Genomic DNA, 57,671 nt, shown 5'->3' with positions numbered 1-57,671 from the left:
AACCTCAAGTTTACGGTAGTAGAGCATTAGTGCAGAACGACCGACAACAGCTAAACCGATTACTGCGATTCCGTATCCTTGCAGGTCAAAATAAACAAGCCCAATTGCTCCCATCCATAAAATGATTCCTAATGCTAACGTCCGAAATCCGAACGCTTTTACAATAGGTCCTGGTAATGATTGTGAAACGGCGTGGTGAAATCCGATTGCAAACGGCACAAGTGCGACACTAAAACTCGATTCCCCGATTTGTAGCAACGGAAACCAACTGGTGCTGGCAACTGCCGTACCAGGTACGAGTATAAACATCGGCACGAGCCAAATTCGACTGACCACATGCGCTCCAATTCCTTTTCCTCTTTTTCCTCGTAATAAAATCGGTGAGGTATTGTCTGAGCCTACTGAAATGAGCAAGATACCTTCCATCACAAGAAACATCGCAACAAGTAACGCGATCATCCCAAGTGGAGCACCTTGCAGATCCACTAGCCAAGCATCAACAAATCCGACACCTGTTTCGATAGGTGGCAGATAAGCTGCACTTATGTACGTGAATGCTCCAGCAAACACCGGATTCAAAACATTTTTTCGCAGCGTCAGACCGAGTATTATGTAAAACAATGACATTACGGCTATGATACCTAATGGTAGAAAAAGACCAGCAAACACGCTTAAGATGGAAAAGACCAATCCAATAACGAGTCCCGGCAAAATCCCACGTACAAAATCGTCCATTACATCGTGTACACGAACATAGAAATCACTCCGTTCTCGCTTTACACGGGTAACTGCGTGTATACCTATGAAAAGAAGAATGAAGTAGAACAGAGGATTTAAGAAAAACCAGCTTGTCCCTTTTAAAATTTCAATTATTTGATCCAACATATTGAAAGCCTCCACTACCTATACTAATTGTTCTGTTTTTCTCGAGTTAATCTATCCAGCTTAGCATCGATTTCTTCAAGATGCCTCGTCTTTTTCCTCTGATTCATAACGAACCAAACGATAGCTGAAACTATACCAATTAGAACAAGGAATGATATTAATTGAAACACAACATCACCAATATTCACAGGAATCCCCCTTATACGATTCGTTTTTCAATTTAAAAGAAAGGGGATGACTTCATACAAGGTTCCCATCTCCCGAGCTAACATTTACTGACGATCAAATGCAAGCTGTAAACGGAGTAAAGGCCCTTATAAGTCATCCCTTACTATTTCGATATATAAATGAACCATCCTGCTTTAAATAGTACTATTTTAATTTAAAGTCATCTGTCTATTATACTTTAATTTATTTTTCAAATAAAACTTCAATCGCAGTTTGGAGCTGTAGGTCATTTTTCGCTTCATCAACTTTTTCAAGCAGCTCCTTCTCCATTAGACGAGCTGTTTCTTTATCCACTTTCCCTGTAACCTTTAGATCATTTGATGAATTTTGGAAGGCACGGACAGCAGTTTCTGTTTTTTCGTCAAAATAGCCATCTGTTCTTCCAGGATTAAAGCCAAGCCCCTTCAGAATCGTTTGTAGGTTCTTCACCTGTTCACCGTTTGAATCAAAGGTAAGCGGCTTTTCAACCGTAATCGGGCTCGCATAAAAATAATCCGGCTGTTTTACTTCTACTGTAGGTTTAACCCCTTTTTCATGGATCCAATTTCCATCTGGAGTCAACCACTTGAACATTGTTAGTTTAATGCTACTTCCATCGTCCATTTCGACTGCTTGTTGGACGGTCCCTTTACCAAATGACTTTTCCCCAACAAGTTCGTATTCGCCCGCTTCTTTTAACGCAGCTGCTAGGATTTCGGATGCTGAAGCACTTCCTCGGTCAATTAGCCCAACAATCGGGTATCCTCTTTTCTCTGTTCTTGATGAGAAGAACCGCTGCTTTTCACCATTTCGTGCTTCAATTTGTACAATTGGTTCATCCTTCTTCACGATCAATTTCATAATATCCTCAACACTAGAAAGATACCCACCTGGATTACCACGGACGTCAATGACCAAGCCATCAATTCCTTTGTCTTCAAGAGCTTTCAGCTGTTTTTCAAAGTCAGCCGCTGTATCTTCTGAAAACGAAGTAATTCGAATGTTGCCGACCTTTTTCCCATCCTTTTCAATCACGTCTGAATAGACCGTTTCGATCGGAATTTCGTCTCGTTTAACATTTACCGTCAATGTTTCACTCGCACCAGGACGTTTCACCTCAAGCTTCACCGTCGACCCTTTTTTACCACGGATTTTCAAAACAGCGTCATACAAGTCAAGGCCTTTGGTACTCTTACCATCAATAGAAACTATCTGGTCTTTCGGTCGTAGTCCCGCTTTCTCAGCAGGAGAATCCTCGAATGGAGCAACAATTGTCACATACCCATCCATCATCGTAACCTCAGCACCAATTCCCTCAAATGACGATTCGAGCGTATCGTTAAATTGCTCAGCTGTTTCCTCGTCCATATAAACGGAATAAGGATCATCAAGGGTCTTTACCATTCCTTGAATTGCCCCTTCTAGCAGCTTATCCTTATCAACCTTTTGGAAATACTGCTGTGAAATGAGATCATACGTTTTCTCAATCTTTGCGAATTCTTCTTCAGCACCCGAACCACCAAGGTCAAGGTTAAGACTATCCTCTGCAGCCTTTTCCAATGCTGAATTGCTTTCGTCATCTGAAAACAACGACATTCCGGCATATGTACCACCAGCACCAACGGCAAGTGAGCCAGCAACTAAAATAGCAACCATTTTTCCTTTTACATTCATCCAATCACCTCTCGTGTTTGCAGGAAAAGGCATCACACCTTCACGATGCGATGCCGCTTTCACATGAGTAAGGTCTTCCTGATTCCATTATATTATCCTACTCATTATACTATATGAACAGCTTGTATCCTTTATGAATCTTTGAAAAACAATGTTGCCGTTCATGATTTTACAAGGCGTTTAAATACTTAATGGGGTGTACTAAACAAGATAAATTCATACTACTACACAAATAGAATTGTAACAAGCATTAAACCTAAGTAAAGAACCACACCCCAGACTGTTCCGAGGTGTGGTTTTCGGTTTATTTTTAGAAAAATTGGCGTGGGTTAATTGCGTTTGATTTAGCGCTGTTCCATGATGGTTGGTGGACTTCGAAGTGTAAGTGCTGACCAGTTGATTGTCCAGTGCTTCCCATAATACCAATTTGTTGTCCTTTTTGAACGGATGCGCCTGTCCCTATATGACGTTCACGCATATGTGCGTACACAGTCGTATAGGCTTGACCATTTAGATAATGAGCGATAAATACTACGTTACCGTAACTACTTGAGTAGTAGGACTTGATGACCGTCCCTGATGCAGCTGCAACGATCGGAACCGTGCCCCCACGTGCAATATCGACACCCGCATGGAAACTTCCCCAACGTTGACCCATTCCTGATGTAAACGCTCCAGAAGCTGGCTTCATGAACATTCCGCCTGTTACTGCAGGCGTTGAGACTGTTGATCCACCGCCGCCTCCACTGCTACTGTTGCTACTGGTGTTGCTGCTTGAAGACGAATTATTATTGCTCCTGGCTGCTGCTTCTGCAGCTGCTGCCTCTGCTGCACGTTTACGAGCTTCTTCTTCTTGTCGTTTCTTTTCAGCTTCAAATGCTGCTTGTTGTTTTGCAAGTAGGTCTTCTTCATTTTCAAGCTTATCAATGTGCTTGTGCATTTGCGCTTCTTCATGTTTTAACTCACCTAGCAACGCATTCTTCCGTTTTACAGCTGCGTCTAGTTCTGCTTTAAGGCTTTCGAGCTCCTTCATTTGTTCCTTAAGGCTATCGAGTGTAGATTCAACTTCCTTTTTTACTTCTTCTAATTCTTTCTTGTCTCGCTTATGAGCTTCAAGCAACTTCTTATCCTGTTCAGCAATTTCATTTAGTGCAAACACACGATCAAGGAAATCACCGAAATCCTGGGAACCAAGTACCACTTCTATGTATTGAACGGAACCGCCGTTTTCGTACATTGCTTTTACACGATCTTTTAACAGCTTATCACGCTCAGCAATCCGTTTTACCAAAACTTCGATTTCTTCTTTTAGTTTATCAATCTCTTCTTTTGTCTTTTTGATTTCCTTGTTTTTCGAATCAATTTTACTAGATGTGTCAGCGACTTTCTGGTCTAAGTTCTTGATTTCAGCATCGAGCTTGTCTTGATCCTTTTGAATTTCAGCAATTTCTGATGATGCTTTGTCCTGTGCAGATTTATTTTCCGAACGCTGCTCCTGCACATTATTAATCTTATCTTCTAAAGAGTTGGCTAGTGCCCCGTTACCGTTTGTGAAACCAGGGACACCACCAAGTAATAGACTAAGTGACGCTGTTGCAACAATTATTTTCTTCTTCACAATTCCATCCTCCATTCATTTCTTTAACAATCCGCGTTCAAATAAGCAAGTGGTTAGCAGGGCCTTGAACTTCTTCCTACACTTTCAAGAATTTCCGGACAGACGTCATGCTGCCCCATACTCCGATAAATGCTCCGATAATTACTAGAAGTCCGGCTAGTTGGAACATAAGCGGGTAAACCGGGAGAAGCTGGAAAAGAATTGTGTTTAAGTTCATGCTGACAGCTTCATAGATAAATTGGTAAGCAAAAATTAATATGCCAATCGGTATCAACGATCCTAATACTCCGAGCAGGATTCCTTCCACGAAGAAAGGCCATCTAATAAATCCGTTCGTTGCACCAACGAGTTTCATAATTTCAATTTCTGTACCTCTGGACACAATCGTGATTTTAATTGTATTAGCAATTAAGAACATGGCCGTAAATAAAAGCCCAACAATCAAAACAAGACCGACATTACGGGCTGTATCCGTAATTTTAAACAGCCTTTCGACTGTACCTTGTCCATAACGAACTTCACTGACATAGTCCAACGTTTCAATTTCATCTGCAACAAGAGGTGTATCCTGAGGACGTTCTGTTTTAACTGCGAACGCATCTGGAAGTGGATTTTCATCTTCAAGAGATTGAAAGACTTTACCTTCATCCCCTAAACTATCAATTAACTCTTGTAATCCTTCTTCCTTAGGAACGTATTTAACACTCGATACTTCCTCAATACCTTCAAGTTGCTGCTGTAACTCTTGATGCTGCGGTTCCTCTGATGTTTTTTCTAGATAGACACGAATTTCGACATCGTCCTCAATCTGTGAGGCGATCGCATTTATGTTTAATAGTAAGACGAGAAATACCCCAACTAATAGGAGTGTAACCGTTACCGCACTGATCGAAGCAAAAGACATCCAACCATTACGACCAAGGCTTTTAAAGCCTTCCTTAATATGACGTCCAAGGGTTCTAAATTTCATAGCCGTAATTCCCCCTTAGTTCGTCACGGGAAATGCGTCCGCCATCAATTGCGATAACTCGCTTTTTAACTGTGTTTACAATTTCTTTGTTATGGGTAGCCATAACTATAGTGGTACCTCGAGTTCCGATCTCTTCAAATACATCCATGATCCCCCATGCTGTTTCAGGGTCAAGGTTCCCAGTAGGCTCGTCCGCGATGAGAACAGGCGGCTTGTTGACGATTGATCGGGCAATCGATACGCGCTGCTGTTCTCCTCCGGATAGCTCATCTGGTAAAAACCGCGCTTTGTTCTTGAGACCTACGAGATCCAATACTTCCATAACCCGTTTTCGTATAACCTTCGGGCTTTCCTCGATGACCTCGAGAGCAAACGCGACATTTTCATAGACAGATAGTTTTGGTAAGAGTTTAAAGTCCTGGAACACGACCCCAACTTGTCTTCGTACGAATGGGATATGTCGCTCCTTAACCTTTATTAAGCTTCTTCCATTGATGATTATGTTTCCTTTTGTCGGCTTTTCTTGGCGATACATGCATTTAATAAATGTAGATTTCCCAGCACCACTTGGACCGACGACATAGACAAATTCCCCTTTTTCAATGTGGATATCTATCCCGTTAAGCGCCATAACGCCGTTCGGGTAGGTTTTCCAAACGTCATGCATTTCTATCAAATCTAATCCCACCCTATGTATTGTCTAAAGCTGTCAAATCTTCGGTTGTCGATATCTGTATACTATTTTCGACTTCACTATTTATATTATCGGTTCCAATGCTTGAATTATAAGAGATAACTTTTTCGCACCAGTTTATTATAACATCTCATTTCGTCAATTTAAGTCAAAATCGTATTACATTTATGTTTCAAATGTGCCCACAATTTGACAAAAAGATTACGAAATCTCCCTTCTTTCTTCGATAAACTTCGACATCTTTTTACCTTTTCTACATTTATGCAGAAAATCCTTCTATAAAACAGGAAATAAGGAGGGTTTTTAAATAGAGGTGATCGAATTTTACTAGTTTAATTGCTTGATCCTGTGTGAAGCAGGGACATTTCAGGGTAAAATCACCTAGTCATCTATTAAAATAGTTTGGGGATTAGCGTTTTAGGGATGGAAATTTTCACGGTAATAAGCGGGTTTACGATCTGACTTATTTTCAGATCACATGTAGCACTAAGCAAACGGTATGCATCATCAAAACCGACCGCAAGTCGCCGTTGGATGTGTTGCACAGACATGTTAAGGGCACGTTTAATCGTTTCATCATACTTTGTCCCCGAGCATAGGATCAAATATGATTCGTTCGTTTCGACAACCGGTGATTCAATGTCCCAATTAGCCGCTTTTGTGACAGTTAAGTGAACCGCACCTGCAACCTCTACTCCTGTTCCATCGAGTTCTCCATCCCCCATCGCAGCATGCATATCTCCTAGGCCGAGGAGTCCACCATTGTGATGAACGGGTAGATATACCTTGTTTCCTGTCGTTATCTCTTTCGTATCCAAATTACCACCGTGATCACCAGGGGTTTCGTTCTGAACGCTTCCCTCAGCAGGTGCCACACCGATCACACCAATCATTGGTTGAACGGGAATATGGATAGTATCAGTAAAATGAATGACGTTCTCTTTAATCGGGAGAACTTTGGTTGTTGTGTTTTCAATCTGATCTCCTAGAGGTCCAAGGCCAGGCATCATAACCATGACACCGAACTCATTTAGTTCAATTTTCCCGACTTCAATACAGAGCACATCACCAGGCTGTACACCATTTATATAGATAGGACCTGTCGCTAGATTAATTTTCCCTGTTAAATCAAGATCCGTTCGCAAGATTGTTTCCTCGGTTATTCGCCCACCGTAGCAATCGTGAGTTTCAAACAAGGACCTTTCCCCAAGCTCAATTGTATATGCCGGCTTATTTTTGTGTGAAAAGTGAGTGAAAGTACGTTGTCTAGACAATGTTTTCATAGTCATGTAATAACCTCCCTTTCAGAGTATCAATTAACTTAAAAATCTCTTTTTAATACTGGGTGTCGGAATCATACACGACTCTCTTTTACCAAACCATTTGTAACGGTTTTTAGCGATAAAACTATAAACGGTATCACGTACTGGCCTAGGGATCCAGAATAATTTCGATAAAATCTTCCAACCACCATTTAAATGTTTACAAACACGCAAAGCCGCATCGGATCTTTGGTAAGCTTGCTCATTTTCAATCAGTATAAACGTATCAAGTGAATTCGGCAGGTTATACGTACTGAGGAGTTCTTGCCCTGCCTCACTTTGAAGAGACGCAAATCGATAGTACGCATTAGGATCACGTTTGATCACAAACTGAACGATTCCATTGCATAAATTACACTCACCATCGAATAGTAAAATCGCACTCATATCTTTCACCTCTTTTAGTGCGTGTTCAAAAAGGAGGACAAAAAGAGCCGAGAAGTTCGAGGCGTGAAAATCTCGAGGACCAGAACGTATGCTATTAATACGTGAGGACCGGAGAGATCGAACAACGAAGAAATTCGACAGCTATTTTTACCGGACTTTTTGAACAACCTCTTTAGGTGGAACTTATAGTTTTAGTATATCATGCGTAGAAAAAGACCCTCTAGGGTTGATATCTAAAAAAAATAATGGCTTGAACCAAGAAAATACCCGTGAAAAGATAGTTTGCCGCGAAAAAATAGATTTTGCCGCGAACGAACAATACAACCCAGATATCCTATCGCGCAACCAATGTTCAATTCACATTTCCACTATATAGCGAATCTTCCTGTTTTAGTAGGTGCAGGGGAACGTCCTAGCTAAACAACTAAAAGGGCTTTCTAAACGTTGGATTGCGAACGTTTAGGAAGCCCCTTCTTTACTCTACAACATTCTATTTCATTTGTGATCGCAAGTATGCATCGATGAACGGATCGATATCGCCATCCATAACACCTTGTGCGTTTCCGATTTCCACATTTGTACGGTGGTCTTTGACAAGACTGTAAGGGTGGAAAACGTAGGAACGGATTTGGCTTCCCCAGCCAATTTCTTTTTGTTCACCACGAATTTCGTTTAATTCAGCCTGTTGTTCCTCAATTCGTCTTTGATAGAGCTTTGCTTTTAACATTTTAATGGCTCGTTCCCGGTTCTTGATCTGCGAACGCTCGGTTTGACAGGACACGACTGTATTGGTCGGTAAGTGGGTCATTCGAACGGCCGAATCTGTAGTATTAACATGCTGTCCGCCGGCTCCACTTGCTCGATACGTATCGATCTTAATTTCGTCTGGCTTAAGTTCAATCTCAATATCATCGTCTAACTCTGGCATAACCTCACAGGAAACAAACGAGGTATGTCGTCGGCCTGACGAATCGAATGGTGAAATCCGAACGAGCCGATGAACACCTTTTTCCGTTTTCAAGTACCCGTAAGCATTGTGGCCTTTAATGTTCAAAGTAACACTTTTCACTCCAGCCTCATCACCCGGCAGATAATCCATGGTTTCTACTTTATAACCTTTATCCTCGGACCAACGAGTGTACATGCGAAGAAGCATCGAAGCCCAATCTTGAGATTCCGTTCCACCTGCACCAGGATGGAGTTCAAGGAGTGCATTGTTTTTATCGTGCGGTTCGCTGAGCAGCATCGTTAATTCGAAGTTGGAGAGTTGAGTGGAAAGCTCCTTTAATTCACTTTCAAGCTCGGTTTGCAGCTCTTGATCTTCTTCTTCTTTTACAAGTTCATGAGAAACCACAAGATTTTCATATGTTTCTTCTAGTTCACGCAGTTCGTTGACGGGATCTTTTAGCGCGTTCGCCTCGTTAATGACCTTTTGTGCCGCATTTTGGTCGTCCCAAAAATTCGGTGTTGCCATCTGTTCATCGAGTTCTGCTATACGCGCCTCTTTATTATCGAGGTCAAAGGGACCCCCTAAAATCTTGGATTCGCTTTTGCATTATGTTCAGTTCTTGTTTAATTTCAACTAAGTCCATACCGCATTCTCCTTCAAATAAATTAAACAAACGTTAGATTGATGCTACTTCGTGCGAAAAGAAAACTTGGCGGTTGCCAAGTTTCCCTTTTGGTCTATTTACGATGCACCGTGGCAGTTTTTATATTTTTTCCCGCTTCCGCATGGGCAGGTATCATTTCGTCCAACGCTTGAAACTTTACGGACAGGCTTTTTCTTTTGTTGTTCCTGAGCTTTCGGATCAACTGCTTTTCCTTCCGCAACCTTCTCACGCTGAAGATTTCTTTCCACCTGTGCTTTCATAATGTACGTGGAGACTTCCTCTTCAATCGAAGCAACCATTGCTTCGAACATTTGGAAGCCTTCGAATTGATATTCACGAAGCGGATCGTTTTGACCGTAAGCACGTAAATGAATTCCTTGGCGAAGCTGATCCATCGCATCGATGTGATCCATCCACTTTCGGTCAACGGAACGAAGCACGATCACTTTTTCGAATTCACGCATACGCTCCGGCTCAAAGTCGGCTTCCTTTTTATCGTATTCCTCTTTTACAATACTCAGCAAGTGCTCAATGATTTCTTCTCGCTCTTTTCCACGAAGCTCTTTATCCGTAACAGAACCTTCCTTTAAGAACGTCGCATTCCCGTAATCGATGATTGCCTTAAGGTCCCAATCCTCCTCAACCTCTTCTTCTGGAGTATGAGCCTCAACAATTCTTTCAACGGTAGACTTGATCATTGCCTCTGCGATCTCACGCAAGTTTTCCGAATCTAACACTTCAGCACGCTGTTTATAGATGATTTCTCGCTGTTGACGCATAACATCGTCGTATTGCAGCAATTGCTTACGAGCATCAAAGTTATGACCCTCTACACGTTTCTGCGCAGATTCAACCGCTTTTGTGACAATTTTACTTTCAAGCGGTTGATCTTCTTCCATTCCTAGTCGTTCCATCATGTTCATCATGTTGTCAGAACCGAAACGACGCATCAATTCATCTTCCATAGAAATAAAGAATTGAGAAGAACCTGGATCACCTTGACGACCAGCACGACCTCGCAGCTGATTATCGATACGACGTGATTCGTGGCGTTCTGTACCTAGAATGTGAAGTCCGCCCGCTTCTAGCACACCTTCTCCAAGCTTGATATCGGTACCACGACCGGCCATGTTCGTCGCGATTGTAACAGCGCCCTTTTGACCTGCGTCCTCAATGATTTGAGCTTCACGCCCATGATTTTTTGCGTTCAATACATTATGTGGTACGCCTTTTTTCTTAAGATATTGTGCAATAAGCTCTGACGTTTCAACGGCAACCGTACCAACTAGCACTGGCTGTCCATTTTGATGACGTTCAGCAATTTCATTCACAACCGCACGGAACTTCCCTGCCTGTGTTTTATAAATCAAATCCGAGTTATCTTTACGTGCAATCGGTTTGTTTGTAGGCATAACAAGAACATTCATATTGTAAATGTTACGGAATTCCTCTTCTTCCGTTTTCGCTGTACCAGTCATACCCGCAAGCTTGTTATACATACGGAAATAGTTCTGGAACGTTATCGTCGCAAGTGTCATTGACTCACGTTGAATGTCGAGGCCCTCTTTTGCTTCGATCGCCTGATGCAGCCCATCACTGTAACGACGACCTGCCATCAAACGCCCTGTAAAAGGATCAACAATGATAACTTCGCCTTCTTGAACAACATAATCTGTATCACGTTGCATCACAACATGAGCTTTAAGTGCTTGGTTAATATGGTGGTTAATCGATACATTCGAAATATCGAATAAGTTTTCTACGTTAAAAAACTGCTCCGCCTTTGACATACCATCTTCAGTAAGCTGAACGTTTTTCGTCTTAACGTCATAAGTGAAATCGACATCTATTTTCACTTGATGAATGAACTGGTTTGCAACTCGATACAAATCCGTTGTTTTCGAGGAATTACCAGAAATAATCAATGGTGTACGTGCTTCATCAATTAAAATCGAGTCAACCTCATCGACGATCGCATAATTAAGCGGTCGCTGAACCATTTCTTCCTTATATAAAACCATGTTGTCACGCAGGTAATCGAACCCGAGTTCATTATTGGTTGCATAGGTGATATCCGCGCTGTAGGCTTCCTTCTTCTCCTCTTTCGACAAGCCCGTCACGTTCAATCCGACCGTCAGACCGAGATAATTGTACACCTCTCCCATTTGCTCCGCGTCACGAGCAGCAAGGTATTCGTTGACCGTTACAATATGCACACCTTTACCTTCAAGCGCGTTTAAATAAACTGGCATCGTCGCAACGAGTGTTTTACCTTCACCAGTTTTCATCTCAGATATATTACCTTCATGTAGGGAAACTGCACCCATAATCTGAACAGGGTAAGGACGTTCACCACGTACACGGGTCGCGGCTTCTCGAACAACCGCGAATGCTTCAATTAAGATATCATCAAGTGTCTCCCCATTTGAAAGACGGGATCTGAATTCGTCTGTTTTAGCACGTAATTGTTCAGGAGACAGTTTTTCTATTTCCGGACCGAGTGCTTCCACCTCATCCGCATATTTTTGAAGACGTGAAATCTGTCGATCATTACCAGTTGGGAAAATTTTCTTAATCATACCTATCATTGAGTTATGCACCTCTATTTATAAACAGATAGTTTTTGAAAATGTTTTTAAAACAAACCAGCATTTAGCTTTGTGCTGGTGAATCTTTACTACTGAAGGTTCCTATGCTTTTACTGTCAACCTTAGTTTTCTAACTAAGGTTGAGTCTACAAAAAAGCCAAACCTACCTCATATATAAAGTTAGTCCATGTTTTATTTTAACAGTTTGAGCGGTTAAGGACAAGAATACAGGAAATGATGTTGAAAGGATTAATACTTTGTAAAACTTTTATTAAATTACTTTGTCTGTTGTACAACCGAAAAAAAGGGATTGACTCAAACTGAGCCAATCCCTCTCTCTTTTTAAGTTATACATTTTATTTTATTCTGATTCTGGCTCGATTAAGCCGTATTTACCATCTTTACGTTTGTATACCACATTCGTTGCGCCTGATTCTGCGTGTGAGTAAACGAAGAAATTATGCCCAAGCATATCCATTTGAAGAATCGCTTCCTGAGTATCCATTGGCTTCAGATCAAAACGCTTATTACGTACCACTTGGAAATCATCTTCATCTTCCTCATCCAACACAGTTGTCGTTGTTGGTGCAGCACTTCCATTCCCATTTGCAAAGGCGAACTTGATTGCACCGCCTTGGCGGAATTTGCGGTTTACTTTTGTTTTATACTTTCGAATTTGTCGCTCTAACTTTTCAACGACTAAATCAATAGCAGCATACATGTCATCATGGGTCTCTTCTGCCCGAAGCAATAAGCCCGGCATTGGAATCGTAACCTCCACGAGCTGCTCATTATTGTACACCTTTAGGTTGATATAAACATCTGATTTAGGAGTTCCATCAAAATAGCGCTCTAGCTTCTTCACTTTTTTTTCTGCATAACTCCTCAATGCTGAAGTAACCTCAATGTTCTCTCCACGAATATTAAAATTCATGTATAACTCCTCCTTTCGGGTGTCTCTATATAATTCGGTATTCCCCTTAACAATTCCTTCATAAACATAAAATCTTCGTAAAGAATTTGACAAAATTTTTAAAAAACGTTTTTTCGCCTTTAAACTGGGTTAAATACCGAAATATAAAGGGGAATGAACAGTTTACATGTCAACATAATCGACATTCTTGTAAAAGCTTTCGACAAATTCCGAGAGTCGCTCGGGGAGGACGTTTTTACTAGGGGTGTTAGGATAAATCGGGCAACATCACGGTTAAACATGTCACTACTAACATATTCTTGAATTACATTTCTTAGAAGAACTCGTACAAGCAAAAATAAATTTACTGGGGAAGGAAGTAGAGTAAAGAATTATTTATCTTTTCCCGAAAGAAGACTCCCTCTTCAATCGTAAAGGGTGAAGTCAAGCGATAAGGGGGAGATGAATTTCGGTTGGTGATAGCCAAAACTTTCCTCTATATGATACAATAGAACAAATGTTCCTATTAAAGAAAGGAGTGAAATCATGTGGTTCATAAAGCCTATCAATTTCGAATCTATCCCAATCACAAACAGCTCGAACTCATTAACAAAACCATTGGCTGTTCAAGGTTTGTCTTCAACTTTTTTCTCAGTAAGCAAAAAGAAAAGGATGCTTATTGGTATATCGTCGAGGAAATGGTTCAAAACGGTCAGCTACCAGCGAATAACTGGAAGGGCAAGTGGTTTAACAAGTATGAAATTGTAAAATCACTCCCCGAACTAAAGAAGCATTATCCTTTTTTGAAGGAAGTCGATCGTATTGCTTTGCAAAAATCAGTGGAAAATTTAGCGGATTCCTATGACCGCTATTACAAAAAGCAAACGAAACAGCCACATTTCAAGTCAAAAAAGAATCCTGTTCAATCCTATACGACGAAATATACAAACGGAAATATAGCTGTCCTAAACAACTCTATTAAAATGCCCAAACTTGGCCTTGTCCGATTTGCAAAAAGCCGTGAAGTCAAAGGACGAATTTTAAGTGTTACCGTCAGGCGAAATCCCTCTGGTAAATATTTTGTTTCTCTAATGACAGAAACGGAAATCATTCCATTACCGAAAACCAACACGTCGATCGGAGTGGACGTTGGTCTAAAAAACGTTGCTATTCTTTCGGATGGAACCGTCTACCCCAATCCAAGGTTTTTCCGTTCACTAGAGGAAAAATTAGCGAAAGCACAAAAAGTGATGAACAGACGAACGATAGGCGGTGAAAACTGGTACAAAGCGAAAAGGAAAGTGACACGAATCCACGAAAAAATTGCAAATGCAAGAAAAGACTATCTGGACAAAATCTCCACTGACATTGTCAAAAGCCACGACATAATCGGGATGGAAGATTTGGCCGTTTCCAATATGTTGAAAAACCATCATCTTGCAAAAGCAATCAGTGAAGTATCCTGGTCACACTTCAAAAAAATGATTGAATACAAGTCCAAATGGTACGGTAAACAAGTCGTGACCGTTTCAAAAAACTTTGCCAGCAGTCAACTGTGTTCTTGTTGCAGCTACCAAAACAAAGACGTTAAAAATCTAGGATTACGTGAATGGAACTGTCCGCAGTGCCATACTCATCATGATCGAGATCTTAACGCAAGTATAAATCTCAAAAATGAAGCTATAAGGCTTCTAACCGCAGGGACTGCGGGGATCGCCTAATCCATAACTAGTGGGTACACTAGTGTTCTTAGGAATCTCCCACTTCAAACAGACCTTAAGGTTGTTAAGTGGTGAGTAGTTCAAAAAAGGGGCAAAGCGGATCTCTGCTGTGGTCAGATCATTTATTAAAACCTTCAGTGAGGTAGATCCTATCTTTTTTCAAAGTTGGATTGCCTCATTCAAAATTTCACTTTTAATCGTGTAGTGAACAGATTCCTCAGTTACTACATCTACAGGCTTAGAAAGCATTACCTCAACTTCTTGTTTAAAACGAATCAAGTCAAACAAGCTTCGGTCTTCTTCAAATCTTACTAAAAAGTCAATATCACTATTTTGGTTCTCTTCCAAACGAACAACAGAACCAAAAATTCGCAGGTCTATTATCCCATGCTGCCTGGCCAACTGTAGAATCTCATGTTTCTTATTTTGCAGTTCACTGAACATAGACATAGGGGAAACCTCCTTCAATATCACCTTTTAATCATCCGGTTCGCTTATTAATTTCCTATACAACTCTATAATAATTATATCATATTCCAGCGAATAACCAGTTTTGCTTTTTTTGAAAAATTGACTCGTGCACCTAATAAGAAATCTCAACCTTTTTCTAACAAAACAACCCCGCTCCTCGATATAGAAGAAGCGGGGGAACTGCATTTAATTCAATCAATCCAAGAAAGGAATGTGAATTAAAGCTTTGTTACGTTCGCAGCTTGAGGTCCGCGATTTCCTTCAACTACTTCAAACTCCACGTCTTGACCTTCTTCAAGAGTTTTGAAGCCTTCAGAGCTGATTGCAGAGTAGTGTACGAAAACGTCGTCTTGTCCGTCAACTTCGATGAATCCAAAACCCTTCTCTGCGTTAAACCATTTTACTTTTCCTTGCATGTAATTCACATTCCTTTCGTATTGAAAAAATCATGTGGTAATTTCCACAATAAAAGTATACAACGGTACAACCACGGGCGTCAACAACATGGAAACGAATAGGTAAAAAGCCGTAATTACTGACATTTTTCGATAAAATTGAGGTTTTTTTTCGACTGAATTCTCTTCTTTTACCTTCTATTTTCATTCATTTTTACCTTTTTTACATGAGCTCGATTTGACTTTTCTGGTTTTCTATTGAGGAACGTCCAAAGTTGTAAATCTTATCTTTCCAGAAATCAACAACGCACATTCCATGTATAGGTTGGATCCAAATCCAGATGTCTTCACTTTAGGTTTGCACTCGTTCTACTTTGAATATTTTGTGCATATCCGATCTCATTATTCGTATAAACATGCACTTAAGGATATCAGATTCCGTCCGTTTTTTCCTAGGCTATAGATGCCAGTCAATTGGAAATTCCATCTTATTCCTCATTGCACCATATATAAGGAAACCTAGTTAGCGCCAAGCTTTAATGCAGACGATCGCCTTAATTGCGCTTATACTTTCTATACGTACAAAAAAGGCTAACTCCAATTATACGAGTCAGTCCTAGTATTTCGGCTCACAATGATCCGATATTGGAGCTCTATTGTTGTCGCAATTAGTACCCTTTGCTGCTTGCTACATATCAAGCTTCAGATCAATGCTGCAAATAAGGCAGAAATCTAGAGTCAATGAGCTCTTTCCAGGCCGCAAATGCCGGAATAAGCTTCGTGATCACAATCTTCAGTCTGGCATCCTCATCGTTAAATCGTACTTCAAGTTCACCGAGAAGCTCATCAACGTATAGAAGCTCTGAATTTCCTGCACGATCCGTTCCTCACCATTAAATATCTCAAACAGCGTATGGTTTGCCGTTTCAAACTGAGTAAACGCAAGGAACGTATCCGAGAGCACACCATCGGCAGACTGCATATCGCCTTTCCGGTACTGTTCTTCAACGTATTGGAACCCTTGACTTACGGTATCAAGCAAATCAACATAGTTGCGAATCAGCTGATGCTGGTTTTGATCAAGTTCTACCATTGCCCTGCCTACTTTCTTTTATCGAAAAACATTCCGTCTGCTCTCGCAGATTGATACGGATTCGAATATTTCGTGTTGTTCATTTTCTTTTCCTTAATTTGCTTAAGCTGTGCCTTGATTCGAACCATCTGAGCATCCAAATACGGTTGTATCAATTCGTTTATTTGTACGAGTTGCTTGCCCATTTTCATTTCGTCTGCAGAATAATTACCATTGAGAGCACCCATCAATTTTTGCCGATTTTCAAGATGGCCGTTTAATTCTTCCAAATATACATCCGGCGTTTCTTCGGGTATGCCTTTTGTTACATGATCGTAAAGCGCTTCCGTTTGCTTTAACAATTCCTGCACTGAACTCATTAAGCTCGACCACCCTTTCCATAGTTTGCTTTCCGATTCATCTGAATCACTTGTTTCCACGTATCGCGAAACTCAATCGTCAGACCCTCAACCTCTTCAATGATCGAAATGTCGTTGTTCACGTTCGCTTCAACCAATCGACGATTCATGTAATCATACATCTGCAACATTTGCTCGGCAACAGCAACTTCTGTATTCAACGTCACCATCAATTCTTGAATAATTTTCTGAGCTTTAATCAAGTTCATATTTTTTTCTTCCGTCTTCTTATCTTGAATCGCTGCTTTCGCTTGTTTTAAAAATTTCAAGCACCCGTTATAGAGCATGAGCGTCAGTTCACCCGGGGATGCTGTGCCAACAGAGTTTTGTTCATAGGCTTGGTACGGATTGTTTAGAGACATCTTCGTAAAAACAACTCCTTTGAAATGGATTACGGCCTATCCGCCGAATTGCTGCATTAAGTACGCCGACTGCTGATTCATTCGACTAATCGCTTTTTCCATCGTCGTAAATTGACCCCAGTAGCGATCTTCAATATCCAAAAGACGTCGTTCGAACGTGGAGATCTCGTCCTCAATATCCTCCAAGTTCCGCCCCATCGTAAACTGTTCATTTGTTAATAATGAGTTTCCAGCCTTCGCTTCGATCTTTTCCATCGTTTCAGAAATCGAATCTCGAAGTCTGCGGGCTATTCCTTGATCTGACTGGGCTGTACCTTCACTCATGAACAATTCATAAATCGCATTCGGATCCTTATCAATCGCTTCTCTTAGTTTATTTTCGTTAATAACGAGCTTACCTCGTTCCGTATAGTCATTCAATGTTTGAATTCCAATTTCAGAAAGCTGATCAAAATCCGCTGAAACCGTCGCACCGCTCACTGGTGTATATAAGTTTACGCGCATCGAGTACAAGCCACTCGTGAGAATCGAATCCCGCCTCAACATTCCACTCATAGCCTTCTCTTCCCAAAGCTCGATCTCGTTTTCACTTAAGTCTTCTCGCTGCTTATCGGTTAACGGCGGGAAATCCCGGTAACGATCTTCCGTAAGCTCTCCGTTAATTTTTTCGATCGTTTGATTGTACTTATCAACAAATTTTACAATTGAATCAAAAATCGAGTCCGTATTTTGGGTGACAGAAAGGCTGACATCACCGTTCGTCACTTCTTTTAACGTATAGGACACGTCGTTGATCTCGAAAGTATTCGACGTTCGGCTTGTCGCAAACCCATTGTATTCAAACTCAGCGTTCAACCCAGCCGTTTTCCCGCTTAATTCTGAACCAGCCGATACATTGCTAAAACCGAGAGCACTAAAAAAATCCGCTGTCGACGTATCACCCGATCCATCATCCGTAATCGAAACAGATGCACCATCCCCCGTATCCTTCATCGTTAAAACCACTTTGTTCGTGGCTGAATCGTAAAATGCAGATACACCTAGGTCCGTATGCGAGTTGATTTTCGCCATCACATCTTTAATCGAATCCGCTGAAGGATCAACCGGAATCGTAATCGCACTTGCTTGTGATTCGCCTGGTTTAATGAAACTTAATTTTAAGCTAAAACCGGTCGTAAACGCTTGGCCACCATTAAACGCAACATCTTTTAAAAGAGTATCTCCCGAAACAACATCCCCGTTACTATCTGTGACGGCATTTGTCGAATTGTACATGGCCGCTGTTGCAAGCTGGGTTACATTTATTCGTGTACTCGTGTTTACAGCCGTACCAGCTGTTGCAGACACAGCATCTTCATTAGAACTTGATACCGATTTCGACAAAAATGTACTTTGACGATAAATGCCATCAAAAATAAAACTATCTAGATCCGTAAGCAGCTTGTTCATGTCACGATAATCATCACGTTTCCACTCTAAAAGCTGCTTTTCCTGTTCCATTTTATCTAACGGAATACGCTCTGCCTTCATTAAATCACTGACGATCTTGTCAATGTCCATTCCGCTCGCAAGTCCACCAATTCGCATGTCCATCCAATTCACCTCTATATTCGTTCGTCTACAACAATCCCCAGAAGCTCTGCCATCGACGCATACATATCAAGAAACTTCTTATTCGGAATCTCTCGAATGACTTCCTTCGTCTTGTCATCAATAATTTGCACATAATACCGCTCTACCGCTCTAGCTTCTCATGGAGTTGATATTTCAAGGATGTATTGACTGGAGCTAAGAATTCGTTTAACAAATCTACCTTCTCGATCAGCTCTTTCTTTGTTACTGGACTTTCAGCAACTTTTTCAAGATTCTCCTTCTCTTGAAAAACCTCTATTTTCTGAGCCTCTACACTCTTTAACTCATTCAGGTTCGTTTCCGACGAAGAAGATCCGACACTCCCTACACTCATACGCGCTCCCCCTACACAATCGTATCTCTACTCTATTTATCGGTTGAAACGGCAGGGTATTAAGGAAAAGGCAATAAAAAAAGACTCATCCAGAATAATATACCTATCTGCATGGCCCCTTCGTTCTATTGGATATGTATTTTAAAACAAACGCTCATATGATAGCCTTAATCTGTAATAAAAAGGACGTTTGAAGGTTAGGGTTGGTTTTACTATGAGAAACAAAACATTAATAGGCTTGAGAGTTTTATGTGTGCTAATTGCAGTGGCATTTTATTCAAAAGAGGATTTTTCTAAAATGTGGATTGCACTGACCGTATTCTGGGCCTTCACAGGGATTCAAGACCTCTTACATATTAAAGAAGAAAAAAGTCGCGGAAACCTTTTGTTTAACATCGTATTTACGAGTGCTGCAGTAATTATCTTAGGTCTAATGCTTGTAAATGAGATCTTCTAAGTGGATTATATGATTGAAAAAACCTTAGGAATATTTGATAAATCCCTTCGTATCGTTTGTTAATTTCACCCTACAAATTGAGTTTATCTTTTAGCTCCTCCCAATCGACTAAATCATCTCCCTCATTCTGTTTGTTTACTATACCCTGCAGTTGATTGATTAGAGGAATAGATTGTTAACCTCTCACCCTCAGCTAGTTTCTGAATCATTAAGATAAGAAAAATGTTTTAATAAACCGTTATATGTCCGTTCTAGCTCCTGAAAATTCTTTTGAATGTTTTTATATATTTTATACGCTGTATCCTCATCATAAACATGTGAAGTTTCTTTTCGATCATGAAGCATTTGAAGCCATGCTTCCTCGTTCTCAATCCAGCCTGCCACATATGCCTTTTTCAAGGATTCTTTTGGTGTTCTAGCTTCAAGACCCTCCAACTCTAATAACCGTTTCAATGTTTTCCAATATAATTCAATCGTAACTTTAAATCTAAATATTGTTCCATCAATAGATAAGCTATTTATATAAGTTTCTTGTAATGCAGCATTTAACCGATGTATTGCTCTTCCTAAATTTTCAAGAATCTGATAGGCTTTACGATTGCTCATAACTTCACCCACTCTTAAACAACTTGTTTTATTAGAATTAATTATATCAATATTAGTTTGCTTTGTAATACCTTTCATAAATCTTTATATGTAAAATGGTCGCCTCGATTGAGACGACCATAATTGAAAATATTAACGAAGAAGTTGAAGAACTCCTTGTGGTTGTTGGTTTGCTTGCGCAAGCATAGCTTGGGCAGCTTGAGTTAAGATGTTGTTCTTAGTGAACTCCATCATTTCCTTCGCCATCGTGCGAGCAATCACTTTCATGATTGACTAGACTATATCTTCACCCTCTAGTTTTTCTAGTAGGGGTCGGGCACTTCGGATTGATAAGGTACTCAAGCTTATCTCACCTACAAAGGTCATCACCATAGCTTAATGCCTTAGGTGGTCTTTTAGTCGTTGAACCTTCTCCATTCTTTCGAAACAGGAGCTTGGATGCTGATTGCCCAATCTTTCGCCTTTTCAATCCTTCACGCCTACCGTTTCCAGCTACGTTGTGGAGTCGAAAGTTTTAGGGGTTTCCAGCAATTCACCCGATCATGATCACTAACCGTTACCAGTTAGGACAACTGTGCTTGTTACCGCCTAAGCGGCTAAAGCATAATCAACGTCACGGATACGAGATTCCGCAGCTGTTAAGTTCTCAGCAGAAGTTCCAAGATTGTTGATTGTGTGCTCTAAACGGTTTTGTGTAGCACCAAGTTTTGAACGTTCTGCAGATACTGTTTCAATAGCATTATTAAGAGTTGTAATAGCAGTATCAGCTTGACCTTGCGATGAAATGTCAATACCGATTGCTCCCTTGGTGCCGTCAGCAAATGCTTCATCAGCTTCTAAAACAAGAGTACCCGTATTATAGTAACCAGCAACAGTTGCATCATTAGTAGTTGGATCACCGTCAGGATCAGCAACTACATCCTGCCATGTCCCTATTACAGTCTGACCATCAGCACCTCCAAGTAGCTCATCAGTATTAGCTGCTGTATATGCTTTACCAACTTGAAGCGCATCAGAACGCATATCATTGACCGATAAAGTCAGGTTCTGTCCTTCATTAGCACCAATATGGAATGTCCCAGTGAAAGAACCATCTAATAATTCTTTTGTGTTAAATTCTGTATTGTTACCAATTCTAGTGATTTCTGCAGCAAGTTGGTTTACCTCTTTTTGAAGCTCTTCACGATCAGTATTTGTGTTTGTATCGTTAGAAGATTGAACAGCTAATTCACGCATACGTTGAAGGATACTGTGTGTTTCATTAAGGGCGCCCTCGGTGGTCTGGATAAGGCTTATCCCATCCTGCGCATTCTTAGACGCCATTTCCAATCCACGGATTTGTCCACGCATTTTTTCAGAGATTGCTAGTCCAGCTGCGTCATCTCCAGCACGGTTGATACGAAGTCCAGATGATAGCTTCTCTAAAGAGTTAGAAGCTGCGCCTTGGTTACCAGTCAATTGACGGTATGTGTTAAGAGCTGCAATGTTGTGATTAATTCTCATTATAATTTCCTCCTTGAAATTGTTTAACCACATCCATGTGGTTTATTTTTGAAACAACAATCAAGTCGGCCGCCTCAATTGTTATTTCGTTTACATACCTTATATCGTCTTTAACTCTTAATCTTTTAACATGGATAGGAAAAATACTTTAAGTAAGTTCACTAACAAAACACCCAAACTTAATGAGCTTGGGTGTTTTGTAATCGAAACTATTATTTTGTGTTTTTATGTATCAATTCCGTCAACTGGTCCAAGACATCAGAACTCGCTGATGCCGCACTACTATTCTCATCCTGAATCGCTAGATAAATTTCCTTCCTATGTATATCAACTTCTTTAGGGGCGTTGATTCCGAGCTTGATTTGATCGCCGTCAATCTCCAAAACTGTTATTTCTATATCCTCACCAATTTGAATTGATTGGTTCGGTTTCCGAGTTAACACAAGCATCTATTTCTCCTCCTTTGTGGAGGTTATTGGCTCTTGAATGAGTAAGTGCTTTGTTTGATACTCTTCATCATTTAACACAATTTGCTTTCCTAGATTTGAACCAGAATTAACAACTAATGGTGCTTTCAGGTTAGCGGTTGTTCCATCAAATGGTTCTTTTACAGTTAAAATCACGAACGTTAATACGTCCTGTTCCCTCTCAATTTTCAGCTGATTACGAACAGATTCAGGCACGTTAAATTCATAGTCTTTGAAAAATAAAAATGGATTGGTGATTACGAAAGCCAGCTCAGCTTTGTGCACAGATTGAAAGATTTGAAAGAATGAATCCTCCCCAAATGGTAAAATCGCAAACCGTTTCTCTCCTATAAACCCAGGTAATCCTTGTTCAAGCGTGATGACCTCATTTTCCTTCAATTCTATGTTTCCGTGATATTTCGTTTCAATTTTCATGTCTTTTCATCCTCTAGTTTAGTTAGGTTACAAAATTAATAGTAAGCGAGTTTCGTTGACGTAAAGAGATGGAGAGAATTCCACGTTCATATTCGGAATGAGCTTGTCTTGGAGTCGTTTCAATCACCGGCTTGTGAATTTGCCAATCGATAGTAACATCTCCCGGCTGATAATTGATTTTCACACTACCTACAGATGGAATCCATCCAATGTTCCATTCAGCCATCCCGCCACCACTATTCCCGATCGCTTGCTGGACAGTTGGTTTACCACCGTTTTCAATCATCATCAATTGATCACCTTCTCGAGCGCGACGTGCAATTCCGGTTAATAAATCCTCACGACCATTTCTAGCAGCGTCTTCCGTCCGAACAAACACACTTTTTAAATCCATGTCATTCCACGCTTGTGTCTGATCAATATTTAATTTTCCTGGTATCGTATTAACCGTTAATTCTGCACGTGGTTGACGGATAGTTTGCTCGGCTCGCGGTTGTTTAATCTCTTGTCTACCTTCCGTTGTTTGCATGCCGATTAACGCTCGCTGTGTTTGCATTCGAATTTGTGGAATTTGCATCTCTTACTCACCTCACAGTAAAGAATACATATCTTTACCTATTCCATCAAAATGTGCTTTGACATGTCTAATACAGTCAAATTTATCTCTTTTATAGAAAACAAAAGGCCGACTTTGAGATCAGGTATTTTTCACCTGAATCGCCTCAATTCGGTGTAACCCTGACCCTACCTGAGCCAACCTTTTTTTCCATTACCATTCAATTGTTTGACTGATTCTCAATCAACCTACTCTTATCGTAAAAAGTCCATTAGCGTTGGTTGGATGATTCGTGCGCCTGCTGCGAGAGCTGCGCGGTGAATCGTTTCCTGTGTCTTTAGATTAATAATTGCTTTTTCCATATCCACATCTTCATTATCGGATAACACCCGAGTCGCAATAACCTCTTGCTGGGACACGCGTTCTTCAATCATTTCAACGCGATTGTACCGTGCTCCGAGTTCTGCGCGCTCTGCCAACATATTATCAACATGTCCATCAATCGTACCGAGGTATTCTCCGATACCCTCACCCGTTGCACCACCTTTAAGATCCTCAACTAATTTCTCAAGGTCATTAAAGATGTCTTGTGAAAACACGTTTTGTTGGTTAACGTTGACGCGAATTTCGATCCCTTTCGAAACTTCAATGTTCACTGCGCTTGTATTTGTACCATTTACGGTTCCGTCCTCCGCAACTGGTGCCTCTACCGTATTCGTCCCATTAAAAATATACTTCCCGGCAACCTGTGTATTTGCAATCGAAATCAAGTGTTCTCGGAGCTGTTCCACTTCTTCCCCAATGGCAGCACGCTGATTTTCCTCATACGTCCCGTTGCTTGCTTTAACTGCCAACTCACGTACCCTATGCATCACCTGTGTCGCTTTATCAAGTGCCGCATCCGAGTTATCCATCCAGTTGTATACTTCCGATAGGTTCCGATTAAATTGTTCAATTTCAGTCAAGTTCGTTCGGTACTCCATGCCTTTCATCGCAACAACTGGGTCATCGGAAGGACGTGAAATCTTTTTACCAGTATGGAGCTGCTCTTGATATTTCGCCATACGTTCATAGCTATTGCTAAGACTGTTTAACATGTTATTCGTTAACATTCCTTGGGTTACACGCATCCGTTATCCCTACCTTCCTACACGACCCATGCCTTTGATTATTCGATCTAACATATCATCAATTGTTGTGATGTTTCGTGCTGCTGCATTGTACGCGTGTTGAAATTGCATTAATTTCGTCATTTCTTCATCCAACGATACACCGCTTACGGATTGCCTTCTCGCTTGAACCGATCCCCTCAAGGTGTCGGAGTTATCCATTAGCCGGTTAGCCTGTTGAGCATCGACCGCCATTTCACCGATTACACCTTCATAAAAGCTTTGAACGGTTGCATCCCCTGTGGTAAAGTCCAACGTCAGGTCTTTTACATCGGCAAGCGCCAACGCATTGCTTCCATCGCCTGAAAAACCATCAAGTGAAGCTGCAATTCGATCAAGCCCATCCTCTCCAGTAATGTTGGCATCCAATTGCAACAATGACGCTGCTCCTGAAAAACTGCCTTCACCTACAGCAGAGCCATCCTCACGTTCAGCAAACGCAAAGAACGCTCCTCCTTGTTCTCCATTCAAATCAAATCCGTTATCATGGACGTCATTAAACGCTGTCGCAAACTGATAAGCCATCTCGTCCAAATCGGCAAGCATTTCTGTATAAACGCCTGTATCTTTACCACCGGAATCGACATAGCCATGTGACTCGATTAATCCACGTAACGTTCCCTTTGAATCAAAATTTGCTATGTCCCCTGTGGTTTTCGTTCCAGCCGTATCCGTCATTGTAAATTGATCAATGATTCCATCTGAGTCAGAATCAACAATTCCAAGCTCTGTCGGTTCCCCAGTTGGATTCGCTCCATCAACGAGCTTTCCAACGGAGTTCCCACTATCATCAACAATCTCAATTGTGTATCTTCCTTCAGCAAGTGCCGATGCTTGTCCTCCACTCTCAATCGGAGTCACTTTTACATTGGCGTATTCCGAAAGCTTGTCCACCAACAAGTCACGTTGATCGTATAAATCATTTGGTAAGTAGCCGTGTGGTTCGATTTCACTAATTTGACGGTTAATCGCATTAATTTGCTTAGCGATCGAATTGATATCTTTGACCGACACATCGATCTGACTCTTTAGATCATCCTTAATCGAGTTAAGCGACGTCGATAAGTAGCTAAATGTTTCTGCTAGTGCAATGCCACGTTCGCGAACAACCGATCTTGCCGCCCCTTCAGGATTCGCTGCTAAGTCCTGAAGCGATTGCCAGAAACGGTCCATTGTCTTCGCTAGTCCAAAGTCAGAAGGCTCATTCATGATCTCTTCCATCTTGTGCAACGCTTCACTGCGAGCAGTCCAATATCCAGCCTTCGAGGTCTCCCCTCTGAACTGAATGTCTAGAAATCCTTCGCGAATCCGCTGAACACTTCCAGCTTCAACTCCAGTCCCGATTTGGCCAGGAATTTCCGGCCGATTTCGTCCCGGTGCAGGAAATGCCCCCGTCTGTGAAAAATTGACCCGTTGTCTCGAGTATCCTGGTGTATTTGCATTTGCAATATTATGACCTGTCGTTTGAAGGGCACCTTGATGGGTTCTTAATCCACTGAGTGCCGTTTCAAGTCCGTGAAACGTTGAAGACATCGTTTTCATTCCGCCTTTCTATACCTTAAGAGGATGTTCAAAAAGTCCGGGGCCAACACGTAGTTGGTCAGTTCGACGTTATCATACGATGTGATGCGTTTAGTCGAACCTCCTATTAGTTGCTTCGACAACCCTGTTTGTTCTTCTTTTTAAACACATATTCTATGCTTTAGAGTCAAACATCGATTGACGTCGCCCGTAGTTGTTCGTGTTATTAGCTTGACCAGTCCGTTCATACGTTGCTGGTTGCTTCGGCCCCATCAATGAAAGCGATGCATTCACAAACTGCAGCGACTGCCTGGTTAAGTCATGATTCAATTCATTTTGTTTTCGAAGCTGACCAATTGTTTCTCGTAATTCCTCCTGGGACTTTTCAAGTCGTTCCTGATCATCCACATTGTAAAAGCGTATGATTTGAGATAAGGATGGGCTATTGTCAGCAATTATGCCTTGCCCTTTAAGGAGTGCCTCAACTTCTGCGACACGTTCATTTTCTACTTTTTCAATCGATTGAACCGACTTCTCTTCTTCCTTCAATAACGTGTCCAATTTACTAATGTCATTTTGCTTTAAAGCGTCCGTTTTTTGCACGGAAATCCCAAGTAATTGTTCATGTGCCTTCTGTAAATCGGATAAGAGTCCGACCATTCGTTCCGCGTTCACAGCCTCACTCCCTTAACTCTTTGTCCAATAATCAAAAAAGCGTTCTGCAACCTTGTCAGATTGAACCTCGTACTTACCAGCTTCAATTTCACTTTTCAATCGTTCGATCTTTTCTAATCGTTCCTTAGACTGTACGTTGGTTTTCTGCATTTCAAGTGCCTCTTTTGAGATCTGGAGCTTATCCTGTTTCATCTGTTGGTTTAACTGCTCTTGGGGACGATTTACCTGGTTTTTATATGGATTAGTATTGTGTATATTTCCATAGCCGTTGATTTTCAAAGTAATTTCCTCCTTATCAGCAGTTGGCTTCTATTTTTCTGTATAGTACGTAATTCGGTTGTTGTCCATTTCCTTTTGCGTAAGGTGATCGTGCGTACGAAGGTCACTATTCATTCGCTTCTTACACGAGTTACAAATCCGACCATCATTAATGTTGAGTCCACAGCTTTCACAAGGGTATGAGATGTTTGGCAGCTGGTTGGCTCGGATCCTGCCTTCTTTCACAAAGCGGATAATTACTTTCTCTGGAACCCCCGTTGCTTCATACACTTCCCATAAAGATGCTTCACGGTTCGCCTTCTTTCGGATGAACTTATAAACCTTATCAAACATTTCCTCTTCTTCTTTATAACACGTATCACAGACAACATGATAATTTTTCACGAAAATACGGTTGCACTGCGGGCAGTTTGCTAATTCCGCCATCTGCTTGCTCTCCTTTAAGTACAAGTTCAGAAGTAACGCTGACATTCTGAACTTACCTTCTAATCCATTCTATCTTCTATATCGGATGAAACCGCGATAAGTTTAACGATTCGAGTAGGATTAGTAAGAATTACCCTCTTGCAACCGTAATTGATGAGACAGTTCGGGCACCATGATCTAGTAATATCTTCCCTGCCGCTTGAATCGTAGCCCCTGTCGTATAAAGATCATCGACAATCGTGACATCGGCTCCAGTAATTGTTTCCCGGAATTCGTCATTCAATGTAAAAATAGCTGCATGTTGAAGACGCTCTTGTTTCGACTTTTTACTCTGCTTTTCTTCATGAACCGGTCTCTCTAGCGCCTTATAAAATGGCTTCCCAATCAATTTCGCAATCAGCTCTGCCTGGTTAAACCCTCGCTCATATTGCCGTTCATTACTTAACGGAACAGGCACAAGTAACGTCCGCTTGAATTCCTTTTTGAAAAGAACACGTAAATCATGTTCGAAGAGCTTCACCAATTCAGCATCACCCCGGTATTTATAGCGTGCCATTATTTCCTGTAAAAACGGATTGTACTGATAGAGCGACCGATTTTTCGTGATAGAATTGCCCACGTCTCCCCATTCCACACAATCGAAACAAAGATCACCTTGGCGATATTGCTCGGGAAATATCGAAAAAGAGCGCCCACACATTCGGCAAATCTCGCCATTGACTCGCTCAAGCATCGAGGAGCATTCTGAACACACGCTCAACGGATCATTTCTGCCGAACAAATCTCCCCAGCCTAGTTTCAATCGTTGTTCCTCATGACATGAGAGACAGTTCATCTACTCGTACCGAATCCCGCTCGCTGGTTGTGGCTCTTGATTTCTCGCTTCGCTGAAACCATTGCGGTCGTTTTTCCATAGTGGAAATAAACGACTTCCCCGTATGGATCCCCAATACTACGTCCGACACGACCTGCAATTTGTACGAGCGCATTCGACGAAAACACCTCATGATCTGCCCCAATTACTCCTACATCAATTCCCGGAACCGTTACCCCTCTTTCAAGGATCGTCGTCGTTAATAACATCCTAATCTCTCCCTTTCGAAATCGTCTTATTTTTTCAATACGATCTAGATCACTGGCATGCACGGAATCTATTCCTGGATACTCTTTTAAAATAGAATGAATCGTAGTGAGGTCATCAATTGTCGGAACGAATAGGAAGGATTGAACGCCACTTGTAAGCTTGTTATCGATCCATTTATGAATAATAGGTGGAATTCGTCCCTTCTTTAAAAGCTTCGACCAGTTTCCACACCATTTAAATTCGGGTACAGGGAGTGGATACCCGTGAAATCGCCTCGAGATGTGAATTACTTCAAGCTGTTTTGTGTGAACCCGACGTTTCATCTTCTTAGATGGAGTTGCAGAAAGATAAATGCGTGTTGCCTGGTCAGTTGCAGCCTTTTTTACTGCAAATTGTAAAGTAGGGTCGAACGAATATGGAAAGGCATCCACTTCATCCACAATAATGACATCAAATGCTTCCTCAAACCGGAACAACTGATGTGTCGTAGATAAAACAAGTGGTGATGGCGCCGCAAGCTCAGAATGGCCTCCGTACAATGAAACCACTCCTGCCTTAGGAAAGGCACGCTCAAATCGAGGGGATAACTCTGTAATCACATCAGTCCGGGGCGAAGCTAAACAGACCCGTAATCCTTGTTGCAACGCACGGTCAATGGCTTCAAAGAGGATCTCAGTTTTCCCTGCTCCACAAACTGCCCACACTAACAGTTCCTTTGGCTTACCAACAACCCCACACATCTGTTTCGAGGCTTGCTTTTGGAGTTCTGACAACGTGCCTTCCCATTCTAAAAAAGAATGGGATGTAAGCGCGACGTTCGGAACAGGACCTGTCCAACGAATGAGTGGTGTACATTGACTAACGCGCCCCATCATAATACATTTCCGGCAATACACACACGAATCTTCCTTACAACGAAAACAGGCAAAAGAAGCGAACAAGGAAGGATCGTCATTTCCACATCTCTGACAGCTTAAATGATTCTTGGAGGTTGCGATCCCTTTTTCATACAATAAATAACCATGTAAATAATGAGAATGGATTTGTTCAATCGGAAAGGGGAGTTCATCGAACAATAGATGACGACCTAGGAGGTGAAATTGAAGATCTTGGTTATACGAAAAACTCGGATCAAGTGGAAACATGTTTATTTCTGGAAGTAGGTTCAACGATTGAAGTGATGTATTCGAAGTTTGAACGAGAGGTTCAGGACACAGTGTACTACCTTTTTGGGAGGAAACAGAGGCAAACCGCACTAGCGTTGCACCCATCTAACTTTCAATTGCATTTAGTCTTTCACCCATGTAAGCCCAATGCTTCCTTCTCCAAGGTGGGTCCCAATCACCGCACCAAAATAGCTGATAATGACTTCTGCATTTGGAAACGCTTCTTCAAGTTGGCTTTTATATCGTTGGGCTTCTTCTTCCCGGTTTGCATGAATGATTGAAATTTTCGCTCGTTCTTCGGTTCCTAAATCTTTATGAATCAATTCAAACAAACGTTTGATTGCCTTTTTACGGGTACGGATTTTTTCAAAAGGAACGATCTTTTTATCCGTGAATTTCAAAACAGGCTTAACCTGAAGGAGGTTGCCAACAATAAATTGAGCACTGTTTAGTCTGCCTCCACGATGTAAATGACTTAGATCATCAACCATGAAGTACGCCGGAACCCCTTTAGCCCGCATGTCTTTCAAACGTGACATGATGACCTCTGCTTCTTGGCCTACATTAGCCATTTCTGCCGCTTCGAGTACATAAAACCCTTGAGGAAAAGCACTAATTTCTGAGTCAAACAGATGAACATTAATGGAATCAACCATATCCGCAGCGGACATCGCACTTTGATATGTGCCGCTGATCCCACTCGATAATGTAATTACCACAACGTCAGTGAACCCTTCACCTGCAAGTTTTTCATATTTCTCAGCAAACATACCGGCAGCCGGCTGTGATGTTTTTGAGAGCTTACCTGTTTCTCTTACGTGTTTATAGAAATCTAATGCGCCTAGCTCGAGCTCTTCCTGATACGATTCATTCCCGAAAATGACGTTTAACGGAACCATATGAATGTTGTGCTCATTTCGAAGTTGCTCAGGCAAATAGGCGGTACTATCAGTTAATACGGCAACTTTGCTCATACCATAACCCTTTCTGTTGTGTTGCTTCTACTTATGTATTTGACTTCACTAACGAATTACCTTCTTATTTTAGCAAAAAACCGAAAATGAAGTTCGCATTCTTTAATGTTAACCATAAAGAAGGATCTTTGTTAACGATTAGATCAGCATCAGAAATTTACGCAATAAAAAAGGGCCTCCCGTTTTAATCGAAAGACTCCTTCCCAATCGTCTAGTTCCACACTCTTAAGCCAGAACTGTATTTATCCCAAAATGATTCAGTTCACTTTCACCCAACCGTTTTTAATCGCTTCAACAACAGCCTGGGTCCGGTCGTTCACATTCATCTTCTGCAAAATGTTACTTACATGGTTTTTAACCGTTTTTTCACTAATGTATAGCGATTCACCGATTGAACGGTTGCTTTTTCCGTCAGCAAGCATTTGTAGCACTTCACACTCTCGACGCGTTAAAATATGTAACGGCTTACGATATTCAACCTCTTTAAACCCAACTTCGCCGCCATCTCTACCATGCGTCTTCATTCGACGAAATTCACTCAATAGATTAATCGTCACTCTTGGGTGTAAGTATGCTCCACCATCCGCAACCACTTTAACCGCATCAATTAAAGCGTCTGCATCCATTTCCTTCAATAAGTAACCAGATGCACCGGTCTGAACCGCGTGGGTCACATACGCTTCATCATCATGGATCGATAAGATGATCACCTTGATACCCGGAAACTTTTCAACTAAGCGACGAGTTGCCTCAACACCGTTGATATTCGGCATGTTAATGTCCATCAATACGACGTCCGGGTTATGATCATCGATGATCGCGACAGCTTCCTGTCCATCGTCACCCTCAGCTACAACCTCAAAACCATCTTCCATGTCTAGGATCCGCTTTACACCTTCACGAAATAGCTTATGGTCGTCTATTAACGCGATTCTTGTTTTCACAGCGTTTACTTGTGTCATCTCACTGCCTCCTGCTTATTAATTGGTATTTGGATTAATATTAATGTACCTTTACCCTCTTTAGAGTCAATCATCATGTTTCCTTCTAATATTTCGATGCGCTCCTTCATACCGACAATTCCAAACGAATGCTCACGTTCCTGGCTTGTATCAAACCCTCTGCCATTATCACGAACGAGAATCGATAGCGTATCCTTAAACTCAACCTTCACTTGGATTTCAGTCGGATTCGCATGTTTACAAGCATTTTGCACGGATTCCTGCACAAGTCGATAAACAGCGACCTCCATTTTTGATGGAAGCCTGCGCTCGTTCCCAAGCACCTTCATATCGATGTGAATTCCTGTTGATTGTGCCAGCGTTCTAACATATTTTTCAAGGGTTGGCGTAAGACCGAGATCATCCAAGGCCATCGGACGTAAATCATAGATAATACGACGAACCTCAGCGAGTGCCTCTCTCACCATTTTCCTTAAATCCTTTAATTCTTGATGGGCCTGGTTAACACCTTGTTGCATGTAAATTTTCTCGATTAGTTCTGAACGTAACAACACATTTGCAAGCATTTGAGCCGGTCCATCATGGATTTCCCTTGATACCCTTGCTCGTTCATCCTCTTGTGCTTCAATAATCTGCAGCCCGAACTCTTGCTTTTCTTTTGCGCTTTTAATGTAATCCCCAACCTGACGTAGATCGCCATCTAGGTAATTTAAAACCACACTAATCTGACTGACTAGACGCTCGGCCCGTTCCACCGTTTCCTTTAAACTCAGCAAACGTCGTTCAATGTCATCACGCCGATCTCGTAAAGCCGTTTCTTTTTGTCGCAAGGAAATAAGTTCGATTTGAAAATGGCTAGCCGTTTCATAGGCAGTCTTGATTTCTTCTTCGCCATATTTCTCAAAATGTTTACTTACCTCAGCTAAACGTGACCTCGCATAACGGGTTTTTGTGTCTAGTGCATCGCCGCTTTGGATAACGTCCAGCACTCTTTCCTGTATCTCTTTTAATTCCATTGTAAGCTTTTCAAATTCTTGCCTCGATTGCTCTCCAATCTCAAAGATTTGCTCTTTACTTTCGGCAACTGTCGCAATCGTTTTATTTAAAATTGTGTCGATACTTTTAGGGTCCATCGTCTTTGTGATCATTTTTAAAAGTACCTCCCCATAATACTGTACCGAACAACCCGGGATGAAATCTAGGTCCTTCTTACCTAATTATCCAAAAGACCTAAATCCAAAATTTTCCCCTACATACACAATGTTCGATTTCAGTCATGCATTTATGACTTTATTACTTGATTTTTTCATACTATTTCAAGAAAATTTTCTTCTGTCTACCAAGTGAAAATTCAGAAGCCTGACTATACAAGTTTATACCATCCTCAAAATGATCAACTAATTGTCGATAAAAAAATTCACCGTTTATCATTTGGTACCTTTTCCACTATAATGGTTGTAATTGACTGATCAATCGGAGGAAAACATGCTTTCATCATATTATACCGTAAAAGGCTACGGAGAACACGAACATACCGTACAAAAGTCTAAATTTATTGCTTATATCAATCGTGCTGAGACCGAAGAAGCTGCACAACAATTTATCAAACAGATCAAGAAAAAGCACCATGATGCGAACCATAACTGTTCCGCGTATATGATCGGGGAAAACGATGAAATCCAAAAAGCAAACGATGATGGGGAACCAAGTGGTACAGCAGGCGTCCCGATCTTAGAGGTTTTAAAAAAGCGAAAATTAAAAAATACAGTAGTAGTAATTACCCGATACTTTGGGGGAATTAAACTCGGAGCCGGAGGATTAATCCGTGCGTACGGGACTTCTACCTCAGAAGGACTCAATGCGACAGGAATCGTCGAGCGGAAACGAATGTCTATATTACGTTTTACAGTGAATTACACATTACTTGGTAAAGTAGAAAACGGACTTAGGAACTCTACCTACTCCATCAAATCTATACAATACATGGAAAATGTCGAATTCAATATATATATACCAATAAATGGAGAACAAAAATTCATTGATTGGATTATTGATCTAACTAATGGTTCTGCAAAAACTATTGATATAATCGACTCTACTTTTCTCGAAACAGAAATAGTGATTGATGAAATTTAAATCTAATTATATAATAGAAGCTTGATACGTCATATGGTACACGGACCCATTTAGCTTATTTTAGAAATGAGGTAATTTTTTGGAAAGGTCAAGGATCACTCAAAAACGAAAGAAGAGAAGAAAAAAAGGTCTCTTAAAAATATTTGCTTTAACTGTTCTAATACTTATCTTGGGCGCTGCTGGATACAGTGGTTATCTAGCTTATTCAATAAATGAAACAGCAAAAGATAGTTATAAGGAAATTGAAAAATCTGATTTAAGAATGGAAGATGTAGCTTTAGGAGAAGACCCTGTCACAATATTAGTAGTAGGAATTGAAGATTATGCAGGTGGTAAAGGGCGTGCTGATGTAATCCAACTCTATTCAATTAATCCAAAAACAAAAGAAAAAGTAGTTGTAAGTATACCACGAGATACAAGGGCTTATATTGAAGAAGTCGGTTATAAAGATAAAATTACTCACTCCTATTCTTATGGAGGGATTGAAGCTACAATAGATACCGTAGAAAATCTACTCGATGTACCCATTGATTATTATGTTACCACGAACTTCAAAGGCTTTGAAGACACTGTAGATGCACTTGGTGGTATAACGGTTGATGTTCCATTTGACTTCAAATATTACGATACAGATGGACGTTGGGTTACGTTTGAAGAAGGAAAAATGAAACTTGATGGACGTGAAGCATTAGCATTTGTAAGAATGCGCAAGGATGATCCCCAAGGTGACTTTGGAAGGAACAAAAGACAGCAGGAAGCAATAAGTGCCATGATGGAAAAAGCTACTTCATTCAGTACAATTACGAAGGTAGATAATGTGTTAGATTCACTTGGAGATAATGTGACAACTAATATTACCATTAAAGAAATGTTTGCACTACGTAACTTCTATAAGGATTTACTGAGCAAAGGTTTCGAAAAGCTAACTGTTAAAGGTGAAAATGCCTATATCGATGGTATTTATTTCTATGAACCTGATGATGAATCCATTGATAAAATCTCAAGGCAATTAAGAGATTTACTTGAAATTACAAATCAGCCTTCAGGTGAGAATGAAGAACAGAATTCAGAAGAAACAACATACCAATAAACGAAAGGCGCTGACTCAAAGAGAGTCGAGCGCCTTTTTAATCAATCCCTTAGTATTTCCGGTATGGCTAAGATAAAGACGTTTAACATTAGTCCAACTAGAAATCCAAAGATCCCTCTTTTTAATTCATCTGTTTGAGATGTTTCCACATTGACGGGTTTGTATATTTGGCTATTTCTTAATTCATATAGTTCTTTTTCTGCCTTATAAAAAGCTTCATCTTCATTTGAAAAACTCTTATCATTTGTATTTTTAATTTGCTGTTCTAGGCTCTTTACTCTTTCTTTATATACTGAATTACTTTTCCCCATAAAGCTATCCACAACAATTTTCAGATTTTCTTTGGCCTCTTCCTTATTATCACCTGTTAAAGATATAACGAGAATTTTACCTGTCTTACTCTCTGTTGTAATCTTATCTAAAAAAGACATTTTTGAATTTACTAGGTCATTCAAGTACTTTTCAGATTCTAATAACTGCAACAATGCTGTTTCATTCGTAAAATTAGTATCTTGAAAATTACCTAACATTATTTCAGCCTCAGCTGTGTAAGCTGTTGGTACTTGAGCTGCTAAAAAATAAGATAATAACCCTGTTACCACTGGTATTAATATGAGGAACCATAAAAACCTTTTTATTCTAATTCTTGTACGTTGTAGAATGCTGTTCATACTGATAATCCCTCGCATTTGTCTTATTTAGATACAAGTAATTTAAATACCCAAGTCCAAAGGCAAAAAGTAGCCACGTATAACTTAATGTCATTACGGAACTTGGACTAATACTGGAAATGGAAAAGACGATAAACCCAATAAAAAGTGCCTCACTAATCATTTTTGTTTGACTTGATACACTATTTTTAAAAGCTTTGTACAGCTTAAAAATAATTCCGAAATAAATAAGCACATAGCCTGTAAAAATTAAAAGGCCATAATTCACCATGATTTCAGCCCACCAGTTATGTAAATTAGTTTGGCCGTATGTCGGATAAATACTTAAGTTTTTAATATAATACTCTGCATTACCTGCCCCAATACCAAATCCAAAAGTATCCTGTACAAACTCTATTCCATTTCTCAGCAAGTTCTTCCTTATATCAACAGACCCTTCCTCTACTTCTGGGTTACCTAACACACTAGCAAGTTCATTAATTACATTACTAACTAAAGCTTTAACCCTCTCAAAGAATAGGATTCCACTCAAAAGAGATAAAATAACTCCAATCCAAAAAATTCTAATCTTTTCTTTCTTACTTGCTAAAAGTAAATACCAAACTAAGAAACCGAGCAGTACAGCAATTACACTCGCCCTTGAAGTACTTACTAATATTAGATATAAGCCAGAAAGCAAAACGAAAAGCCCTAGTATTTTATACATGATATTCTTCGAATGATTAAAAAGAGAAAAACCAAAAAAGATACCAATAGCCATAAAGCTTGCATAATCATTTTCATTTGTAAATACTGCAGATGGTCTTCCTTGAATATAGGCAGGAGCAGTGGCTAATCTAGAGATTGGTAAATGATTATGAGTAATGTGGTTCCAGAACCCTAACAAAATAAACAAAAGATCTGCAGCAAGCCAGAGATAGAAAAACACAAGATAATCTCTCTGCTTATACAAAAACAATATAACAAATAGGATAGTTAGAACACCGGATACTAAAAAGAGAAAATCTTTGATACCTAGTGTCACTGAACGAACCCAAACTAATGACAGTAGGCCGTATCCCACCCAGAATAGAAAGAAATAAACGGTCGGTTTTACCCTAACAAATTTTGCTTGGAGTATGTATTTTCTCTGGAACAATTCTATTACTAACCAAAGAGTCATAACACCTAAAAATACTCGGTAGGGGAATACTCCAATTGGTCCAACGTCAATACTAATTATTCCTGAGCCAATGAAAAAGCTCCCAATTAAAAGATATATAATTAATATTGGGATTGGAAGTTTTATATCATAAGCTAATCTTGCAAAGTATAATGTCATCAGTATACCCGAAATTATTATACCAAACAAAATTAAGTCCTTCCAAGAACTAACAGCATAAACATTTTGAATTGACCATGCTGCAAGAAAGGAAAATAGCATAGCGTAAATAAGTTGATAAGTTTTTCTTGTGGGAACAACTAAATTCCTCATATAGAACTCCTTGAATATGGAATAATCATTTATAACTATTTACTAATAACACTTCTAAAAGGGATGGGTATTACCCATCCTTTTTAGGTATTACTGGTTGCGCAATAATTGGTCTTCCGGTACATTTCTTAACTTTTTAGCTGGAGAGCCGACTACGAGTTCTTCTCTTTGTACATCCTTAGTAACCACACTTGCAGCCGCTACTGTACCGTCCTCGTGAATGGTTTTACCAGGTAGAATGGTGGAATTAGCTCCCACTCTACCACCATCTTTAATTGTTACACCTTTAAATTTGTCATATCTTTCTTTTGATCGAGCCATATAATTGTCATTGGTAGTGACGACGTATGGAGCTACGAAGACATAATCGCCTAATTCTGAATAAGCTGTTATATAGGAGTTCGTTTCTAACTTACACTTCACGCCAATTTTACAATCGTTTTCAACCGCTACTCCACGACCCACAATTGTACGCTCGCCCACAATTACACGTTCACGAATAGTTGCTAGGTCAGCAACGAAGACTTCTTCGCCCAAGTGAGCATTAGCATAAATGATGGATGATGTACCGATTGTAGACCCTGCACCAATAATAGCTGGAGGTAGCTTCTTCACATCCGGAAGGATAGAATTCTTTGCTCTCGTTGGCTGTTTACCAATTACAACATTATCTTGGATGATTACATTATCTCCTATTTGTGAACCTTCATAAATGATAACATTATTGCCCACTGTTACATTGGTACCAAATGAAACATATTCTTTAACAACTACATTTTCTCCAAGTGTAGGAGATACCATTAAAAAACACCCTTTTCTATTACTTGTAAAATTTTCGAATTGTTTCTACCACATATTCTTGCTGTTCTTGTTTCAATTCTGGGAACATTGGTAATGAGATAACTTCTGAACAAGCTTTTTCTGTTTCTGGTAAATCTCCTTCTTTATAACCCAGTTCAGCGAATACTGGTTGTAAATGTAATGGTTTCGGATAGTAAACCATTGAAGCTACACCATTTTCCTTAAGAAATACCTGTAATTCATCTCTCTTTTCAACTCTAATTGTATACTGGTGGAAGATATGATAGTTGTGTTCTTCGGCATACGGTGTTACAACATGATCTCCCACTTTTTCATTAAGTAAAGTTGTATAAGTTTCTGCATGATCGCGCCTTTGTTTACTCCAATCGTTAAGATGAGGAAACTTGACGTTCAAAATTGCAGCTTGTAACTCATCAAGTCGGCTATTGTACCCTAATACATGATGGTAATACTTAGGCTTACTACCATGAACACGGATGACTCTCATCTTTTCTGCTATTTCTTCATTATCAGAAACAATCATACCAGCATCGCCATATGCACCAAGGTTTTTGGTAGGAAAGAAGCTATAGCAAGCTGTAGTTCCTAGCTCCCCAGGCTTTTTCCCTTTATATTCTGAACCAATAGATTGAGCGGCATCCTCAACAATAGAAAGATTATGTTTTTCTGCTATTTCTAGAATTGGATCCATATCAGCCATCTGACCATAAAGATGAACAGGAATGATTGCCTTAGTTTTGGGAGTAATTGCTGCTTCAATCTTTGATGGATCTATATTATAAGTCTTAGGATCAATATCAACAAATACAGGAACTGCACCAATTCTAGCTACTGCACCAGCTGTCGCAAAGAATGTAAAAGCAGGACATATTACTTCCTCGCCTGGTTCTACTCCACAACCGAGAAGTGAAATATGTAGTGCGTCACTTCCATTAGCCACACCAATACCATAAGCAACATTGCTATATTTAGCAATATCCTTTTCTAGTTTTTTTACGTTGTCACCTAAAATAAATCTTGAAGATGACATGACTTCCTCTAGAGCAGTGTTAATATCCTGTTTTAAATTAAAGTATTGTTCACTTAGGTCAAGCATTGGTACGTTCATCTTAATACCCCTTTTCAACGGAATTATAATTTATTATAAATTTCAATTAATTTTTTACTTTCCTTTTCCCAGTTGTACAACTCCAATACCGCATCTCGCCCATTTTTCCCCATTGTTTGTGCAAATTCTGGATTATCTATCAATTGTCGGATTGCATTAGATACTTCGTCAATATCCAATGGATCAACACAAATCCCACAATCATTCCCTTCAACAATTTCTTTCCATAACGGGAAATTAGAAGCTATAACGGGTATGCCAGCCGACATGTACTCAAACATTTTTATCGGTAAGGAAACCACAAAGCGTGGCTCGGGATGGAGGAGGACAAGACCTGCTTGAGATTCACCTAAAGCTTGTCTAACTTCTATTCGATTAAGTTGTCCTCTGTAATCAACATGCTCCCAGCCAGATAGTTCCCTTACTTCATCCTCTAATTCTGGTGGTGCGAATTTACCACCAAGTATAAACTCAACAGAAGATTTATCATTTGATTCCTCGACAGCACTAATCATCTCCACGATTCCTCTCAAACGATAAATACCACCGATGTAAATGACTTTCCCCTTTTGAGATATAGAGGATTCAATTTCATCTGTTTTTGTATTCTCCACTGCTAATTCCTCAACTAATGGATAATTATGAATCGTTACAGTGTTTGAATTATATGTTTTAAACCTTTGTTCAATATGGGGTGTCGCCGTTACAATCGCGTCAAACTTTCTCGATGCCTTTTTTTCCACTTTTTCTACTATATTAGAAATAAACTTTCTAATCATCCTTGGAATCCATTGCTTCGATAAAATTTGTTCTGGGACATCTTCATGGACATCATAGATTACCTTTTTGCCGAGTTTTTTTAATTTTAATCCAATCGGTATTAATTCAGGATCGTGAAAATGATAAACATCAGCATTTTGCATTTTCGCCTTTTGAAAGACGTTAGAGGTTGTTTTAGTGATTCGTTCAATGGGGTGTCTCGGATTTGAAGAAACTCCAATTATTTGCACTCCATATTCAGTTCTATTTTTTTCATTCGGTACAATGTAACTCACATCATGTCCATCTCGTGCTAGAGACTGACATTCTTTTATAACAATTCGGGTATCTAAACCCGAATGCACAGAGGTTAAGTGACATATTTTCATTACATTCACTACTTTCAACTACAAGTGTGATTACTTTGTTATATTTACCAACAAATCGTCTACAATTCGTTTCCACGAATATTCTCGTTCTACAAATTCTCTCCCGTTTTGTGAGAGGTCTTCGTATTTTTCATTACTCATATTAACACAGTCTATAATTTTTTCTGCTAAATCTTGAGGATCTTCCGGTTTGGAAATTACCCCGCAGTAATTTTCACTGATTAACTTCACACTTTCACCAGCACCCGAAAATAATACAGGTGTTCCGGTGGAGAGAGCAGGAAAAATCTTCGATGGCCTTGCGCCTTTAAATAAATCAATATTTTTTAATGTTACCAAACTAAAATGTGTGATTGAAAAGATCTCTGGCATTTTAGTTACTGGAACAGGATCATGAAAAATAACATTTTCTAAACCTAACTCATTAGCTTGTTTAATCAAATTTTGTCTTTCCGGCCCATCCCCAACAAATAAAAATGAAATTTGTCCACAACCCTTGTCCTGAACAATTTTAGCTGCGTTTAAAACGGAATCTAGCGCTTGAGCATACCCCATTCTTCCAGCAAATGTAAACACCTTTTTCTCGGTGAGCTTAAGGGTATTCAGCAGCTCCTTATTTTTAGATAATGGAGAAAATTGTACCGTGTTCACCCCATTAGGTAGTAAAAAAACATCCTCGATATCCTTTCCATTTCGAATCATATAATCCTTGATACCTTCAGTTGCCGTAGCAATTTTCCATGACTTTTTATATAGGAATGACTCTAATCTCTCCGCTAATTTTATAAAAGATTTATTTTTTAATATTCCTAATTCAACAGCTGACTCGGGCCATATGTCTGCTACATTAAAAACAAATTTTGCATGTTTCATTTTAGATGCAATGTATCCTGTTATCCCTAAAAACAAAGGAGGGGATGTACAAATAATTACATCTGTTTTCTTTGCCTTAATTACAGAAAAAAAGGCGCTGAATGTAAAAGAAAAATAGGATATTAGTCGTCTCCAGAAACTACCTTTAGGAGAAGGATAAATCCAAGACCGGTGAACAGGTATTCCATCCAATACTTCAAATTGATAGAACTTCCCTTTATATTCATCAGGAATTATACCATGTGGATGGTGAGGAAAAGCTGTAAGCACCTCAACCTCATGCCCACGATCGATCAGTTCTTTCCCTACTTCATACAACCTTATCTGGGGTGCACCGACCTCTGGTGGAAAGTTTTCACTTAATAGAATTATCTTCATTATTTGTTACCCTCACTTAAATTTACAACGAAAAATTGTTACAAAATTTCTTCAACAATTTTTTTTGAAGCATCTGCTCTACCAAAATGGTCTTTATAAATCGGCTTTACATTTTTTACTGTTGCTTCAATTATTTGTTCTGTGTTGGCACCGACCAATATATTTGCTTCATACTCCAGTGTTTCAACCCATTCTGTTTGATCACGCATGGTTACACAAGGAACACGTAAAAAGTAGGCTTCTTTTTGGACTCCACCCGAGTCAGTTAATATTTTGGTTGCATTAGCCTCTAGCTTTAACATGTCTAAGTAGCCAACGGGATCAATGACCGTTAGTTTTGGTATTGAGTCCAAATTCAAACCATATTCTTTAATTTTATTTCTTGTTCTCGGATGCATCGGCCAGACCTTTTCCTCTACAATCTGTTCAAAAGCCTTTAATATACTCGTAAGTCTTTTTGGATCATCCGTGTTTTCTGCTCTGTGTACTGTAATTAAATGATAGGTTTTCGAGACTAATTTATTCGACTCCAAAATTCCCGATTTGTTTTCTGCTAGCTGCCGATTATATTCAACAGCATCATACATTACATCCCCAACATTAATAATCAATTCGGTGACATTCTCGTTCTTTAAGTTCTTAACTGCGGTTTCGGTTGGACAAAACAAATATTTTGAAACATGGTCAGTCATAATCCTGTTTACTTCTTCCGGCATGTGTTTATTAAAACTTCTTAAGCCTGCCTCTATATGAACAACCGGGATGTGAAGCTTTGCTGCAGCTAATGCACCAGCAAGAGTTGAATTTGTATCTCCGTATACTAAAACGTAATCGGGTTTTTCTGTTAGCAAGATCTCTTCAATTTTTTCTAGCATTAATCCAGTTTGTTTTCCGTGTGAAGAACTTCCAATTTCCAAACTGTAATCAGGTTTTGGTATATTTAATTCTTCAAAAAAAATATCCGACATATTTTTATCATAGTGCTGCCCAGTATGGACAATAAGTTCAGTGTGTTTTTTTCTAATCTCCCTAGAAACGGGTGCAGCTTTAATGAACTGAGGTCTTGCTCCTAGAATTGTAATGAATTTCATTTATATTACTCCAATCTATAATAAAGGAATCCAAAAAAAAGTTAGCGTAGAGTATTGTCTACGCCACCCCTTTAACTTAGAGTTTGTAATACTTTTCAGGCTTTTTGTAATCTTTTAGAGCGTTTCTTGTATCAAAAATAACAGGACTCACTTCGGAGATTAATTCATAATCGAACTCTGAATGATCGGTAGTTAAGAGTACTAAATCCGCTTCTTTCAAAACATCGTTCGAGAGACCCACAGGTTCAACTACTTCTTCCCCAAGCTTAAATGATTTAACGTGAGGATCAACGACTACGAAGTCTGCTCCTTGCTCTTTTAATTGTTCAAGAATATCCAATACTGGAGATTCCCTCACATCATCAATGTCTTTTTTATATGCAACCCCCAACACAACTACTCTTGAGCCGTTTAGTGGTTTCTTTTCTTTATTTAAGATTTGCATGGAACGCTCAATAACGAATTCAGGCATACTATTATTAATTTCGCCCGCAATTTCGATTAAACGCGTGTGATAGTTATATTCTCTTGCTTTCCATGTTAAATAAAATGGATCAATAGGAATACAGTGGCCACCTAGCCCCGGACCTGGATAAAACGCCATAAACCCATAAGGCTTTGTTGCAGCAGCGTTAATTACTTCCCAGACATCAATACCCATTTTGTTACACAAAATCGCCATTTCATTTGCTAGAGCAATATTTAAATGTCTGAACGTATTTTCAAGGATCTTTTCCATTTCGGCTACAGATGGACTTGATACCTCATGTACATCTCCTTCTAGTACGTTCCGATATAGTGAAGCGGCAATTTTTGTACATGATGGTGTGATTCCACCAACTACTTTTGGAGTATTTTTCGTATTGTACACTTTATTACCAGGATCAACACGTTCTGGCGAATAAGCGATGAAAATTTCTTCTCCACAAGTTAAACCAGTTCCTTCAAGAATTGGTTTTAACACTTCCTCTGTTGTACCCGGATATGTTGTACTTTCAAGCACAATTAACATCTGTGGGTGGAGATATTTCGCGATTTCTTTTCCAGAGCTTTCTACATAGGACGTATCAGGCTGTTGATAAGTATCTAGTGGAGTAGGGACACAGATTGCCACTGCATCTACCTCTTTAATTAATGAATAATCAGTTGTTGCTCGGATTGTCCCATTTTGAGTATATTCAACAAGTTCTTCGTCCACTACATCCCCGATATAATTGATTCCTTGGTTAACCATATCAGTACGTTTTTCTTGAACATCAAAACCTATTACCTTATAGCCAGCTTTTGCTTTTTCTACTGCTAAAGGCAAGCCTACATATCCAAGGCCGACTACACCTATAGTTGCTGATTTATTTTCGATTTTATCAAACAATGATTGTGCATTTTGATTTAATGAAGTTTGGTTAGATCCAGACATTTTTGTAATCCCTCATTTCAGTTCTTTATAATTTAACAGGCCTGTTAGTTTCTGCTGATTCATATAGTCCTATGACTAGTGCAAGAGCATTCTTACCATCTTCACCAGTGACGATAGGTTCTCGGTTATTACTTACTGCTTCAATCATGTCTTCGATAATACATTGGTGACCCGGCTTACCTAATGGATCGGACTTCACGCCATCGATAAGATCATTCGTAACCTGGTCATCCATGCCCTCGATGTCTATATGTTCAATAAGTTTGGCAGTTGTTCCCCCGATCTTCAGAGTTCCAGTTTCACCAAAGATGCTTAAGGTTTCTTCAAGGTTTCGAGGGTAAATAGTTGTTGCTGCTTCAATTACTCCTAACGCACCACTCTTAAAACGTACGGTTCCGATGGAGACGTCCTCTGCTTCTATGTTACGTAGTCTTGTAGCACCCATGCTAAATACTTCCTCTACTTCTCCCATTAACCAGACCAACAAGTCTAGATTGTGAATGGCCTGATTCATCAGTACTCCACCATCTAAAGATTTGGTGCCTCTCCATGGTGCCTGATCATAATATTCCTGATTCCGGTTCCAGCGAACAGTAGCATTTGCATGACTTAATTGCCCAAATCTTTCAGCGTCCATAAGTGCTCTGGTTTCCATAATTGCAGGGCGAAACCGGTTTGGATGTACAACAGATAGCTTTACATTGTTTTCCCTACAAGCATCAATTATTCGATCTGCATCCTTAATAGTTAGCGCAATTGGCTTTTCTACTACTAAATGTTTCCCTGCGATTGCTGATTTAACCGCAATATCTGCATGATAGCCACTTGGTGTACAAATGTTTATGACTTCAATCTCTTTCAAAGCGAGCATATCATCTAAATTAGTAAACCCTTTTGTATCATTTTGTTCAATAAATGGTGCCATTCGTTCAGGTACTGTATCGCATACTGCAAATAAGTTTGCACCTTCTGCATTATTTATTGCTTCTGCGTGCTTCTTAGCAATATGTCCACATCCAACGATTGCAAAATTCATGTTTCTTAAACCCCTTTTTATTCAAGTTCTTTAATCATTTTCCTTATACCGGCTTCAACTGAGTAACTCGGCTTGCAACCCGAGGCTGTAATAAATTTAGTATTATCTAATTTACTACGGTAAATATCCCCTTTTCGGGCTTCAATGTGTTTAGGGGATATGTTTTTTTCCATCTCCTGTATCATGATTTTACAAAGCTCGTTAATCGTTATTTCTTTATTCGTACTGACGTTATAAACACCACTACTAGTATTTAGTGAATAGAGATGTGCTTTCGCAATATCCTCTACGTAAATAAAATCCCTTGTTTGACCACCATCACCCTCAATTTGTGGTGGTTGATCTTCAGCTAAGGCATCATAGAAGATTCTGATGACCCCTCCTTCACCTCTAGTCGATTGTTTTGGACCGAATACATTGGCGTATCTTAAAATAACGTAATCTATGTTATTTATTTCACAAAGAGTTTCAATATATTTTTCAGCAGTCATTTTAGATATACCATAAGGAGACATAGGCTTAAGTTTACTCTCTTCTTGAATTGGCAAGTTATCATTATCCCCATACACAGCTGCAGAAGATGCAAATATAACTTTTTTAACTTTTGATTTTTTAGCAAACTCCAAGACTTTTAATGTGCCTTCAATATTTTGTTTCATATCGTATATTGGATCTTCAATTGAAACCGGGACTTGAATTTGGGCAGCAAGGTGCACTATGACATTAATTCCAGTTTCATTATCCAAAACAGAAAGGTCATGGATATCTCCTTTATAAAAGACATCCTTTTCGTTAATATTTGATTCACTACCCGTAGTTAAGTTATCCAAAATAACTACCTCGTGCCCTTCGCGTTTTAAAAGTTCTTTCGTGTAAGTACCGATAAAACCGGCACCGCCAGTTATTAATACCTTCATGAAGTACCCCCATTATGATTTAGCTAATCTTACTTTCAACTGCTTCAATATCCTAGTATACAGGTAAATGTCTTTCTTTTGAATCAACAGAAAATTATGGTATCTTTCATTTGTTACTTTTTTATATAAGAAAACCTTAATGACCAAACTCTGGAGATAAGTCAGTGTAGTTGAGGCAGCTGCTCCGACAACCCCGTAAGTTGGGATCATATACAAATTTAATCCAATATTAAAAAGCACATTGAAGATTGACACGTACATATTTAATTCTGGTTTTCCTCTACCTGCTATATCATTTGAAAGTAGCTTCTCCACCGACAAGGCTGCAATACCCGGAAGTAACCACCTTAACAATAAAGAGCTTTCCTCATAATCTTCGCTAAAAAATACATCAATCAGTATATCTGCAAAAAGAAAAATTGATAGTGATATTAAAACAATAAAAACCAAGAAATTTCTAGTAAGAATCGCGGTCACTCGATTTCTGTCGATATCATTATTAACCGAAGCAATTCTAGGCAGCAGAACACTGGATAAGGATTGAGCAAAGATTGATAAGCGCTCTCCTATATTAACTGCTATTACATAGATACCAACAGCAGCAGGATTTATAAAATATCCAAGTAATAAAATATCTACCCTATAGTTCAAAAAAGACATCACATTACTTATGTGGGCCTTCAAGCCGAATAATACAGATTTCTTAAAATACACTAAAGATAATATACCTTTTTTGTATCTAAAATGGTACTTTTTATACAAAACGTAAATAATTGATATCGTTGTAATGAAATGACCGAGAATAAAAGAAATGACCGCCCCTTTTAATCCCTGTTCCATAATTACAACGAACAAAGTAACAAAGCAAAGGGTTCCTAGTTGAGTAATGATTAGAATGGTGTTGAATATCCCAAATTGCTGCAATCCCTGAAAGATTGTTTGAAAATAAATATTCAGAAACATAAATGGTAATCCGATTAAGCTAATAAGCAATAACATGTTAGACGTATCCTCAAAAAATTGCTCTGAAAAGAAAAAGGTTATAATAATCCCTACAATTACAGCTATAGAGCTTAAGAATACACCAACAAAAAGATTATTTTTAACTGCTGAATTGAGATCGATCTCATCCTTACTCACATAATAAATCGTAGATGTGTTGATTCCCATGTTTAAAAAGGTCATCAATAACTGTGGTAGTAGGATAATTAATGTATATTTCCCTTGCCCTGTTTTACCAAGATAATTTGCCAAAAGAACCAACAAAAACATACCTAATAAAATGCTTAAAAATTGCCTTGTAATTGTAATTAAACTATTTTTGGCAAAGCTGTTATTGGACTTCATAAATATTCATTTCCCCTAATTGATACAAGTGTTTAGCAAACTCCCAATAATTCTTTTCAGCATTATAATGGGTAGACCACATATTATAAGCATTACTACTTTTTGTTAGTTTATTTTCTACCATTAATGCTCCGAACTCTTCAATAGCATTCGTAATCTGGATTGGTGCTATGTCCTTGTTCAATAACTTTCCATTTTTCTCATTAACAAGCTCAGCTGTTCCGCCAACATTTGTAGCAATAACTGGGACACCACAACTAAAGGCTTCCATAATTGAAACTGGAACACCTTCACTTTCACTAACATTTATAAATAAGTCTACATTTTCCTCAAGATAAAATTTTAGCACTTCTTTGTTTGTTAAATTCCCAATAAAATCCCATTGCACATGACTTGGTAGTTTATTAGCAAGACTGATCAATTCTTCCTTTAAAGGACCATCACCAATGTGAGTCCATTTAATTGGGGTTTTTATATGATTAAGAGCCTCAATTAATAGGGATAACCTTTTTACCGGTAACATATAAGAACATGTCACTAGGTGTAGTCCTTCTTCTCCGGCTTCGTAATTGACTTGTCCGGGTTTCAGCGTTCCGAGTCGACTGACTTCTAAGTTTGACAATTGGATATCTCGATAATTCTTTTCTAGATAATTACGGCCATCTTCTGATATTAGGTAAACTTTGCTTAATTTTGATATTACTCTTGGCTGTAATGGCATATATGCTGGTGTATGGCGGTAAGCATATAGATCACCACCATGGGCCCGGGACACCACTATTATGTTATCCTTTTTTTCTTTAAGCATAGCTAATGCAATAGCCGCAGGGCTTAACCAATACGAATAAAACACATAGGATCTCAACGATGGATTTCCATTAACATACTCCGTCTCAAGCTGTTTCCGTATGTTAACCGCCATGCTTACCCAATTAATAAGCTTTAATATACCCTTCAACCCAAAACGAGTAGCTTCTTTCCAGTCAGATACTAGCCATCTTACGCCTTGGGGATCACCCAAAACAGAAAGGGTTCTTTGGATAAAAGTTAAACATTTCGATGCACTTAATTGACGCTCCAATGCTTTTACGATTACGTTTTCAGGTGCGCTTCTTATAGTATTGTTTTTTTGATAAGCCACAGGAGATACATAAATCCGTTCAAATTTCTCTGCAAGAAATTGTAATTCAGTTTCTAAAAAATGTTCTCCAGGCAAATATGGAAAGTTTTGAGTAATTAATACTAGTGTTTGTGATTTCATAATCATTAAAACCCTCATTCATTTTATGTATCAGAAAATTTAAATAAATTTTACATATTATACAAAAACCGTTTGTGACAAGCATCTCACAAACGGTTTTACCTATTGTCTTCCGGTTACTTTACGATAGAAATTAAGGAATGGTTTATACTTATCATTCACTAAGCCAACCATTTCTGCAATAAGTTGGAATGCAACTAGAAGTCCAAAGAGAATAAACAAAGATCCTATAAGTGTAGTTTCGGAAACGACCACTGCACTAATACTAAATAAAATTCCTAATGCATATATAACCAAAACCGTGTTTCTATGGGATAATCCAATTGCTAAAATGCGATGATGCAGATGTGATTTATCTGGTGCAGATATAGGTTTTTTGTTAATAATTCGTCGGATAATAGCAAAGGTTGTATCAAAAATGGGTACTCCTAGTATCAAAATTGGTACGATGAAACTGAATAACGTAACACTTTTATAAAGACCTAGTAGCGAAAGGATAGATATCGCATACCCTAAAAATAAAGCTCCCGTATCACCCATGAAAATTTTAGCAGGGTGGAAATTATAAAATAAAAATCCAATCGTACTTCCTATAAGAATTAAAGCTAAGGTTAAAATTAATTCTTTACCAGCCATCCCAGCCATAAAGGCAATTGTAGCGATGCCTATTACAGATATACCAGCTGCAAGACCATCGAGACCATCAATTAAATTAATTGCATTCGTAATTGCTACAATCCACAATATGGTTACAGGGTAAGCCCAAATTCCTAAGTCATAACGTTCTACAAAAAATGGAACACTGATAAAATCAATTTTCAAGTCCGTTGCAACCACAACTCCAGCTGCTATTATTTGTCCGAGTAATTTCATAATAGCGGAGAGCTCTAATACGTCATCCATGATACCTAAGCCGATTATTAGTGCTGCGCCAATTAAAATCCCAGTTAATTGTTCATCATATAACCCACCTGCAAAATATCCAGTTGCACAACCAATAAAAATAGCTAATCCCCCAAGACGGGGCATGACCTTTTCATGTACTTTACGGGTGTTTGGATTATCTGTTGCGCCAATTTTAATTGCAAATTTTATAATAAATGGAGTTATGATCAGGACAGTGATAAAGGATGCAATTAATGCGAAAATCATATTTTTGTCCATAATTGTATCTCCTTCTAAGTTAACCTCATTCTAGGTAAGAGTACCATAAATTCGACGAAAATCAATCATTTTTTTAATTATAAATGTCTCCTCAATCTTAGGTTTCGGTTACTATTGAATTTTTGTAGGGGTAAATTTATCAGTATAAAAAGATTATGCCATTTTGTGTTTATTTTTCTAAAAAGACTACAACATCATTCACTTATTTTCTGATTACATAATCTTAACAAGACTGGATTTGAATTTTGTAGGGATATATGGATAAACTTTGATAAAGTGATTGATTTTTGATTTTCCTTCGTATAATGTATAGACGATTCGCTGATATAAAAAGTTCCCGTCTTATAAACAGTTATATAATTTAATTGCGAATAACGTTTAATTAATAAGTGCAAAAAAATAAAGCTAACCCAAGAGTCATCAATATTTGGAACTAGCTTCAGAAATAATTTTAATAATGAAAGTTCGTATAAATATTTTTTAAGAAAGCATCAAATTGAGAGGCTACGGAGTGATACCCTATTTCATAAATGCCCTCTTTTGGTCTGAAATCTTCATAAGCTTTGATTCCTGCGTGGATATATTTTAAATCCTTAGAATCGTGCATTATTTCTTTATATTTTTGCAACGGTATCTGTTTGTTTATAAACCGTTCAGTATAAATGGAGACAAAATATAATGTTTTAAAAGGACTAATTGCCCCCTCATTCTCTAAAAGCTTCAACGTTTTACCTAATACTGCATGCGGCTCATGACCGTCAAACATAGACATAGTACGAAAATCTGCTTTAGGATATTTTGATAAATAAGATTCCATCACTGTTCTAACATTGTCTGGAGTAAACTCATTAAGAGGAACGATACTACTAAACAAGTGATCTTCTGGAATTCCCATTTCTTCGGAAGCCCGATAAAAATCCTTTACCCGTAAATCTCCAAATACCGCCTCGGTTAGATGTCCATGAAGATAACCCTCTTCTTCAGGGTTATGGACTCTTTTATGGATAATACAATAAACCTCTTGTCCCGTTTTCGGATGTATTGTTGGATCATCGTCATAGACCCCGTTTAAAATTTCTCTTGCCCCTGAATCTTCACCTTTGGAAAGTAATACAAGATAAACTTCTCGGCCTAGGGTAATTTGATTTCGAATATCGACAGAATACGTTAACACTTCATCATCTGCATGAGGAACAAAATAAACGACTGGGCTTGTTACTTTTATTTTATCAGTAAGCTCTGATGCTGTACTAGATTGAACTGAGCCTGACCCACCCAAGACAACGAAGTTTTGTATGTTTTTCGTTCGTATTAGATTTTTTGTTGACTCAGGCAAACGATCGGGCCATGTTAAAAGTAATGGTGCATTTTCTTTTGCTGCCAGTACAGAACCTGTCAAAGCATCGGCAAAAGTAAGACCTGTTGCAATGTATACTCCTTCTGTATTTAACTCTAATTTCGTTACAATATTTGTGGCTACCTTAAATCGGTCAGCACCTCCAATTCGTTGGCGGTCGTCTGGAAGCTGATTGAACACAGTTTCACTTACACTACCCTGTCCGCCAACCACTATTGCTTTTTGCTTTCCAAACAACGCTTTTACCGATTCGTCCGGCAACTCATTTTCCATTGTTAGAAGTATAGGGAATCCATTTCTTGCCGCATATGGTGCGATCGTCAAAGCATCAGGAAATTTAAGTCCGTTTGTAACAATGGCTGTGCTCGATCCATTTAACTCCTTTGAAATATGATAAGCAACTTCAAATCGATTTTTCCCACCAATTCTTCTTACACTTGGAACAATACGATCCACTTCTTGAAAAACTTGTTCTGATACACTACCCGAGCCACCTACAATAATGACTTCCTTTGGATTCAGTCTCTCGATCTCTTCTCTTGTTGCTCTGGTTAAATAATCCTTTTGTGTCAATAGAACAGGACCGTTTTCCTTATATGCCAACGGAGCAGCGGCAAGGGCATCTGCAAATGCTTTATAATTAGCCAGGACAACTGTGTCAGCACCGAATGTCCACCCTTTAACAGATACATTAACTGCGACCTGAAAACGATCTTCCCCAGCCAAACGTTCCGGGGGATTACCCGCAGCCAGCACATCCCCAGTCTGAAAAAGTAATAAAATAAATAGTAAGATAACAATAAACTTGCGCAAACCATAAAACCTCTTTCTTTTAAATTAAACAATGATGTATAAGACCTATAAATTGTACCTTCAGCTTGATTGCTAATAAGAGAGTGCTAGTTTAAAAGTTACTCGAATTAATCAAAAATCATATTCTACTTAACAATAGGAATTTCTGGATAAAGTCCTAAAAACAAAGTCACAACTTTCTTCATTTTACCCTCCCCCTAATTCTCCTAATACCTGACAATCCTACCATGGAAAAACTTCCTAGTTATGGAACTAATTTACTAAATTCTAACATAGCTACCCTTTATATAAGGTAGCCACATTTTTTGAATTAGTTGTTAGTTGTTTACAAGAAAATGTTTAACCGCTGTAGCAAATTTCTTAGCACGAGCTTCTTGGACCGATTGATTCGCAAGTAGTCGGACCTCACTGTCATTAGAAACAAAACCAGCTTCTATTAAAACAGAAGGTACATTCGCCCACCTCGTGAGATAAAGGTTTTGGTCATGATTACCTCTATTGTTATCAATTTCCCCATATAACAATGCACTGTCTAGTACAGGTGCTAAGTTTTTACTCGTTATCGCTTCTGGTCGTGGTGAAACGGTGTCATATGCCATTATGCCATCATAATTATAGTTGGCTGACCGCATGGTTCCGTGATCATTATAATAGAAAAGATCCGCTGATGTATCTTCCCTTACCCAAGGATATCGATTCCCCTGATAAGTCACAAATACATCGGTAGTATCTATACCAGGTCTATACGTACTATAAAAAGTACTGACTCCTTTCGCATTCTCATCATAGCTTGCATTATGATGAATACTTATCAACAAATCAGCATTTCTCTCATTAGCGAAAGTTGTTCGTTCACTTAACGAAAGATAAACATCACCCGAACGTGTCATTAATACACTTGCACCATAACTTTCGAGATGCCGTTTAATCTTTTCTGAAAATTGGAGATTTAGAGTTTTCTCATCATAGGATCCATTTACAGCACCGCTATCGAAACCACCATGGCCAGGATCTAATACAATTGTTTTACAGGCAAGCGGTACATTCTTAAGTTCACCTACAACACAGGAACCAATTGATCCAGTACCACCAAGAATCGTAAAACTATTAATTCCTTTTTCATCGATTACCCTATCAGTCTCATCTGGTAAATAATCAGGCATTCCCAATAGTAATGAAGCTTGCTGTTTTGCTGCTAGAACAGAACCCGTTAATGCATCTGCAAACTTCAATCCAGTTGCTAGAAATACCTTATCCGTATTTGGGCTTAAATCTCGGATAATATTAGCAGCTACTTCAAATCGGTTAGCCCCACCAATTCTTTGCGGACTATTCAATTGATTATAAACTGAAGGTTCGACACTCGCTTCACCACCGACCACAATGGTATTAGAAGCTTGTTCTGTCAAAACTTTTGTTTTAGGAGGCAGTACATTGGACTGTGTAAGTAAAATCGGATATCCTTTTCTTGATGCATACGGTGCAATTGCAAGAGCATCTGGAAACTTGAGCCCATTTGCTACTACAACTGTATTACTCGGACTCATAAGCTTTGCAATATTATGAGCTACCTCAAACCGATCGGTACCACCTATACGTTTAACATCAGGTACTACTTTTTTTATCTCATTTAATACGTGATCAGAAACACTTCCAGGACCACCTACTACATATACTTTTTTAGGATGTAGATTTACAATTTCGTCTCTAGTTGTTTTCGTAAAGATATCCTTTTGCGTTAATAGGATAGGTGCGTTTAACTGATACGCTAAAGGTGCTGCTGATAACGCATCAGCAAAGGCTTTATAATTTGAAATGAAAACCGTTTCTGAACCATTGGGCCACCCTGCATTTGAAACATTGACAGCAACTTCAAACCGATCTGCTCCATCTAATCTATTAATCTGTGGATCCCCAGCTGCATAAGTCATTGATGGTACCATTAAAAACAGTACAACAGCCGCCAAGAAAAATTTTTTCAACTTTTATCCCTCCCTATTTTAATTATAGTATGCAAGAACTCCGTCGAGAATCGCCTTAGCTGCCTGACCTCTGTACCATTCACTTGCCAGTTTCGCTGCATCTTCAGGATTCGTAATAAATCCCAGTTCAAGTAAAACGCTTGGCATTAAAGTGTGTCTTAATACGTAATAATCATAATGTTTAACACCGCGGTCATCTGTGTTAAGTCTATTTATCAGTCTTGGTTGTATTTCTGCAGCAAGCTCTTCACTTTCTCTTGCCTTGTACGTACTATCCCAATAAGATTCAGTTCCATTTACGGAACTTGATGTAAATGCATTTGCGTGAATACTAATAAAGGAATCGGCACCAGCACTGTTTGCTATCTTCACACGGTCTGATAGTTCAACAAATGTGTCATTGTCACGAGTCATGATAATATTTGCTCCGACTGCCTCAAGCTTATCCCTTGTTTTAATACCAACATCTAAAACAACATTCTTTTCATATAAACCATTACCAATTGCCCCCGAATCATGATCGCCATGTCCTGGATCTAAAACAATCAATTTACCAGTTAATTGTGTCATATGGTTTAGTTGAGAGTTTACATTTGTAGAAACAGACCCAGTACCACCCAAAATAACAAAATGATTTAAATCTTTATGATGAATAATATCTTCAATTGAATTTGAAACATCAGACGGCATTGTTAATAAAATCGGGGCATTTTGTTTCGCAGCAAGAACAGAGCCCGTTAAAGCATCGGCGAATGTTAGCCCTGTCGCCACATAAGCCTTTGAAGGATTCCAATTTAATTGTTTAACAATATTGGACGAGACCTCAAAACGATCACTTCCCCCAATTCTCATTGGTGAAGGCAAGTCATTTGCTACTCCCTGTCCTACACTCCCCGTCCCACCAACAATAATTGTATCATTTATCCCAAGGGCTTTTAGAGTATTAGAAGTTGTTTGTGGTAATGTTGTATCCTCAGTTAGTAGAATAGGATATCCATGTCTTGCAGCATAAGGTGCAATTGATAGAGCATCCGCAAATACCATCCCATTTGCTATAACTGCATTATTAGTAGAACCCATTTCACGAGCTATATTAGCAGCAACATCAAATCGATCTGATCCTCCAATCCTTTGAACAGATCCCGAAAGTGAATCTACCTCACGGAAAACCCGATCAGAAATACTACCACTACCACCTACTATGTATACTTTTGAAGGATGTATAGACTCTAATTTAGTCCTAGTTTTATCTGTCAGATGATTAGATTCAGTTAGGAAAATAGGAGCATTGTGTTTATAGGCTAGTGGAGCTGCTGCAAGAGCATCTGCAAAAGCTTTATAATTGGCTAATACAACAGTGTTTGCTGAACTCCATCCTTGTTCATACACATTTCTCGCAACATCAAACCGATCCTCACCTGAAATTCGAGAAATTTGTGTATCTGCTGCCATTACAGGTGTTGTAAAAAATAACATAAAAGCAAGCAGCATGATGACCTTTTTCAATACGTTCATCTCCTTGTTTTAAGTAAGTAATAAACAAACGACACCTATACCCTGTGTGTGAATGTAACGAGTAAGGTAGTAAATCCCTATATGCAACTTGTCACAAGGTATAAGTGTCAAAATTATTACTTATTATTGATTAATTATTTATTTAAGTATTGTTCCAGGATAATAGAATTCTAATATTTCCTCATACGGAATACCTGCTTCCGCTCTACCCTTTGCTCCGTGTTGACTCATTCCAACTCCATGGCCAAAGCCTCTTCCTGAAACTTGATATGAGGCACCAGAAGAATCTAAATTCGTTATATAAGTACTCTTAAAGTATAAAGTTCCTAGGATAACCCGTATATCACTTGCGAGAGTTTGTCCAGTATCAACTGTGTATTTTTTAATATATCCATTAGTGTCGTATCTGTAATTTCCTGTATCACGATCTCTAGCATAAAACTCTACTCTCAATCTTCCATATTTACTTCTTCCACTGTTATAAGTGTCATTTAAATTCATCGAAAATTCAGGGATTGATATTAGTTTAATCTCTGTGTTCTTATATTCCGCCTTTGTGTTTAACCAGTCTTTTATATTATCTGCAAACTTGTCATCTACTTCATCAATTTTCTCCCACCAATGTCCTGGGTTTTTTAGGTTATCATTATAGGAGAACATATCAATTTGTGTCTTATGAAGCTCGATTCCCCAAGTTACATCATCGAAAGTATCAGGTTGAACCGGAAGATATGGTAAAGGAGTACTTCCCCACTCATTTGCATTAGATTCTGTCATACCCCCATTACTGGAGGAAAAGACTGCACTGATCAAACGATTATTGTAATACAATTCTTTACCACTTGTTGCTTCAACCGCTTTGTTTGAATCGGAATAAGTGCCCGAATTCCACATATATCCACCATAGACTTGGAAGCTTTGATTATCTTTAACTACGTTTCCAACTTCATCAATTGAATAGGTTCTGGCTGCAACAGCCTGAGCTTTTAATGCTTCTGAATGCCAGCTTGCAGGCATTTCATTAGGAACTACTCCTTTCAAATAATCATCAAATGGAATATTTAAGTTAATAGGGCGTACATATCCATCTTCCAATTTGAACTGCATTTCACCTAAATAAGGACGATCATTTATTCTAATCTGTTTTGACGCTGTATATTGTCCAGGTGTTAGAACAAAACTTGTGTTTCCGAAGTCCTTAACTAGGGTGGCCCCCCTGTATAAAGCAATTCCACTGTTTCTCTTTTTCACATAGTAATTAATCCCTGAATCAATCGGAATGTAATTCGGTAAACTATTCATCACTTGATCAGTTACCGACGCAGGTCCCCCAAGAATCGTAAAATTAGCCATTCCGTAATCTTCAATTAACCTGTCTGTTGTGCCAGGTAAACGATCTGGTATTGTCAGCAGTAAAGGGGCTTTTTGCTCTGCAGCAAGTACTGAACCAGTTAATGCATCTGCAAACTTCATACCTGTAGCCATATATGCTTTTTCTGTTGGCATATTTAGTTTTCTTACGATATTGGTCGCAACCTCAAACCGATCTGCCCCACCGATTCGAGTTGGTGAAGGAACATTAATGTTATTACTCACACTACCTGTTCCACCAATGATGTATGTGTTTGAAATCCTTCCCTCTTCTAATGCTTGTCTAGTTTTAGTAGGTAAAGAATCCTTAGTGGTTAATAAGATTGGGTATCCTTGACGGGCAGCATACGGTGCAATTGAAAGAGCATCCGCAAATACTAAACCGTTTGTAACAATTGCTGTATTAGTGGATCCTAATTCTCTTGAAATCTTGTAAGCTACTTCAAATCGGTCAGCTCCGCCTATTCTGCGGACATCAGATACAATCGAATCAACCTGATTAAGCACATTATTGGATACACTTCCAGGACCGCCAACAATAATAACTTCTCTAGGTTGTAAGTCTATAATTTTTTGTTTTGTTTTCTCTGTTAAAAATCCTGTTTGCGTTAAAAGAATTGGTGCATTCTTCTTGTAAGCTAACGGTGCCGCTGCTAATGCATCAGCAAATGCATTATAGTAAGCCAGTATAACTGTATCAGAATTGCTATCCCAAACCTTATCAGCAATACTGTTTGCTACATCAAACCGATCATTTCCGGTAATCCTAGTGTTTTGATTGTTATCTTTAACACGATAACTTCCATTTGTCGTTACCTCAATCGAGGTTTTATTACCTATGTAATTTACTAGTTTAATAGAAATTGTTTCGGCAGCTTTAACATTAGAAATTGGTACCAAAGATATAGATAACAAAATGACCAATGATGCAATTAAGATTTTTTTGTACATGCCTTTTATCCCCCTTAAAAAAATTAAAAAAACCCTCCCTCTTAGTTTTCATATAAAATCAGTATAGCAAAAACTGATTAAAAAGAGGCTAAATATTACAATTTTCTACAAAATGAGCCAATAGTTAGAAGATAATAGAAGATGTATAAGGAAAACGTACCTAACTTATTCTTCTATAATATTTTTCTTCAT

Annotated in this window: 55 protein-coding genes and 1 pseudogene (1 of these 56 only partly in view); 4 read left to right on the top strand and 52 right to left on the bottom strand. The window is 39.0% G+C overall.

All coding sequences use genetic code 11. The features are described 5' to 3' along the window. From NON16_RS15455 to hpf, 11 genes are all read right to left on the bottom strand, one after another. A protein-coding gene (locus NON16_RS15455) for a PDZ domain-containing protein (RefSeq protein ID WP_257350292.1) crosses the window boundary here: on the bottom strand, nucleotides 1-885 show its 5' portion. 312 nt of this gene lie to the left of the window's left edge; only the first 885 of its 1,197 coding nucleotides appear in the window; the start codon lies at nucleotides 883-885; the stop codon falls past the left edge of the window. A gap of 23 nt (nucleotides 886-908) precedes the next feature. Then, nucleotides 909-1,073, bottom strand: a complete 165-nt coding sequence (locus NON16_RS15450; RefSeq protein ID WP_257350291.1) for a DUF4083 family protein — start codon at nucleotides 1,071-1,073, stop codon at nucleotides 909-911. 223 nt (nucleotides 1,074-1,296) lie between these two features. Then, nucleotides 1,297-2,766: a S41 family peptidase gene (locus tag NON16_RS15445; protein WP_257350307.1), complete on the bottom strand. Its 1,470-nt coding sequence runs from the start codon at nucleotides 2,764-2,766 to the stop codon at nucleotides 1,297-1,299. A gap of 310 nt (nucleotides 2,767-3,076) precedes the next feature. Continuing rightward, nucleotides 3,077-4,384, bottom strand: coding sequence for a murein hydrolase activator EnvC family protein (locus tag NON16_RS15440; RefSeq protein WP_257350290.1), 1,308 nt, complete (start codon nucleotides 4,382-4,384; stop codon nucleotides 3,077-3,079). 76 nt (nucleotides 4,385-4,460) lie between these two features. Then, nucleotides 4,461-5,354 carry a permease-like cell division protein FtsX gene (gene ftsX / locus NON16_RS15435; protein WP_257350289.1) on the bottom strand — a complete coding sequence of 298 codons (894 nt, stop codon included), beginning with the start codon at nucleotides 5,352-5,354 and terminating at the stop codon, nucleotides 4,461-4,463. Further along, a complete protein-coding gene (gene ftsE / locus NON16_RS15430; protein ID WP_257350288.1) occupies nucleotides 5,344-6,030 on the bottom strand; it encodes a cell division ATP-binding protein FtsE in 687 nt (228 codons plus the stop codon). The genes ftsX and ftsE overlap by 11 nt, the downstream gene beginning before the upstream one ends. A gap of 410 nt (nucleotides 6,031-6,440) precedes the next feature. Continuing rightward, nucleotides 6,441-7,337, bottom strand: coding sequence for an acetamidase/formamidase family protein (locus NON16_RS15425; RefSeq protein ID WP_257350287.1), 897 nt, complete (start codon nucleotides 7,335-7,337; stop codon nucleotides 6,441-6,443). A gap of 27 nt (nucleotides 7,338-7,364) precedes the next feature. Beyond that, nucleotides 7,365-7,757 (bottom strand): thiol-disulfide oxidoreductase DCC family protein, encoded by a 393-nt coding sequence (locus tag NON16_RS15420; RefSeq protein ID WP_257350286.1) that lies wholly within the window; start codon nucleotides 7,755-7,757, stop codon nucleotides 7,365-7,367. Between the two features lie 490 nt (nucleotides 7,758-8,247). Then, nucleotides 8,248-9,349, bottom strand: a protein-coding gene (gene prfB / locus NON16_RS15415; RefSeq protein ID WP_257350285.1) for a peptide chain release factor 2 whose coding sequence is annotated in 2 segments (ribosomal slippage) — nucleotides 8,248-9,276 and nucleotides 9,278-9,349 — 1,101 coding nt in all. Because the reading frame shifts where the segments join, the coding sequence is not laid out codon by codon here. A gap of 98 nt (nucleotides 9,350-9,447) precedes the next feature. After that, nucleotides 9,448-11,958, bottom strand: coding sequence for a preprotein translocase subunit SecA (secA, locus tag NON16_RS15410; RefSeq protein WP_257350284.1), 2,511 nt, complete (start codon nucleotides 11,956-11,958; stop codon nucleotides 9,448-9,450). 361 nt (nucleotides 11,959-12,319) lie between these two features. Next, complete coding sequence (hpf, locus tag NON16_RS15405) at nucleotides 12,320-12,892, bottom strand: ribosome hibernation-promoting factor, HPF/YfiA family (RefSeq protein ID WP_257350283.1); 573 nt, start codon at nucleotides 12,890-12,892, stop codon at nucleotides 12,320-12,322. A gap of 527 nt (nucleotides 12,893-13,419) precedes the next feature. On the opposite strand from hpf, the gene tnpB reads away from it, so the two are divergent. After that, a complete protein-coding gene (tnpB, locus tag NON16_RS15400) occupies nucleotides 13,420-14,592 on the top strand; it encodes an IS200/IS605 family element RNA-guided endonuclease TnpB (RefSeq protein ID WP_257350282.1) in 1,173 nt (390 codons plus the stop codon). 159 nt (nucleotides 14,593-14,751) lie between these two features. On the opposite strand, the gene NON16_RS15395 is transcribed toward tnpB, so the two are convergent. From NON16_RS15395 to NON16_RS15360, 8 genes are all read right to left on the bottom strand, one after another. Then, nucleotides 14,752-15,042, bottom strand: coding sequence for a nucleotidyltransferase family protein (locus tag NON16_RS15395; RefSeq protein WP_257350281.1), 291 nt, complete (start codon nucleotides 15,040-15,042; stop codon nucleotides 14,752-14,754). 239 nt (nucleotides 15,043-15,281) lie between these two features. Then, a complete protein-coding gene (locus tag NON16_RS15390; RefSeq protein WP_257350280.1) occupies nucleotides 15,282-15,479 on the bottom strand; it encodes a cold shock domain-containing protein in 198 nt (65 codons plus the stop codon). 772 nt (nucleotides 15,480-16,251) lie between these two features. After that, nucleotides 16,252-16,551 carry a DUF8042 domain-containing protein gene (locus NON16_RS15385; protein ID WP_257350279.1) on the bottom strand — a complete coding sequence of 100 codons (300 nt, stop codon included), beginning with the start codon at nucleotides 16,549-16,551 and terminating at the stop codon, nucleotides 16,252-16,254. A gap of 8 nt (nucleotides 16,552-16,559) precedes the next feature. Next, nucleotides 16,560-16,910, bottom strand: coding sequence for a flagellar protein FliT (fliT, locus tag NON16_RS15380; RefSeq protein ID WP_257350277.1), 351 nt, complete (start codon nucleotides 16,908-16,910; stop codon nucleotides 16,560-16,562). Continuing rightward, complete coding sequence (gene fliS, locus NON16_RS15375) at nucleotides 16,910-17,311, bottom strand: flagellar export chaperone FliS (RefSeq protein ID WP_257350276.1); 402 nt, start codon at nucleotides 17,309-17,311, stop codon at nucleotides 16,910-16,912. The genes fliT and fliS overlap by 1 nt, the downstream gene beginning before the upstream one ends. Nucleotides 17,312-17,347: 36 nt before the next feature. Continuing rightward, the gene (locus tag NON16_RS15370) at nucleotides 17,348-18,898 is read right to left on the bottom strand and encodes a flagellar hook-associated protein 2 (protein ID WP_257350306.1); all 1,551 of its coding nucleotides are present in this window, start codon (nucleotides 18,896-18,898) and stop codon (nucleotides 17,348-17,350) included. A gap of 17 nt (nucleotides 18,899-18,915) precedes the next feature. Continuing rightward, on the bottom strand, nucleotides 18,916-19,035 hold the full coding sequence (locus NON16_RS15365) for a flagellar protein FlaG (RefSeq protein ID WP_257350274.1): 120 nt from the start codon (nucleotides 19,033-19,035) through the stop codon (nucleotides 18,916-18,918). Nucleotides 19,036-19,046: 11 nt separating this feature from the next. Further along, nucleotides 19,047-19,277 (bottom strand): flagellar protein FlaG, encoded by a 231-nt coding sequence (locus NON16_RS15360; protein ID WP_257350273.1) that lies wholly within the window; start codon nucleotides 19,275-19,277, stop codon nucleotides 19,047-19,049. A gap of 214 nt (nucleotides 19,278-19,491) precedes the next feature. Between NON16_RS15360 and NON16_RS15355 the strand changes: the two genes are divergently transcribed. Further along, nucleotides 19,492-19,734 carry a hypothetical protein gene (locus NON16_RS15355; protein ID WP_257350271.1) on the top strand — a complete coding sequence of 81 codons (243 nt, stop codon included), beginning with the start codon at nucleotides 19,492-19,494 and terminating at the stop codon, nucleotides 19,732-19,734. Between the two features lie 189 nt (nucleotides 19,735-19,923). Here the strand turns inward: NON16_RS15355 and NON16_RS15350 are convergent, their stop codons facing one another. The 16 genes and pseudogenes from NON16_RS15350 to NON16_RS15275 all read right to left on the bottom strand — a co-directional run bounded on the left by NON16_RS15350 (nucleotide 19,924) and on the right by NON16_RS15275 (nucleotide 32,705). Then, complete coding sequence (locus NON16_RS15350; RefSeq protein ID WP_257350270.1) at nucleotides 19,924-20,340, bottom strand: nucleotidyltransferase substrate binding protein; 417 nt, start codon at nucleotides 20,338-20,340, stop codon at nucleotides 19,924-19,926. A gap of 132 nt (nucleotides 20,341-20,472) precedes the next feature. Then, nucleotides 20,473-20,586, bottom strand: a pseudogene (locus tag NON16_RS15345) (flagellin); the annotation flags it as partial. A 342-nt stretch (nucleotides 20,587-20,928) separates the two neighbouring features. After that, the gene (locus tag NON16_RS15340; protein ID WP_308216617.1) at nucleotides 20,929-21,843 is read right to left on the bottom strand and encodes a flagellin N-terminal helical domain-containing protein; all 915 of its coding nucleotides are present in this window, start codon (nucleotides 21,841-21,843) and stop codon (nucleotides 20,929-20,931) included. Nucleotides 21,844-22,055: 212 nt separating this feature from the next. After that, entirely contained in the window at nucleotides 22,056-22,292 is a 237-nt protein-coding gene (csrA, locus tag NON16_RS15335; RefSeq protein WP_257350269.1) for a carbon storage regulator CsrA, read from the bottom strand. Continuing rightward, a complete protein-coding gene (gene fliW, locus NON16_RS15330) occupies nucleotides 22,293-22,745 on the bottom strand; it encodes a flagellar assembly protein FliW (protein WP_257350268.1) in 453 nt (150 codons plus the stop codon). Between the two features lie 22 nt (nucleotides 22,746-22,767). Then, entirely contained in the window at nucleotides 22,768-23,322 is a 555-nt protein-coding gene (locus NON16_RS15325; RefSeq protein ID WP_257350267.1) for a DUF6470 family protein, read from the bottom strand. 233 nt (nucleotides 23,323-23,555) lie between these two features. After that, the gene (gene flgL / locus NON16_RS15320; RefSeq protein ID WP_257350266.1) at nucleotides 23,556-24,431 is read right to left on the bottom strand and encodes a flagellar hook-associated protein FlgL; all 876 of its coding nucleotides are present in this window, start codon (nucleotides 24,429-24,431) and stop codon (nucleotides 23,556-23,558) included. Nucleotides 24,432-24,440: 9 nt separating this feature from the next. Beyond that, a complete protein-coding gene (gene flgK, locus NON16_RS15315; protein ID WP_257350265.1) occupies nucleotides 24,441-26,003 on the bottom strand; it encodes a flagellar hook-associated protein FlgK in 1,563 nt (520 codons plus the stop codon). A gap of 162 nt (nucleotides 26,004-26,165) precedes the next feature. Further along, entirely contained in the window at nucleotides 26,166-26,666 is a 501-nt protein-coding gene (locus NON16_RS15310) for a flagellar protein FlgN (RefSeq protein ID WP_257350264.1), read from the bottom strand. A 12-nt stretch (nucleotides 26,667-26,678) separates the two neighbouring features. Next, nucleotides 26,679-26,945 (bottom strand): flagellar biosynthesis anti-sigma factor FlgM, encoded by a 267-nt coding sequence (gene flgM, locus NON16_RS15305; RefSeq protein WP_257350263.1) that lies wholly within the window; start codon nucleotides 26,943-26,945, stop codon nucleotides 26,679-26,681. A 30-nt stretch (nucleotides 26,946-26,975) separates the two neighbouring features. Then, nucleotides 26,976-27,371 carry a TIGR03826 family flagellar region protein gene (locus tag NON16_RS15300; RefSeq protein ID WP_257350262.1) on the bottom strand — a complete coding sequence of 132 codons (396 nt, stop codon included), beginning with the start codon at nucleotides 27,369-27,371 and terminating at the stop codon, nucleotides 26,976-26,978. A gap of 130 nt (nucleotides 27,372-27,501) precedes the next feature. Continuing rightward, complete coding sequence (locus NON16_RS15295) at nucleotides 27,502-28,173, bottom strand: ComF family protein (protein ID WP_257350261.1); 672 nt, start codon at nucleotides 28,171-28,173, stop codon at nucleotides 27,502-27,504. A gap of 29 nt (nucleotides 28,174-28,202) precedes the next feature. After that, nucleotides 28,203-29,711: an ATP-dependent helicase ComFA gene (locus NON16_RS15290; RefSeq protein WP_257350260.1), complete on the bottom strand. Its 1,509-nt coding sequence runs from the start codon at nucleotides 29,709-29,711 to the stop codon at nucleotides 28,203-28,205. Between the two features lie 32 nt (nucleotides 29,712-29,743). After that, nucleotides 29,744-30,595, bottom strand: a complete 852-nt coding sequence (locus NON16_RS15285) for a DegV family protein (protein ID WP_257350259.1) — start codon at nucleotides 30,593-30,595, stop codon at nucleotides 29,744-29,746. Nucleotides 30,596-30,852: 257 nt separating this feature from the next. Then, nucleotides 30,853-31,557, bottom strand: coding sequence for a response regulator transcription factor (locus NON16_RS15280; RefSeq protein WP_257350258.1), 705 nt, complete (start codon nucleotides 31,555-31,557; stop codon nucleotides 30,853-30,855). After that, nucleotides 31,554-32,705, bottom strand: a complete 1,152-nt coding sequence (locus NON16_RS15275; protein ID WP_308216616.1) for a sensor histidine kinase — start codon at nucleotides 32,703-32,705, stop codon at nucleotides 31,554-31,556. The genes NON16_RS15280 and NON16_RS15275 overlap by 4 nt, the downstream gene beginning before the upstream one ends. 337 nt (nucleotides 32,706-33,042) lie before the next feature. Between NON16_RS15275 and NON16_RS15270 the strand changes: the two genes are divergently transcribed. Further along, nucleotides 33,043-33,693 (top strand): YigZ family protein, encoded by a 651-nt coding sequence (locus NON16_RS15270; RefSeq protein WP_257350257.1) that lies wholly within the window; start codon nucleotides 33,043-33,045, stop codon nucleotides 33,691-33,693. Nucleotides 33,694-33,772: 79 nt separating this feature from the next. After that, the gene (locus NON16_RS15265; protein ID WP_257350256.1) at nucleotides 33,773-34,783 is read left to right on the top strand and encodes an LCP family protein; all 1,011 of its coding nucleotides are present in this window, start codon (nucleotides 33,773-33,775) and stop codon (nucleotides 34,781-34,783) included. A 41-nt stretch (nucleotides 34,784-34,824) separates the two neighbouring features. On the opposite strand, the gene NON16_RS15260 is transcribed toward NON16_RS15265, so the two are convergent. From NON16_RS15260 to NON16_RS15180, 17 genes are all read right to left on the bottom strand, one after another. After that, the gene (locus NON16_RS15260) at nucleotides 34,825-35,454 is read right to left on the bottom strand and encodes a GumC domain-containing protein (protein WP_257350255.1); all 630 of its coding nucleotides are present in this window, start codon (nucleotides 35,452-35,454) and stop codon (nucleotides 34,825-34,827) included. Continuing rightward, a complete protein-coding gene (locus NON16_RS15255) occupies nucleotides 35,423-36,928 on the bottom strand; it encodes an O-antigen ligase family protein (protein ID WP_257350254.1) in 1,506 nt (501 codons plus the stop codon). The genes NON16_RS15260 and NON16_RS15255 overlap by 32 nt, the downstream gene beginning before the upstream one ends. A gap of 90 nt (nucleotides 36,929-37,018) precedes the next feature. After that, on the bottom strand, nucleotides 37,019-37,729 hold the full coding sequence (locus NON16_RS15250; RefSeq protein ID WP_257350253.1) for an acyltransferase: 711 nt from the start codon (nucleotides 37,727-37,729) through the stop codon (nucleotides 37,019-37,021). A gap of 19 nt (nucleotides 37,730-37,748) precedes the next feature. Further along, on the bottom strand, nucleotides 37,749-38,858 hold the full coding sequence (locus tag NON16_RS15245; RefSeq protein WP_257350252.1) for a DegT/DnrJ/EryC1/StrS family aminotransferase: 1,110 nt from the start codon (nucleotides 38,856-38,858) through the stop codon (nucleotides 37,749-37,751). 23 nt (nucleotides 38,859-38,881) lie between these two features. Continuing rightward, nucleotides 38,882-40,006, bottom strand: coding sequence for a glycosyltransferase family 4 protein (locus tag NON16_RS15240; RefSeq protein ID WP_257350251.1), 1,125 nt, complete (start codon nucleotides 40,004-40,006; stop codon nucleotides 38,882-38,884). Nucleotides 40,007-40,036: 30 nt separating this feature from the next. Beyond that, a complete protein-coding gene (locus NON16_RS15235) occupies nucleotides 40,037-41,257 on the bottom strand; it encodes a glycosyltransferase family 4 protein (RefSeq protein WP_257350250.1) in 1,221 nt (406 codons plus the stop codon). Nucleotides 41,258-41,295: 38 nt separating this feature from the next. Continuing rightward, nucleotides 41,296-42,348, bottom strand: coding sequence for a non-hydrolyzing UDP-N-acetylglucosamine 2-epimerase (wecB, locus tag NON16_RS15230; protein ID WP_257350249.1), 1,053 nt, complete (start codon nucleotides 42,346-42,348; stop codon nucleotides 41,296-41,298). A 76-nt stretch (nucleotides 42,349-42,424) separates the two neighbouring features. Then, complete coding sequence (locus NON16_RS15225; protein ID WP_257350248.1) at nucleotides 42,425-43,765, bottom strand: nucleotide sugar dehydrogenase; 1,341 nt, start codon at nucleotides 43,763-43,765, stop codon at nucleotides 42,425-42,427. Between the two features lie 25 nt (nucleotides 43,766-43,790). Next, on the bottom strand, nucleotides 43,791-44,801 hold the full coding sequence (locus tag NON16_RS15220) for a Gfo/Idh/MocA family protein (RefSeq protein ID WP_257350247.1): 1,011 nt from the start codon (nucleotides 44,799-44,801) through the stop codon (nucleotides 43,791-43,793). Nucleotides 44,802-44,818: 17 nt separating this feature from the next. Next, the gene (locus tag NON16_RS15215; protein ID WP_257350246.1) at nucleotides 44,819-45,718 is read right to left on the bottom strand and encodes an NAD-dependent epimerase/dehydratase family protein; all 900 of its coding nucleotides are present in this window, start codon (nucleotides 45,716-45,718) and stop codon (nucleotides 44,819-44,821) included. 12 nt (nucleotides 45,719-45,730) lie between these two features. After that, entirely contained in the window at nucleotides 45,731-47,065 is a 1,335-nt protein-coding gene (locus tag NON16_RS15210; protein WP_257350245.1) for a flippase, read from the bottom strand. Then, on the bottom strand, nucleotides 47,052-48,332 hold the full coding sequence (locus tag NON16_RS15205; RefSeq protein ID WP_257350244.1) for a glycosyltransferase: 1,281 nt from the start codon (nucleotides 48,330-48,332) through the stop codon (nucleotides 47,052-47,054). The genes NON16_RS15210 and NON16_RS15205 overlap by 14 nt, the downstream gene beginning before the upstream one ends. Nucleotides 48,333-48,428: 96 nt before the next feature. Next, complete coding sequence (locus NON16_RS15200) at nucleotides 48,429-49,490, bottom strand: glycosyltransferase family 4 protein (RefSeq protein ID WP_257350242.1); 1,062 nt, start codon at nucleotides 49,488-49,490, stop codon at nucleotides 48,429-48,431. A gap of 451 nt (nucleotides 49,491-49,941) precedes the next feature. Then, nucleotides 49,942-51,660 carry a cell wall-binding repeat-containing protein gene (locus NON16_RS15195; protein ID WP_257350241.1) on the bottom strand — a complete coding sequence of 573 codons (1,719 nt, stop codon included), beginning with the start codon at nucleotides 51,658-51,660 and terminating at the stop codon, nucleotides 49,942-49,944. Nucleotides 51,661-51,977: 317 nt separating this feature from the next. Beyond that, nucleotides 51,978-53,642, bottom strand: a complete 1,665-nt coding sequence (locus NON16_RS15190; RefSeq protein ID WP_257350240.1) for an N-acetylmuramoyl-L-alanine amidase — start codon at nucleotides 53,640-53,642, stop codon at nucleotides 51,978-51,980. An 18-nt stretch (nucleotides 53,643-53,660) separates the two neighbouring features. Then, nucleotides 53,661-55,148 (bottom strand): cell wall-binding repeat-containing protein, encoded by a 1,488-nt coding sequence (locus NON16_RS15185; RefSeq protein WP_257350239.1) that lies wholly within the window; start codon nucleotides 55,146-55,148, stop codon nucleotides 53,661-53,663. Nucleotides 55,149-55,295: 147 nt separating this feature from the next. Next, on the bottom strand, nucleotides 55,296-57,479 hold the full coding sequence (locus NON16_RS15180; protein WP_257350238.1) for a SpoIID/LytB domain-containing protein: 2,184 nt from the start codon (nucleotides 57,477-57,479) through the stop codon (nucleotides 55,296-55,298). Nucleotides 57,480-57,671: the final 192 nt, after the last annotated feature.

The organism is Pseudalkalibacillus decolorationis (assembly GCF_024609785.1).
GTDB classification, from domain to species: domain Bacteria; phylum Bacillota; class Bacilli; order Bacillales; family Fictibacillaceae; genus Pseudalkalibacillus; species Pseudalkalibacillus decolorationis.
Note: the sequence above shows the minus strand (reverse complement) of the source record. Positions and strands in the feature narration are given on the sequence as shown.

What these genes read in the sequence shown, in the direction of transcription:
- NON16_RS15445 (WP_257350307.1), bottom strand. Translation starts at nt 2,766, where the DNA reads ATGAATGTAAAAGGAAAAATGGTTGCTATTTTAGTTGCTGGCTCACTT.
- ftsX (WP_257350289.1), bottom strand. Translation starts at nt 5,354, where the DNA reads ATGAAATTTAGAACCCTTGGACGTCATATTAAGGAAGGCTTTAAAAGC.
- NON16_RS15425 (WP_257350287.1), bottom strand. Translation starts at nt 7,337, where the DNA reads ATGACTATGAAAACATTGTCTAGACAACGTACTTTCACTCACTTTTCA.
- NON16_RS15420 (WP_257350286.1), bottom strand. Translation starts at nt 7,757, where the DNA reads ATGAGTGCGATTTTACTATTCGATGGTGAGTGTAATTTATGCAATGGA.
- secA (WP_257350284.1), bottom strand. Translation starts at nt 11,958, where the DNA reads ATGATAGGTATGATTAAGAAAATTTTCCCAACTGGTAATGATCGACAG.
- hpf (WP_257350283.1), bottom strand. Translation starts at nt 12,892, where the DNA reads ATGAATTTTAATATTCGTGGAGAGAACATTGAGGTTACTTCAGCATTG.
- NON16_RS15395 (WP_257350281.1), bottom strand. Translation starts at nt 15,042, where the DNA reads ATGTCTATGTTCAGTGAACTGCAAAATAAGAAACATGAGATTCTACAG.
- NON16_RS15390 (WP_257350280.1), bottom strand. Translation starts at nt 15,479, where the DNA reads ATGCAAGGAAAAGTAAAATGGTTTAACGCAGAGAAGGGTTTTGGATTC.
- NON16_RS15385 (WP_257350279.1), bottom strand. Translation starts at nt 16,551, where the DNA reads ATGGTAGAACTTGATCAAAACCAGCATCAGCTGATTCGCAACTATGTT.
- fliT (WP_257350277.1), bottom strand. Translation starts at nt 16,910, where the DNA reads ATGAGTTCAGTGCAGGAATTGTTAAAGCAAACGGAAGCGCTTTACGAT.
- fliS (WP_257350276.1), bottom strand. Translation starts at nt 17,311, where the DNA reads ATGTCTCTAAACAATCCGTACCAAGCCTATGAACAAAACTCTGTTGGC.
- NON16_RS15370 (WP_257350306.1), bottom strand. Translation starts at nt 18,898, where the DNA reads ATGCGAATTGGTGGACTTGCGAGCGGAATGGACATTGACAAGATCGTC.
- NON16_RS15360 (WP_257350273.1), bottom strand. Translation starts at nt 19,277, where the DNA reads ATGAGTGTAGGGAGTGTCGGATCTTCTTCGTCGGAAACGAACCTGAAT.
- NON16_RS15355 (WP_257350271.1), top strand. Translation starts at nt 19,492, where the DNA reads ATGAGAAACAAAACATTAATAGGCTTGAGAGTTTTATGTGTGCTAATT.
- NON16_RS15350 (WP_257350270.1), bottom strand. Translation starts at nt 20,340, where the DNA reads ATGAGCAATCGTAAAGCCTATCAGATTCTTGAAAATTTAGGAAGAGCA.
- NON16_RS15340 (WP_308216617.1), bottom strand. Translation starts at nt 21,843, where the DNA reads ATGAGAATTAATCACAACATTGCAGCTCTTAACACATACCGTCAATTG.
- csrA (WP_257350269.1), bottom strand. Translation starts at nt 22,292, where the DNA reads ATGCTTGTGTTAACTCGGAAACCGAACCAATCAATTCAAATTGGTGAG.
- fliW (WP_257350268.1), bottom strand. Translation starts at nt 22,745, where the DNA reads ATGAAAATTGAAACGAAATATCACGGAAACATAGAATTGAAGGAAAAT.
- NON16_RS15325 (WP_257350267.1), bottom strand. Translation starts at nt 23,322, where the DNA reads ATGCAAATTCCACAAATTCGAATGCAAACACAGCGAGCGTTAATCGGC.
- flgL (WP_257350266.1), bottom strand. Translation starts at nt 24,431, where the DNA reads ATGCGTGTAACCCAAGGAATGTTAACGAATAACATGTTAAACAGTCTT.
- flgK (WP_257350265.1), bottom strand. Translation starts at nt 26,003, where the DNA reads ATGTCTTCAACGTTTCACGGACTTGAAACGGCACTCAGTGGATTAAGA.
- NON16_RS15300 (WP_257350262.1), bottom strand. Translation starts at nt 27,371, where the DNA reads ATGGCGGAATTAGCAAACTGCCCGCAGTGCAACCGTATTTTCGTGAAA.
- NON16_RS15285 (WP_257350259.1), bottom strand. Translation starts at nt 30,595, where the DNA reads ATGAGCAAAGTTGCCGTATTAACTGATAGTACCGCCTATTTGCCTGAG.
- NON16_RS15280 (WP_257350258.1), bottom strand. Translation starts at nt 31,557, where the DNA reads ATGACACAAGTAAACGCTGTGAAAACAAGAATCGCGTTAATAGACGAC.
- NON16_RS15275 (WP_308216616.1), bottom strand. Translation starts at nt 32,705, where the DNA reads ATGATCACAAAGACGATGGACCCTAAAAGTATCGACACAATTTTAAAT.
- NON16_RS15270 (WP_257350257.1), top strand. Translation starts at nt 33,043, where the DNA reads ATGCTTTCATCATATTATACCGTAAAAGGCTACGGAGAACACGAACAT.
- NON16_RS15260 (WP_257350255.1), bottom strand. Translation starts at nt 35,454, where the DNA reads ATGAACAGCATTCTACAACGTACAAGAATTAGAATAAAAAGGTTTTTA.
- NON16_RS15255 (WP_257350254.1), bottom strand. Translation starts at nt 36,928, where the DNA reads ATGAGGAATTTAGTTGTTCCCACAAGAAAAACTTATCAACTTATTTAC.
- NON16_RS15250 (WP_257350253.1), bottom strand. Translation starts at nt 37,729, where the DNA reads ATGGTATCTCCTACACTTGGAGAAAATGTAGTTGTTAAAGAATATGTT.
- NON16_RS15245 (WP_257350252.1), bottom strand. Translation starts at nt 38,858, where the DNA reads ATGAACGTACCAATGCTTGACCTAAGTGAACAATACTTTAATTTAAAA.
- NON16_RS15240 (WP_257350251.1), bottom strand. Translation starts at nt 40,006, where the DNA reads ATGAAAATATGTCACTTAACCTCTGTGCATTCGGGTTTAGATACCCGA.
- NON16_RS15235 (WP_257350250.1), bottom strand. Translation starts at nt 41,257, where the DNA reads ATGAAGATAATTCTATTAAGTGAAAACTTTCCACCAGAGGTCGGTGCA.
- wecB (WP_257350249.1), bottom strand. Translation starts at nt 42,348, where the DNA reads ATGAAATTCATTACAATTCTAGGAGCAAGACCTCAGTTCATTAAAGCT.
- NON16_RS15225 (WP_257350248.1), bottom strand. Translation starts at nt 43,765, where the DNA reads ATGTCTGGATCTAACCAAACTTCATTAAATCAAAATGCACAATCATTG.
- NON16_RS15220 (WP_257350247.1), bottom strand. Translation starts at nt 44,801, where the DNA reads ATGAATTTTGCAATCGTTGGATGTGGACATATTGCTAAGAAGCACGCA.
- NON16_RS15215 (WP_257350246.1), bottom strand. Translation starts at nt 45,718, where the DNA reads ATGAAGGTATTAATAACTGGCGGTGCCGGTTTTATCGGTACTTACACG.
- NON16_RS15210 (WP_257350245.1), bottom strand. Translation starts at nt 47,065, where the DNA reads ATGAAGTCCAATAACAGCTTTGCCAAAAATAGTTTAATTACAATTACA.
- NON16_RS15205 (WP_257350244.1), bottom strand. Translation starts at nt 48,332, where the DNA reads ATGATTATGAAATCACAAACACTAGTATTAATTACTCAAAACTTTCCA.
- NON16_RS15200 (WP_257350242.1), bottom strand. Translation starts at nt 49,490, where the DNA reads ATGGACAAAAATATGATTTTCGCATTAATTGCATCCTTTATCACTGTC.
- NON16_RS15180 (WP_257350238.1), bottom strand. Translation starts at nt 57,479, where the DNA reads ATGTACAAAAAAATCTTAATTGCATCATTGGTCATTTTGTTATCTATA.